Source organism: Flavobacterium sp. (genome assembly GCF_044339515.1).
GTDB lineage: Bacteria > Bacteroidota > Bacteroidia > Flavobacteriales > Flavobacteriaceae > Flavobacterium.
On record NZ_JBIIVK010000001.1, the window covers coordinates 57,672 to 115,342 of the forward strand.

At 34.2% G+C, this 57,671-nt stretch carries 51 protein-coding genes and 1 tRNA gene (1 of these 52 only partly in view); 33 read left to right on the top strand and 19 right to left on the bottom strand.

The annotated features are described in order from the left end of the window. Positions 1-149 precede the first annotated feature (149 nt). Both ACIQ0M_RS00305 and fsa read left to right on the top strand, forming a co-directional pair. Positions 150-953 carry an SDR family oxidoreductase gene (locus tag ACIQ0M_RS00305; RefSeq protein WP_396148553.1) on the top strand — a complete coding sequence of 268 codons (804 nt, stop codon included), beginning with the start codon at positions 150-152 and terminating at the stop codon, positions 951-953. A 219-nt stretch (positions 954-1,172) separates the two neighbouring features. Then, positions 1,173-1,829 carry a fructose-6-phosphate aldolase gene (fsa, locus tag ACIQ0M_RS00310; protein ID WP_396148555.1) on the top strand — a complete coding sequence of 219 codons (657 nt, stop codon included), beginning with the start codon at positions 1,173-1,175 and terminating at the stop codon, positions 1,827-1,829. Between the two features lie 60 nt (positions 1,830-1,889). Here fsa and ACIQ0M_RS00315 read toward each other — a convergent pair whose 3' ends face one another. After that, the gene (locus ACIQ0M_RS00315; protein WP_396148557.1) at positions 1,890-3,296 is read right to left on the bottom strand and encodes a TlpA family protein disulfide reductase; all 1,407 of its coding nucleotides are present in this window, start codon (positions 3,294-3,296) and stop codon (positions 1,890-1,892) included. Between the two features lie 152 nt (positions 3,297-3,448). Here ACIQ0M_RS00315 and ACIQ0M_RS00320 point away from each other — a divergent pair, with 152 nt between their 5' ends. The 8 genes from ACIQ0M_RS00320 (at position 3,449) to ACIQ0M_RS00355 (ending at position 10,184) form a co-directional block, all read left to right on the top strand. Then, positions 3,449-5,065, top strand: a complete 1,617-nt coding sequence (locus tag ACIQ0M_RS00320) for an ABC-F family ATP-binding cassette domain-containing protein (protein WP_396148558.1) — start codon at positions 3,449-3,451, stop codon at positions 5,063-5,065. Between the two features lie 91 nt (positions 5,066-5,156). Then, positions 5,157-5,720: a bifunctional pyr operon transcriptional regulator/uracil phosphoribosyltransferase PyrR gene (gene pyrR / locus ACIQ0M_RS00325; RefSeq protein WP_396148560.1), complete on the top strand. Its 564-nt coding sequence runs from the start codon at positions 5,157-5,159 to the stop codon at positions 5,718-5,720. Further along, the gene (locus ACIQ0M_RS00330; RefSeq protein ID WP_396148562.1) at positions 5,713-6,639 is read left to right on the top strand and encodes an aspartate carbamoyltransferase catalytic subunit; all 927 of its coding nucleotides are present in this window, start codon (positions 5,713-5,715) and stop codon (positions 6,637-6,639) included. Before pyrR ends, ACIQ0M_RS00330 begins: the two co-directional genes overlap by 8 nt. 51 nt (positions 6,640-6,690) lie before the next feature. Next, positions 6,691-7,023, top strand: a complete 333-nt coding sequence (locus tag ACIQ0M_RS00335; RefSeq protein ID WP_396148564.1) for a ribonuclease Z — start codon at positions 6,691-6,693, stop codon at positions 7,021-7,023. Between the two features lie 56 nt (positions 7,024-7,079). Then, positions 7,080-7,706: a hypothetical protein gene (locus ACIQ0M_RS00340; protein WP_396148566.1), complete on the top strand. Its 627-nt coding sequence runs from the start codon at positions 7,080-7,082 to the stop codon at positions 7,704-7,706. A gap of 54 nt (positions 7,707-7,760) precedes the next feature. Next, the gene (locus tag ACIQ0M_RS00345; RefSeq protein WP_396148568.1) at positions 7,761-8,666 is read left to right on the top strand and encodes a ribonuclease Z; all 906 of its coding nucleotides are present in this window, start codon (positions 7,761-7,763) and stop codon (positions 8,664-8,666) included. A gap of 157 nt (positions 8,667-8,823) precedes the next feature. After that, entirely contained in the window at positions 8,824-9,468 is a 645-nt protein-coding gene (pdxH, locus tag ACIQ0M_RS00350) for a pyridoxamine 5'-phosphate oxidase (RefSeq protein ID WP_396148570.1), read from the top strand. A gap of 224 nt (positions 9,469-9,692) precedes the next feature. After that, positions 9,693-10,184 carry a CAP domain-containing protein gene (locus tag ACIQ0M_RS00355; protein WP_396148572.1) on the top strand — a complete coding sequence of 164 codons (492 nt, stop codon included), beginning with the start codon at positions 9,693-9,695 and terminating at the stop codon, positions 10,182-10,184. A gap of 40 nt (positions 10,185-10,224) precedes the next feature. On the opposite strand, the gene ACIQ0M_RS00360 is transcribed toward ACIQ0M_RS00355, so the two are convergent. Next, positions 10,225-11,061 carry a DUF6929 family protein gene (locus ACIQ0M_RS00360; RefSeq protein WP_396148574.1) on the bottom strand — a complete coding sequence of 279 codons (837 nt, stop codon included), beginning with the start codon at positions 11,059-11,061 and terminating at the stop codon, positions 10,225-10,227. A gap of 47 nt (positions 11,062-11,108) precedes the next feature. Here ACIQ0M_RS00360 and ACIQ0M_RS00365 point away from each other — a divergent pair, with 47 nt between their 5' ends. The 3 genes from ACIQ0M_RS00365 to ACIQ0M_RS00375 all read left to right on the top strand — a co-directional run bounded on the left by ACIQ0M_RS00365 (position 11,109) and on the right by ACIQ0M_RS00375 (position 13,780). Then, positions 11,109-11,990 carry a PPK2 family polyphosphate kinase gene (locus ACIQ0M_RS00365; protein WP_396148576.1) on the top strand — a complete coding sequence of 294 codons (882 nt, stop codon included), beginning with the start codon at positions 11,109-11,111 and terminating at the stop codon, positions 11,988-11,990. 246 nt (positions 11,991-12,236) lie between these two features. Continuing rightward, positions 12,237-13,355, top strand: a complete 1,119-nt coding sequence (locus tag ACIQ0M_RS00370; protein WP_396148578.1) for a PQQ-dependent sugar dehydrogenase — start codon at positions 12,237-12,239, stop codon at positions 13,353-13,355. After that, a complete protein-coding gene (locus tag ACIQ0M_RS00375) occupies positions 13,355-13,780 on the top strand; it encodes a c-type cytochrome (RefSeq protein WP_396148580.1) in 426 nt (141 codons plus the stop codon). The genes ACIQ0M_RS00370 and ACIQ0M_RS00375 overlap by 1 nt, the downstream gene beginning before the upstream one ends. A 1-nt stretch (position 13,781) precedes the next feature. On the opposite strand, the gene ACIQ0M_RS00380 is transcribed toward ACIQ0M_RS00375, so the two are convergent. After that, complete coding sequence (locus ACIQ0M_RS00380) at positions 13,782-15,947, bottom strand: TonB-dependent receptor (protein ID WP_396148582.1); 2,166 nt, start codon at positions 15,945-15,947, stop codon at positions 13,782-13,784. Positions 15,948-15,992: 45 nt separating this feature from the next. On the opposite strand from ACIQ0M_RS00380, the gene ACIQ0M_RS00385 reads away from it, so the two are divergent. Further along, complete coding sequence (locus tag ACIQ0M_RS00385; RefSeq protein ID WP_396148584.1) at positions 15,993-17,369, top strand: MATE family efflux transporter; 1,377 nt, start codon at positions 15,993-15,995, stop codon at positions 17,367-17,369. Between the two features lie 2 nt (positions 17,370-17,371). Continuing rightward, a complete protein-coding gene (locus ACIQ0M_RS00390; RefSeq protein WP_396148586.1) occupies positions 17,372-17,803 on the top strand; it encodes a hypothetical protein in 432 nt (143 codons plus the stop codon). 29 nt (positions 17,804-17,832) lie between these two features. Here ACIQ0M_RS00390 and ACIQ0M_RS00395 read toward each other — a convergent pair whose 3' ends face one another. The 3 genes from ACIQ0M_RS00395 to lpdA all read right to left on the bottom strand — a co-directional run bounded on the left by ACIQ0M_RS00395 (position 17,833) and on the right by lpdA (position 20,879). Then, on the bottom strand, positions 17,833-18,282 hold the full coding sequence (locus ACIQ0M_RS00395) for a hypothetical protein (protein WP_396148589.1): 450 nt from the start codon (positions 18,280-18,282) through the stop codon (positions 17,833-17,835). Further along, a complete protein-coding gene (locus tag ACIQ0M_RS00400; protein ID WP_396148591.1) occupies positions 18,266-19,393 on the bottom strand; it encodes an AAA family ATPase in 1,128 nt (375 codons plus the stop codon). The genes ACIQ0M_RS00395 and ACIQ0M_RS00400 overlap by 17 nt, the downstream gene beginning before the upstream one ends. A gap of 82 nt (positions 19,394-19,475) precedes the next feature. Next, entirely contained in the window at positions 19,476-20,879 is a 1,404-nt protein-coding gene (lpdA, locus tag ACIQ0M_RS00405) for a dihydrolipoyl dehydrogenase (protein ID WP_396148593.1), read from the bottom strand. A gap of 305 nt (positions 20,880-21,184) precedes the next feature. Here lpdA and ACIQ0M_RS00410 point away from each other — a divergent pair, with 305 nt between their 5' ends. The 4 genes from ACIQ0M_RS00410 (at position 21,185) to ACIQ0M_RS00425 (ending at position 28,121) form a co-directional block, all read left to right on the top strand. Further along, positions 21,185-23,884 carry a phosphoenolpyruvate carboxylase gene (locus ACIQ0M_RS00410; protein WP_396148595.1) on the top strand — a complete coding sequence of 900 codons (2,700 nt, stop codon included), beginning with the start codon at positions 21,185-21,187 and terminating at the stop codon, positions 23,882-23,884. Positions 23,885-24,056: 172 nt separating this feature from the next. Continuing rightward, positions 24,057-25,676 (top strand): phosphoenolpyruvate carboxykinase (ATP), encoded by a 1,620-nt coding sequence (gene pckA, locus ACIQ0M_RS00415; protein ID WP_396148597.1) that lies wholly within the window; start codon positions 24,057-24,059, stop codon positions 25,674-25,676. A 127-nt stretch (positions 25,677-25,803) separates the two neighbouring features. Further along, positions 25,804-27,018, top strand: a complete 1,215-nt coding sequence (locus tag ACIQ0M_RS00420) for an RsmB/NOP family class I SAM-dependent RNA methyltransferase (protein WP_396148599.1) — start codon at positions 25,804-25,806, stop codon at positions 27,016-27,018. Between the two features lie 5 nt (positions 27,019-27,023). Further along, complete coding sequence (locus tag ACIQ0M_RS00425; RefSeq protein ID WP_396148601.1) at positions 27,024-28,121, top strand: endonuclease; 1,098 nt, start codon at positions 27,024-27,026, stop codon at positions 28,119-28,121. Positions 28,122-28,233: 112 nt separating this feature from the next. Here ACIQ0M_RS00425 and ACIQ0M_RS00430 read toward each other — a convergent pair whose 3' ends face one another. The 7 genes from ACIQ0M_RS00430 to ACIQ0M_RS00460 form a co-directional block, all read right to left on the bottom strand. Further along, positions 28,234-30,024, bottom strand: coding sequence for an acyl-CoA dehydrogenase family protein (locus ACIQ0M_RS00430; protein ID WP_396148603.1), 1,791 nt, complete (start codon positions 30,022-30,024; stop codon positions 28,234-28,236). A gap of 83 nt (positions 30,025-30,107) precedes the next feature. Further along, positions 30,108-30,509, bottom strand: coding sequence for a four helix bundle protein (locus ACIQ0M_RS00435; RefSeq protein WP_396148605.1), 402 nt, complete (start codon positions 30,507-30,509; stop codon positions 30,108-30,110). 62 nt (positions 30,510-30,571) lie between these two features. Further along, positions 30,572-31,753 (bottom strand): acetyl-CoA C-acyltransferase, encoded by a 1,182-nt coding sequence (locus ACIQ0M_RS00440; RefSeq protein ID WP_396148607.1) that lies wholly within the window; start codon positions 31,751-31,753, stop codon positions 30,572-30,574. Positions 31,754-31,807: 54 nt separating this feature from the next. Then, positions 31,808-32,164 carry a four helix bundle protein gene (locus ACIQ0M_RS00445; RefSeq protein ID WP_396148609.1) on the bottom strand — a complete coding sequence of 119 codons (357 nt, stop codon included), beginning with the start codon at positions 32,162-32,164 and terminating at the stop codon, positions 31,808-31,810. Between the two features lie 47 nt (positions 32,165-32,211). Beyond that, the gene (locus tag ACIQ0M_RS00450) at positions 32,212-34,602 is read right to left on the bottom strand and encodes a 3-hydroxyacyl-CoA dehydrogenase NAD-binding domain-containing protein (protein ID WP_396148611.1); all 2,391 of its coding nucleotides are present in this window, start codon (positions 34,600-34,602) and stop codon (positions 32,212-32,214) included. 149 nt (positions 34,603-34,751) lie between these two features. Beyond that, positions 34,752-35,183, bottom strand: coding sequence for a MarR family winged helix-turn-helix transcriptional regulator (locus ACIQ0M_RS00455; RefSeq protein ID WP_396148613.1), 432 nt, complete (start codon positions 35,181-35,183; stop codon positions 34,752-34,754). Between the two features lie 180 nt (positions 35,184-35,363). Next, the gene (locus ACIQ0M_RS00460; RefSeq protein WP_396148615.1) at positions 35,364-35,774 is read right to left on the bottom strand and encodes an OsmC family protein; all 411 of its coding nucleotides are present in this window, start codon (positions 35,772-35,774) and stop codon (positions 35,364-35,366) included. A gap of 192 nt (positions 35,775-35,966) precedes the next feature. Between ACIQ0M_RS00460 and ACIQ0M_RS00465 the strand changes: the two genes are divergently transcribed. The 8 genes from ACIQ0M_RS00465 to ACIQ0M_RS00500 all read left to right on the top strand — a co-directional run bounded on the left by ACIQ0M_RS00465 (position 35,967) and on the right by ACIQ0M_RS00500 (position 41,050). After that, positions 35,967-36,644, top strand: a complete 678-nt coding sequence (locus ACIQ0M_RS00465; RefSeq protein ID WP_396148617.1) for a Crp/Fnr family transcriptional regulator — start codon at positions 35,967-35,969, stop codon at positions 36,642-36,644. 102 nt (positions 36,645-36,746) lie between these two features. Then, positions 36,747-37,343 carry a peroxiredoxin family protein gene (locus tag ACIQ0M_RS00470; RefSeq protein WP_396148620.1) on the top strand — a complete coding sequence of 199 codons (597 nt, stop codon included), beginning with the start codon at positions 36,747-36,749 and terminating at the stop codon, positions 37,341-37,343. A 4-nt stretch (positions 37,344-37,347) separates the two neighbouring features. Then, positions 37,348-37,800 carry a YHS domain-containing (seleno)protein gene (locus ACIQ0M_RS00475; protein ID WP_396148623.1) on the top strand — a complete coding sequence of 151 codons (453 nt, stop codon included), beginning with the start codon at positions 37,348-37,350 and terminating at the stop codon, positions 37,798-37,800. 2 nt (positions 37,801-37,802) lie between these two features. Continuing rightward, positions 37,803-38,201 (top strand): DoxX family protein, encoded by a 399-nt coding sequence (locus ACIQ0M_RS00480; RefSeq protein ID WP_396148625.1) that lies wholly within the window; start codon positions 37,803-37,805, stop codon positions 38,199-38,201. Further along, on the top strand, positions 38,191-38,679 hold the full coding sequence (locus ACIQ0M_RS00485; RefSeq protein ID WP_396148627.1) for a DinB family protein: 489 nt from the start codon (positions 38,191-38,193) through the stop codon (positions 38,677-38,679). The genes ACIQ0M_RS00480 and ACIQ0M_RS00485 overlap by 11 nt, the downstream gene beginning before the upstream one ends. Beyond that, entirely contained in the window at positions 38,667-39,377 is a 711-nt protein-coding gene (locus ACIQ0M_RS00490) for an NRDE family protein (RefSeq protein ID WP_396148629.1), read from the top strand. The genes ACIQ0M_RS00485 and ACIQ0M_RS00490 overlap by 13 nt, the downstream gene beginning before the upstream one ends. A gap of 143 nt (positions 39,378-39,520) precedes the next feature. Beyond that, on the top strand, positions 39,521-40,417 hold the full coding sequence (locus ACIQ0M_RS00495) for a D-alanine--D-alanine ligase (protein ID WP_396148631.1): 897 nt from the start codon (positions 39,521-39,523) through the stop codon (positions 40,415-40,417). Beyond that, complete coding sequence (locus tag ACIQ0M_RS00500) at positions 40,418-41,050, top strand: hypothetical protein (protein WP_396148633.1); 633 nt, start codon at positions 40,418-40,420, stop codon at positions 41,048-41,050. Positions 41,051-41,067: 17 nt separating this feature from the next. Here ACIQ0M_RS00500 and ACIQ0M_RS00505 read toward each other — a convergent pair whose 3' ends face one another. The 5 genes from ACIQ0M_RS00505 to ACIQ0M_RS00525 all read right to left on the bottom strand — a co-directional run bounded on the left by ACIQ0M_RS00505 (position 41,068) and on the right by ACIQ0M_RS00525 (position 51,063). Beyond that, complete coding sequence (locus tag ACIQ0M_RS00505) at positions 41,068-42,849, bottom strand: AMP-dependent synthetase/ligase (protein WP_396148635.1); 1,782 nt, start codon at positions 42,847-42,849, stop codon at positions 41,068-41,070. 161 nt (positions 42,850-43,010) lie between these two features. After that, positions 43,011-44,444 carry an LTA synthase family protein gene (locus ACIQ0M_RS00510; protein ID WP_396148637.1) on the bottom strand — a complete coding sequence of 478 codons (1,434 nt, stop codon included), beginning with the start codon at positions 44,442-44,444 and terminating at the stop codon, positions 43,011-43,013. Positions 44,445-45,018: 574 nt separating this feature from the next. Then, positions 45,019-48,672: a phosphoribosylformylglycinamidine synthase gene (gene purL, locus ACIQ0M_RS00515; RefSeq protein WP_396148639.1), complete on the bottom strand. Its 3,654-nt coding sequence runs from the start codon at positions 48,670-48,672 to the stop codon at positions 45,019-45,021. Between the two features lie 135 nt (positions 48,673-48,807). After that, positions 48,808-49,449 carry a DUF1579 domain-containing protein gene (locus tag ACIQ0M_RS00520; protein ID WP_396148641.1) on the bottom strand — a complete coding sequence of 214 codons (642 nt, stop codon included), beginning with the start codon at positions 49,447-49,449 and terminating at the stop codon, positions 48,808-48,810. 48 nt (positions 49,450-49,497) lie between these two features. Continuing rightward, the gene (locus ACIQ0M_RS00525) at positions 49,498-51,063 is read right to left on the bottom strand and encodes a hypothetical protein (protein WP_396148643.1); all 1,566 of its coding nucleotides are present in this window, start codon (positions 51,061-51,063) and stop codon (positions 49,498-49,500) included. A gap of 127 nt (positions 51,064-51,190) precedes the next feature. Between ACIQ0M_RS00525 and ACIQ0M_RS00530 the strand changes: the two genes are divergently transcribed. The 5 genes from ACIQ0M_RS00530 to ACIQ0M_RS00550 all read left to right on the top strand — a co-directional run bounded on the left by ACIQ0M_RS00530 (position 51,191) and on the right by ACIQ0M_RS00550 (position 55,715). Beyond that, positions 51,191-51,622, top strand: coding sequence for a hotdog fold thioesterase (locus ACIQ0M_RS00530; RefSeq protein WP_396148645.1), 432 nt, complete (start codon positions 51,191-51,193; stop codon positions 51,620-51,622). Further along, positions 51,622-52,647, top strand: coding sequence for a chorismate-binding protein (locus ACIQ0M_RS00535; RefSeq protein ID WP_396148647.1), 1,026 nt, complete (start codon positions 51,622-51,624; stop codon positions 52,645-52,647). The genes ACIQ0M_RS00530 and ACIQ0M_RS00535 overlap by 1 nt, the downstream gene beginning before the upstream one ends. Beyond that, a complete protein-coding gene (gene bshB1 / locus ACIQ0M_RS00540; RefSeq protein ID WP_396148649.1) occupies positions 52,648-53,370 on the top strand; it encodes a bacillithiol biosynthesis deacetylase BshB1 in 723 nt (240 codons plus the stop codon). It abuts the gene before it with no gap. Positions 53,371-53,433: 63 nt separating this feature from the next. Beyond that, positions 53,434-53,509: transfer RNA gene (locus ACIQ0M_RS00545), tRNA-His, on the top strand. 139 nt (positions 53,510-53,648) lie between these two features. Next, positions 53,649-55,715 carry a M1 family metallopeptidase gene (locus ACIQ0M_RS00550; RefSeq protein ID WP_396148651.1) on the top strand — a complete coding sequence of 689 codons (2,067 nt, stop codon included), beginning with the start codon at positions 53,649-53,651 and terminating at the stop codon, positions 55,713-55,715. Here the strand turns inward: ACIQ0M_RS00550 and ACIQ0M_RS00555 are convergent. Beyond that, positions 55,712-56,236, bottom strand: coding sequence for a hypothetical protein (locus ACIQ0M_RS00555; protein WP_396148653.1), 525 nt, complete (start codon positions 56,234-56,236; stop codon positions 55,712-55,714). The two genes, ACIQ0M_RS00550 and ACIQ0M_RS00555, sit on opposite strands and share 4 nt — an antisense overlap. A gap of 307 nt (positions 56,237-56,543) precedes the next feature. Between ACIQ0M_RS00555 and ACIQ0M_RS00560 the strand changes: the two genes are divergently transcribed. Then, on the top strand, positions 56,544-57,671 hold the beginning of the coding sequence (locus tag ACIQ0M_RS00560) for an ATP-dependent helicase (RefSeq protein ID WP_396148655.1). Its footprint extends 1,197 nt past the window's final position; 1,128 of the gene's 2,325 nt are visible here — the first part of the coding sequence; its start codon is at positions 56,544-56,546; its stop codon lies off the right edge, out of view.

Below are 57,671 nucleotides of genomic sequence, written 5' to 3' on the forward strand. Positions count from 1 at the left end.
TATAAAAAGCTAATGCATCACAAATATATTTTAAAACATCCAATAACAACATGTTTTACTATCTTAAAAATTGTATTACAAATTTATTCCATCCCGACTAATCACTAATTACTATTGAATATTCACTATATTTGCCTTTTAATCCAACCATGTCAAAAGTAATTCTCATCACGGGCGGTTCCTCCGGAATTGGTAAATCCATCGGCACTTTTTTACATCAAAAAGGCTATGTTGTTTATGGTACGAGTAGAAATCCAAATCGAGTAAAAGATTCTGTATTTCCATTGTTACAATTGGATGTTAGAGATGTGAATAGCATTACCAATGCAGTTTCCGAATTGATTCAAAAAGAAGGCAAATTAGATGTGGTCATCAACAATGCCGGAGTCGGAATTACCGGACCGCTGGAGGAAATTCCCACCCAAGAAATCAAAAACAATTTTGAAACTAATTTCTTTGGACCAATTGAAGTGATAAAAGCCGTTTTACCTCAAATGAGAAGTCAACAATCAGGTTTAATCATCAATATTACATCCATTGCCGGTTATATGGGATTACCGTATCGAAGTGTGTATTCCTCATCAAAAGGAGCATTGGAAATCATCACCGAAGCCATTCGAATGGAAGTAAAACCGTTTGGCATTCAATTAACCAATGTAGCTCCCGGTGATTTTGCTACAAATATTGCTTCCAGTCGTTATCATGCTCCGTTAAAGGACGATTCTGCTTATAAAATTCCCTACGGAAACACGTTACAAATGATGAACGAACATGTTGATTCAGGCAGTAATCCTGACGAAATGGCTTTTGCAATTCATAAAATTATTGAAACCGCTCAACCAAATGTACATTATAAAGTAGGCAGTTTTCTCCAACGTTTTTCAATTGTTTTAAAGCGAATTTTACCTGATAAAATGTATGAGAAGATGTTGATGAAGCATTACAAGCTTTGAATTGAGATTGCAACTCCATCACTATTTTCATGCAAAGAAAAAATGAAAGAAAATCTCGCAAAGACGCAAAGACGCAAATTTCCGGATGTAGTTTTTGCGACTTAGCGTCTTTGCGAGAAAAAAATAAGCGTTTTGGTAATCCAAAAACTTGAAACTTGAAACCTGAAACTTGAAACAAAAATAGTAACTTTGCATCCGAATTAAAAACACAACTCACATATGAAATTTTTTATTGACACGGCCAACCTTGAACAAATCAAAGAAGCTCAAGCATTAGGCGTTTTAGATGGCGTTACGACCAATCCGTCTTTGATGGCAAAAGAAGGCATCAGCGGAAAGAATAATGTATTGAAACACTATGTTGACATTTGTAATATTGTGGATGGCGATGTAAGTGCCGAAGTAATTGCCACCGATTACGAAGGAATGATTAAAGAAGGGGAAGAGTTATCGGAATTACACGAGCAAATCGTAGTGAAATTACCAATGACCAAAGAAGGAATCAAAGCGTGTAAATATTTCTCAGACAGAGGAATTAAAACAAACGTAACGTTAGTTTTTTCTGCCGGACAAGCATTGTTAGCTGCAAAAGCGGGAGCAACGTATGTTTCGCCATTCATCGGAAGATTAGATGATGTTTCTACAGATGGTTTAGCCTTAATTGAAGAAATCAGAGAGATTTATGATAATTATGGTTATCAAACGGAAATATTAGCGGCTTCAGTTCGTCACACGATGCACATTGTCAACTGTGCTAAAATAGGTGCTGATGTGATGACAGGACCATTGTCAGCCATTTTAGGATTGTTAAAACATCCGTTAACAGACATTGGTCTGGCTCAGTTTTTAGCCGATCATGCAAAAGCAAATCAATAGTTTTTAAGCATAAAAAATCCCGTCATTTAAAGTGACGGGATTTTTTATTTTTACTATTTTCTATTTCAACTGATCATTAAATTTTACATCAAATAAGTTAACAAAACCGTTGTGTATTTTTCCGGTTTCATCTAAAATGATAGTTCGATGAAGCTTTGTAATCACCCATTTGTCTTTTAATTCCTCAAAATCAGCCGCTCTAAATTCGTTGATAATGCCAAATCGGTGATTTTCCAATACTTTCTTCCACTTGGTTTGATTTTCATCGATATTGATAGCAACAAACTGATAATCAGGATTGTTTTTGTGAAAATCCAACGCTTTTCGGTGAACAGCTAATAGATGGGATTCCGCATTTTCTGTCCAAAAGAAAACAACTGTTTTTCGATTTAAAATAGATTGACTACTGATTTTATTACCATTCAAATCAATTAATGTCACATCCGGTAATTCATTTCCCAATTTAAGGTTCTGAATGGAATTACCAATTTTATTGATTTCGTTTTGTTTGCTTTTGTCTGTAGATAACTCATTATAACGCGTTAAAAACTTCTGGTTATTCACCATATTTTGGTCTTCTAATAAATAGGAAAAAGCAATATTATCTAAAATTTTATTCTTTATTTTTTCATTTTTAAAAAGCGTGTCGGCAATGTTTAATTTGTGGATGTGCTGTTCTAAATCTTCATCTTCCAGATTCACCGAATTAATTTGACTGAAAGAAACATTTCCAAGGAAATGTGTTAGGTATCGAACAAATGGGGAATAATTTACCAATGATTTATTGTTAAAATCGACATCGTTTCTGTGGTTGTAATAATTGGCAGGTAATTTATCGTTCACATTTTCACCCGTTCTCATTTTATGTGCCATCGGATAAATTTCTTTTTTTGAGAAATGATGAAAATTCAACATGGTTTTAGCGTACAAATCAAAATCATCACTCCATTTTATTTTTGTTTTGTTGGCATGATAAAATTTCTTTTTACTTTCATAAGACGAATCACAATTTGAAATGAATTTTTCTACACCAAAATCAAAAACGTCAAACATTTTGTTTTTGTCGTCTTCATTTTTTAGGTAAAGTTCCATTAAAAAGTTGTTTTTTTCATCACCTCTGCCACAAAATACAATGGACTCATCAAATTCTACAGGATTGATGCGTACCATCAAACTGTCATTTTTATCAAAATAAACATATTGGTATTCCGGTTCGTGTTTAAAGGTATACAAGCCAGGTGCTAGGGAATCAAATTTTTTGATAAACCGATTATTTTTATCCAAAAAAATGGTATCAACAACTTCATCATCTTTAAGAAATAAAACGAAGTTGTCTTTCGGATTAATTACTTCACCACCAAAATACGCAGTATAGTTATCATTGCCAAATTCCTTTTGGCAACCTGATACTACGTACAGTAGTGCAATAAGTAAAGGGAAAGGTATTTTTTTAGAATAGGCAATCATTTTGTGGCATTATTTATAACAAAAGTATTTTTTCTTATGTTTAAAGCTTGTTAACAGACAGTTAAATTAAACCTATATTTATTCTAAATAACGGTGTGCCAAAAATGCTTTATTTTTTCTACTTTTGCAACGCTTTTAAAAAATAAAAAAACATGTTGACAGTTTCAAATTTATCGGTTCAATTTGGCAAAAGAGTTTTGTTTGACGAAGTGAACGTAACCTTCACTCAAGGTAATTGTTACGGAATTATCGGAGCAAACGGTGCAGGAAAATCCACGTTTATGAAAATCATTTCAGGCGATATGGATCCAACTTCCGGTCGCATTATTTTGGAACCCGGAAAAAGAATGTCGGTTTTGAACCAAAATCACAACATGTTTGATGAACATACAGTATTAGAAACGGTTTTAATGGGGAACAAAGTTTTGTATGCCGTTAAAGCAGAAATGGATGCTTTGTATGCTGACTATAATGATTCAAATGCGGATAGAATTGGTGAATTGCAAGTACAATTTGAAGAAATGAATGGATGGAATGCCGATTCTGATGCGGCTTCAATGTTGTCTAACTTAGGAATTTCTGCCGATTATCATTACACTTTGATGAGTGAAATGGAAGGAAAACTGAAAGTGCGTGTGCTTTTGGCTCAAGCTCTTTTCGGTAATCCGGATGTGTTGATTATGGATGAGCCGACCAACGATTTGGATTTTGAAACCATTGGATGGTTAGAGAATTTTTTGGCGAATTATGAAAATACTGTATTGGTGGTTTCGCATGACCGTCACTTCTTGGATGCGGTTTGTACGCATGTTTCGGACATTGATTTTGGAAAAATTACACATTATTCAGGTAATTATACCTTTTGGTACGAAAGTAGCCAGTTAGCCGCCAAACAACGTGCTCAGCAAAACAAAAAAGCTGAAGAGAAAAAAGCGGAACTAGAAGAATTTATTCGTCGTTTTAGTGCTAACGTAGCCAAATCTAAACAAGCTACTTCCCGTAAAAAAATGATTGAAAAGCTAAATTTAGATGAAATAAAACCTTCCAGCAGAAGGTATCCGGCGATTATTTTTGACCAAGAGCGTGAAGCAGGCGATCAAATTTTAAATGTAGTGGATCTAAGTGCCTCTTTGGAGGGAGAGACTCTTTTCAAAAATGTCGATTTAAACATGGCCAAAGGTGATAAAGTGGTTGTGTTTTCAAAAGATTCCAGAGCTACCACTGCTTTTTATGAAATTTTAAATGGCAATTTAAAAGCAGATTCAGGTACTTTTGATTGGGGAATTACGACTACCCAATCGTATTTACCGGCTGATAATCATGCGTTTTTTGAAAATGATTATACACTAGTCGATTGGTTACGCCAATGGGCAAAAACGGAAGAAGAACGTGACGAAGTGTATGTTCGTGGATTTTTAGGAAAAATGATTTTCTCCGGTGAAGAAGCTCTGAAAACCGGTCGTGTTTTATCCGGTGGAGAAAAAGTGCGTTGCATGATTTCTCGAATGATGATGCTTCGTGCCAATGTGTTGATGTTGGATGAACCTACCAACCACTTAGATTTGGAATCGATTCAAGCATTTAATAACTCATTAAAGAATTTTAAAGGCTCGGTTTTGTTCACCACGCATGACCACGAGTTTGCTCAAACCGTTGCCAATCGTGTAGTTGAAATTACGCCAAATGGTGTGATTGACCGCTACATGACCTTTGATGAATATTTGGAAGATGATAAAATCAAAGAATTAAGAAAGAAAATGTATAGCTAATTATAAATTGAATCCTGAGACGTTGTTTCGGGATTTTTTTTAAATCCAAATCGTAAAAAAATTATATCTTTACACACCAAACAACACTACCATGAGTCAAAAAGTATTGCTCACTTCCAAAGAAGTCAATATCATTCTCCATCGTTTGGCCTGTCAGCTGATTGAAAAACACCTCGATTTCTCAGATACTATAATTATTGGATTACAGCCGCGAGGTTCTTTTTTAGCCAAACGGATTGTGAAATTGTTGCAAGAAGAATACAATATCAACACTATAAAATTTGGATTGTTAGACATCACTTTTTTTAGAGATGATTTCCGTCGGGGTGAAAAGCCGCTGGAAGCCAACAAAACCGAAATTGATTTTATAGTGGAAGATAAGAAAGTCATCTTTATTGATGATGTTTTATATACCGGAAGAAGTATCCGTTCCGCTTTAACCGCTATTCAATCCTTCGGACGACCAAGCGAAATTGAGCTTTTGGTTCTCATTGACAGACGTTTTAGTCGTCATTTACCCATTCAACCCGATTACAGAGGAAGACAAGTGGATGCCATTAATAACGAAAAAGTAAAAGTCTGCTGGACTGAGAACGAAGGCGAAGACACCGTATATTTAGTAACTACTAACACACAAACACCTGAAAATGTCTGAACTGTCTGTCAACCATTTATTAGGAATCAAATACCTTCAACCGGAAGATATTCAACTTATTTTTGAAACAGCCGATCATTTTAAAGAAGTGATTAATCGTCCGATTAAAAAAGTGCCGTCTTTACGGGATATTACCATTGCCAATATCTTCTTTGAAAACAGTACGCGAACCAAATTATCCTTCGAACTCGCTCAAAAAAGACTTTCTGCGGATGTGATTAGTTTTTCTGCGGCTCAATCCTCCGTGAAAAAAGGAGAAACATTAATTGATACGGTCAATAATATTTTGGCGATGAAAGTGGATATGGTGGTGATGCGTCACGCTAATCCCGGAGCAGCTTATTTTCTATCTAAAAATGTAAAAGCCAGTATTGTGAATGCCGGTGACGGAGCACATGAACATCCAACACAAGCGTTGTTAGATAGTTATTCCATCAGAGAGCGATTAGGAGAAGTAGGAGGGAAGAAGGTAGTGATTGTAGGCGATATTTTGCATTCCCGAGTAGCACTTTCCAATATTTTTGCTTTGCAAATGCAAGGAGCTGAAGTCAAAGTGTGTGGACCAAAAACACTAATCCCAAAACACATTGAAAGTTTAGGCGTTTCGGTTGAACCCAATTTGAGAAAAGCATTAGATTGGTGCGATGTAGCCAATATGCTTCGCGTGCAAAACGAACGAATGGATGTGAATTATTTTCCTTCCACCCGAGAATATGCTCAGCAATACGGTGTAGATAAAGCACTTTTGGATTCACTAAACAAAGAAATCGTCATCATGCATCCGGGTCCAATCAACCGAGGTGTAGAAATCACAAGTGATGTAGCCGATTCCAAACAATCCGTTATTTTAGACCAAGTTGAAAATGGAGTTGCGATCAGAATGGCAGTTATTTATCTTTTGGCTTCAAAAATTAAATAATTTTTTTGTAACTTAGTAACTCAGCAACTCAGAATCTCAGCAACTAAAATAATGAAAGTCGATCAAAAAGGACATACTACCATTTTAAAAAACACTCAAGGTGATTGTTTAGCTTTTCTTGAAAAAGTAACCACGCAACACAACAGTTTTAAAAATCAGAATTTGATTTTGGACATGTCGATGGATAAATCGGTTGACTTAAAACAAATTAAGTTGTTTGGGGATTTATCTAAAATCCACAAAAAAGGCAAAAAATCATTTGTTATTGTGGCAGATGGAATTGATTTTAATGCCATTCCGACCAAATTAACCGTTGTCCCTACACTCTTAGAAGCCCACGACATTATTGAAATGGAGGAAATTGAACGGGATTTGGGGTTTTAAAAGGAGTTGGGAGTTAGTAGTTTGGAGTTAAGAGTTACTAATAATTAAAATTTAAAATGCGATATTTTATTTTTTTATTTTCTCTTTTACTTTTAAATTCTTGTTCAACAAGGAAAGATTTTACAGGTCTTTATGGTAAATGTGGTAAGAACTATTTCGTATGTGATCAATTAGAATTAAAATCAGATAACACTTTTGAATACTTTTCCTTTATGGATGTTGGTGGTAGTATTGTTGTAAAAGGAGTTTGGGAGAAAATTTTAGATGATGATATTATACTTAATTCTTTTGAGAGACCACAAAATAGTAAAACTAAAATTTTTGGAAAAGTAAATTCTGAGAGTAAAGATATTTCAGTAAAAATAATTGAAAGAGGAAATCCACTAGTTGGTTCTGTTGTTACAATAAACAATCAATCAAAAATTTCAGATGAAAATGGAATTGTAATTTTTGATAACCAAAAAGTTAAAAGCATAACTTATCAATTTTTAAATAGTACAGAAAGAATTGAAATTGATAATTCTGATTACAATGATTTTGAATTGATAGTAAAAGATATAGAATATAGTGTGAATTCTAGCTTTTTTGTTGACAAAGTTTTAAAAATTAAGAATAGAACAATATTAATTAATGATAAGTTGATTTTAAAAAAAACTGCAATTAAGCATAAACAATGGAATTAATTTTTTCTATCTGAATTTAAAAACTTGAAACTTTATACCTGAAACAAAAAAACATTGAAACTCACCATCCTCGGCTGTTACGCCGCCACACCACGTACCATCACCAATCCCACTTCACAAGTGTTAGAAATTAAAAGCCGTATGTTTTTGATTGATTGTGGCGAAGGAACACAGGTGCAACTGCGGAAAAACAAAATCAAATTCTCCAAAATCAATCACATTTTTATTTCGCATTTGCATGGTGATCATTTTTTTGGTTTGGTCGGATTGATTTCAACGTTTATGTTACTCAATCGGGAAAGTGATTTGCATGTTTACGGACCAAAAGGAATTAAAGAGTTAATTTTATTGCAATTACGAGCCGGAAATTCATTTACAGGTTACAACCTTTATTTCCATGAATTAGAATCAAAAGAAAGTGAAGTGCTTTTTGAAGATGAAAAAGTGATTGTAAAAACCATTCCGCTTAAACACCGAATTTACACGAACGGATTTTTATTCCAAGAGAAAAATAAAGAACGAAAACTCAACATCGATAAAATTCAAAACCTAGGAATTGATGTTGTTTATTACCAAAAAATAAAATACGGTGGCGATATTACTTTAGACAACGGAACAATTATTCCCAATCATGAAATTACTTTTGATCCTGAACACGAAAAAAGTTATGCGTTTTGTTCGGATACGGTTTATAATGAAGAGTTAATTCCGATAATTGAAAATGTAGATGTTTTGTATCACGAAGCTACTTTTTTAGAAAAAGAAGCACATCTTGCGGAAAAAACTATGCATACCACAGCCAAACAAGCCGCTACAATCGCTTTAAAAGCAAATGTAAAAAATTTGTTACTGGGTCATTATTCCACTCGCTACGAATCAATAGAGTTATTCAAAACTGAAGCAGAAACTATTTTCCCTAATGTGCTTTTAGCGGATGACGGAAAGGAGTTTGAGTTTTAATCTGTTATCAGTTATCTGTTGTCTGTTGTCTGTTGTCTTTCAACTGCGACTGTCAACTTCGACTGTCAACTGTGACTATACACCGAAAACTATCCACCATTTTTTGTACCTTAGCCAATCAGTACCTCAGAAACTTAGCACCTTAGAACCTTTAACAATGGAAGATCTCAGCAATTACCGAAAATCATACGAAAAAAGTGAACTCCTAGAAACCAATATTCCGGAAGATCCAATTAATTTATTTCACCGATGGTTTTATGAAACCGAAGAACAAAGTGATATTGAAGAAGTCAATGCCATGACCGTTTCCACCATCGGTTTAGATGGATTTCCGAAAGCACGCGTTGTTTTATTGAAGAAATTCAATGAAGAAGGATTTATTTTCTATACCAATTATGAATCTGAAAAAGGGAAAGCCATTGAAGCCAACCCAAATGTTTGTCTTTCTTTTTTTTGGCATTCGATGGAGCGACAAGTCATTATCAAAGGAATTGCAGAGAAAACGTCTGCTCAACTATCCGATAATTATTTTGATTCACGTCCGGACGGAAGTAAATTAGGTGCAATTGTTTCCAACCAAAGTAGGGTAATTGGTTCCAGAACTGTTTTAGAAGAGAAGTTGAAAGTTTTGGAATCTGATTTTAAGGGGAAAGAGATTCCAAGACCAACTTTTTGGGGTGGATATTTAGTGCGACCACAAGAAGTAGAATTTTGGCAAGGTCGTCCAAATCGTCTTCATGACCGAATTCGGTATCAGTTGCAAACCGATTATTCATGGAAAATTGAAAGATTATCACCTTAGTATGTAAGAAAAAATTTAAATAAAAATAAAAAAAGTGCTTTTCATCGATTTTATTTGGCACTTTAACGACATAGTAGTAATATTGAACTGTCTAACAAGATAAACGTTCTCAAATTAAAAAGCACCAAGATATTTGCCCCACATCTATCAAAAGCTAAAAAAATATTTAGATAATAAAAAGGTATTTGCCCCACATCTACTTTTTAAAAACTTAACCTACTACTATGAAAGCAAAAATGTTCAGAGCATTGTTGCCGATTGCAATTGTGTTCACTTTAATCTCTTGTTCTTCTGATTCTTCAGAGGATACCGTTACACCAATCGTTGAGAATTTTTCTTACAGCGAGACAGAGTTGGATTTAATGAACAAAATCAACGAACACAGAATCAGTGTTGGGTTAAATCCGCTAGAAAAAATTAATCATATTTCATATAAATCATCTGAGCACAATGACTTCATGATTGAAAATGATGTAGTAGGTCATCAATACTTTGACCAAAGAGCTACTAACATCAAACAAGTTTTAGGAGCTGTTCAAGTAAGCGAAAATGTGGCCTACAACTATCAATCGAATGAAGGTGTTTTACATGCTTGGTTAATGAGCGATGGACACAAAGACAATATCGAAGGTGATTTTACTCACTTTGGAATTTCTGTAAAAACTAATCCAACTACCGGAAAAAAATACTACACCAACATTTTTATGAAAAGGTAATTTTGCCCCGAATTTACCTTAACCTAAGAAGAACCATTCGCTATCGAATGGTTTTTTTTATGGTTAATTTATAGATGTCGGATTTTAAAATTTCAGTATCATTATCTTCGCAGAGTAAGAAAATGATTTCTGCAGTTGAATTTTGATAAACGGTTAAGCCCTCAAATTTATGATGGTCAGTAATTTTTTCAACCATTTCCAATTCAAAACTCTCAGGATTTAAAACGCCAATCCAACTGCCTAAAACGACTCCATCTTCAAACGTAGAATTAGAATCTTCGGCAGCAGCCAAAAAATAAATTTTTCCTTCCACTAAAATGGCATCAGTAAAAGTTGAATTGACTGCTTTTTCTGTTGGTAAAATCAATGGAACAAAAGTAATTGTTGACGGATTTTCAAGCGATTCCTTTAAAATTACGATTCCATTTTGATTCGCAGAACCATTCCCACGTTGAAATAAAAGCCAGTTGTTTTGATAGTTCACTGCACCTTCAATATTCAAATTTTCATCATCAACTCCAGTCAATTCAGAAATTTTTCTAAACAAATCAGTCAAATCTGTTGCTATCGATTTCTTCGTTTTCAAATCATATTTGGCGGCCAACATTCGCTTTTGAGTAGAGCCTGAACCTAAAAGCAGAATAGAATTTTCAATTTTTACAATTGATTCAAAATCAGGCTTATCTTTCTTAAGGATTGATTCCCGACTATTTTCGAAGAGCTTAATTTTGTCCAATCGTTCAGAACTAAAATTATACTCATACAAAAATGAACTTGAATCGGAAATAAGAAATAACGAATCATTTTCAAACACCAAACCCGAAGTCGCTCCAATTCCCAAAATCTGAAAAAACAATTCTAATTTAAATTTATCCATACTTTTTTGTACTTTGCTGTAAAATTAATCAATCTAAACCATATCCAATGAAAAATATAAAACCTGAGCATTTTAGAGTCGATTCTGAAATCAGTTTAGCCAAAACCCCCACTTTTTTAGACATCGAAACATCAGAAAAAAAGAAAGAAAAGATGCTTCAAAAAACGCGAGAAAAGTTGAGTAAATTGCAAGATATGCTTTATGCTCACAACCGTTATGGTGTACTCATTTGCCTGCAAGGAATGGATACCGCAGGTAAAGACAGTCTCATTCGCGAGGTGTTTAAAGAATTCAACGCTCGTGGTGTAGTAGTGCATAGTTTTAAAACGCCCAATTCGACGGAATTGGAACACGATTATTTGTGGCGACACTATATCTCCTTGCCAGAAAAAGGAAAGTTCGCTGTTTTTAACCGAACTCATTATGAAAATGTACTCGTCACCCGTGTTCACCCCGAATACATTCTCAACGAAAATATTCCCGGTATCGAAACTGTAGAGGATATTACACCCGAATTTTGGGAAAACCGTTTTGAAAGCATCAATGCATTCGAAAAACACATCGCATCAAACGGAATAATCATTCTCAAATTTTATTTGCATCTTAGCAAAGAAGAACAACGCCAACGATTACTTCGCCGACTCGAAACGGAGAAACACAACTGGAAATTTTCTCCGGGTGATCTAAAAGAACGAGCGTTATGGAATGATTACCAAAATTGCTACGAAGAAGCCATTAATCGCACCTCAAAACCGCATGCACCTTGGTATATAGTGCCGGCAGACAACAAAGAAAACGCTCGTTACATTGTGGCAAAAACCATTCTCGAAGAACTTCAAAAATATACTGATATTAAGGAACCGGAGTTAGAAGATAAAGTCAAAGAAAACATCAAAATGTATCATGATTTGCTAAAATCGGAGCAATAAATTTTGGCCGCACTACGGGCTATCCGCTCCAATTCCTCAAACCAAAACACAAAAATCTAAGCCGCAAAAAGAGCTCCCTAACGTCGCTTTTTTGTGGCAAGTTTTTTGTGTTTTGGTTTTCCGGGATTTCCGCTGCTATCCCTGGCGGAAAAAGAGCTCACCAACATTTCTTTACGACCAAATCTTAATTTTACCTTAAAAGTTTATACTTTTTGTACTTTTTTAGTACTTTAGAAAAAAAATAAAATGAAACCAATTTTTCTTTCTTTATTAGTATTTACTATTTTCAGCTGCAAAGCTCAAGAAAAACAAAACGATATTGTTCTTCAACCGGAAGTTGTTAATTATACTTACGAAACTTTGGCATCCGATATTGCTATACCTTGGGGAATGACTTGGCTTCCGGATGGTTCCATGTTAGTTACAGAAAAATCAGGTATAATTTATCATGTAAAAAATAAAACAAAAACCGAAATCACCAATGTTCCCAAGGTGGTTGCCAGAGGTCAAGGTGGTTTGTTAGATATTGCTGTTCACCCCAATTATGCTCAAAACGGTTGGATATATATTACCTATTCTTCAAATGAAGGTTTAGAAAAAGGAGCGAATACCCAACTTATTCGTGCTAAATTGGAAGGAACGAGTCTTAGGCAAATCCAAACAGTATACAAAGCCTCACCCAACACAACGCTCGGACATCATTTTGGTTCCCGAATTGCCTTTGATAACGAAGGATTTGTTTGTTTCACGGTGGGAGATAGAGGTAATCATCCCGAAAATCCGCAGAATGTTACTCGTGATGGCGGAAAAGTGTACCGCTTGCATGATGATGGAAAAATTCCGGCAGACAATCCTTTTGTTGGACAAAAAGGAGCAAAAGAAGCTGTTTTTTCATTCGGGCATCGCAATCCGCAAGGAATGACCAAACATCCGGTTTCCGGTAAAATTTGGACGCACGAGCATGGTCCGCAAGGTGGTGATGAAATTAATGTTGTAAAAAAGGGAGCCAATTATGGGTGGCCTGTAATTACCTATGGTATTGATTATGATGGAACCATCATTTCCGACCAAACTCAAAAAGAAGGTATGGAACAACCTCTTTACTATTGGGTTCCATCCATAGCTCCCAGCGGAATGACATTTGTTACGGGTGATGTTTATCCGAATTGGAACGGACATTTGTTAGTTGGTTCTCTCGTTTTTCAATATTTGGAATTGGTTAAATTAGACGGAGAAAAAGTAATTGGTCGTCAAAAAATAGGAACAGATATTGGCCGATTACGTGATGTTAAACAAGGACCAGACGGCTATATTTACATGGCTGTGGAAGGAAATGGAATCATCAAAATTATACCAAAAGGATAATGAAAGGAATGTATTTGCTGCTCTTTTTTACCTTTTGTAGTTTAGTTTTTGAAGAAAATAAAACTGCTTATCATTCCTTAAATCAGTCCAATGATGAGTTGGTAAAAAGTATCACTCGTGGAAAAGAAATCTACACTGATTTTTGTATGCAATGCCATTTAGGAAACGGAAAAGGAAGTGAAACTGTTCCGCCGTTAGCTGGTTCTGATTGGTTAGTAAATAAACGAAAAGAAAGTATTCATGCGGTTAAATATGGTCAATCCGGTCCAATAAAAGTGAATGGTAAAAACTATAATTCGATGATGTCCCCTTTGGGGTTAACTGATGAAGAAGTAGCTGATGTGATGAATTATGTGATGAATTCTTGGGGAAATAAACAATCCAAAATGGTGACGGTTTCAGAAGTGAAAGCCGTCAAAAAATAAGCTAGTTAAATCGATAACTCAAACTCATCCCACCATAATAATTCCTTGGATTTCCCGGATAAAAGTATCTTGGAGCATTATTTCCAAAACCAATGGCATTAGGTAAAATGCTCGCCGCATATTTTTCATCTAAGCTATTTTGAATACCCAATTGAAGGTTTACTTTTAAATTCTTCCAAACTGAAAAAGTATAATTTGTGTTGATGTCCAATAATTGATAAGGCTGTGATGAAAGCGAATTGGCATCATTCAAAAACATTTTTCCTACTGTTCGATACGAAGTTGAAAAAGAGAATGATTTTAGAGAAAAATCAAGACCAACATTCCATTGAAATTCCGGTACACTTGGCAATTGATTACCGGAGAAATCGTTGTCATTGTCAACGAAATCTACAAATTCAAAATGATTTAAACTTCCAGAAATATAGGAATTTAATTGAATTTTTTCAGTTGAAAGCAGTTTGCCATTTATCAAAAATTCAATTCCTTGGTGCAGACTTTCTCCGGCATTGATGCCAACATATTGATCTTCTGCAATTCTTCGGGCAACTAATAAATTTTTAATGGTTGTTGCAAAAAGGTTTATTTCTGTGTAAATTCTATTTTTCATAAAGTTTCCTTTAAACCCAACTTCGTAATTGATTCCAGTTTCCGGTAAAATGGCAGGATTCAATTGACCTTCGGGAGTTAATGTTTCGGCTACAGTGGGATGTGAAAACCCTTTACTAACGGAAAAATAGAGATTTTTTCCTTTCGAAAATTCATACGACAAACCAATTCTAGGTGATAAAATGGCATCAAAGGAATAGTTTTCTCTCGTATTTTCATTCGATTGGAATGCATCCTTTTGTTCATATTTGGTTTGATTAAAAGCAAGTCCGGTTTCAATATTTAATTTGCTTGATAATTGCATTTCCATTTGCCAAAAAAGATTGACATAATTTCTGTTCTGACTTGCGTCACTAAATTTATCCCCTTGAATGCTTCCTTGATTGGGTTGAGTTTGGTATAAATTTTCATACAATGAAAAAGTATATTTTTCTCGCAATAACTCTGTTCCAACACTCATTTTTGTGGGTATAGAGAAAAGTTTATCGGTATAATTTAATTTATTTCGAACACCAAAATTCACGATATTATCTTCTAAAATATCAAAAGGTCGCGGTTCGTATGCTTCTTTAAAATTTGAAAATACAGTTGAATTCCAATGCCATTTTTCTGAAAATGTATGATCATAACCAATTCCAAGAAGCAATTTGTCATATGATTCATAACCTCCAGCCGCAGCCCAATTGGCAGCCGCAATTTCGGGAGAATTCTCAAAATCAGTTTGGTTTATCGAACTCGGAATAAAAGCTTCCAAACGAGTAGCAATCCCAATAAAATTCAGTTTTCCTTTTTCTGAAAGTTGATGTTTTCCAAATAAATTAATTGATTGTCGGTCATAACTGCTGTTTGCTCTAAAACCTTCGCTTTGCAAATTGCTGTAATTGGCATATAAATTTGTTTTAGAATTCGACATTTGACCGGAAAACGAATTTTTAAACAAACCAAAACTACCGACTGTTGTTGACCATTCTCCAAAACTATTTTCATCTTTCGATGGGTTTCCAAACAAATGAATCACTCCACCCAAACCCGCTCCAAAACTACTGGAATTCGGACCTTTTATGATTTCAATTTTGCTTAACACACTCAAGTCAATATCTTCCAAAGTGGTTTCGCCTTCTCCTGTAGAAAGCGGAATTTCTTCAAAATAAGCTTTTACTCTATTGGTGCTAAATTGCGAACGGGCTCCAATGCCACGAATCGTAATTCGGTTCGTATTCAACGTTCCTTGTTGCATATAAACGCCGGCAGTTTTGTTGAGAAGCGGAGTTAGAATCACTCCATCTGTTTGACTGATTTCTTTGGCAGAAATTAAACCTACTGATGAAGCAGTTTTTTGAAGTGTATTTTTTATCGGCGATCCTATCAAAACTACTTCTGATAGTGCGGTTGTGTCTTTCAGTGTTTGTGATTTCACCTCTAAAATTATCAGAAAGAGAAATCCAAAAAGTAGAAATGATGAAGATATTTTTTGCAAGGAATACATTTTACGGTTAAAATTATGACTTTCTATCCACAAAGCCAAAGATGTTTTTGTACTTAACTTTTTTCTTTTCATTTTATCCTTTCAAATGATGTACTTTTGCCGACGAAATTAAGAATCATGAATCTTCAAACATATACCAAGGAATTTAACTATAACATGAGGTTGGCTTATCCTATCATTATTGGAATGTTGGGTCACACAGTCGTTGGTATCGTAGACAATGCAATGGTTGGTCAACTTGGTCCAAAAGAGTTGGCGGCTGTATCGTTGGGAAACAGTTTTATTTTCATTGCGATGTCGTTGGGAATTGGTTTTTCCACCGCCATCACGCCCATTGTAGCTGAAGCTGATGGTGAAAATTCAATTGAAAAGGGGAGAAGTGCCTTTCATAACGGATTGTTTTTATGCACCTTATTGGGTGTGATTTTGTTTTTACTCATCTTTTTTGCCAAACCGATAATTAGTTTTATGGGGCAGCCGGAAGAAGTGGTGAATTTGGCCAAACCGTATCTGGATATAGTGGCATTTTCACTCATTCCATTGATTATGTTTCAGGCTTATAAACAGTTTGCTGATGGAAAAAGCGAAACCAAATATTCAATGTGGGCAACGATTATTGGGAATATTGTAAACGTAATCATCAATTATTTTCTGATTTTTGGGATATGGATTTTCCCCGAAATGGGAATAGTAGGAGCAGCCATCGGAACCATAACTTCGCGAATTGTGATGCTAGCCTTCATGCATTATGTGATGGTGAAAAAACCAAAATTTCATCCTTATTTTGAAAAATTCAGTTGGGACGAAATTTCGAAATCAACCATTAGAAAAATTGTCAATTTAGGAACTCCTTCTGCGATGCAGATGTTTTTTGAAGTGGCTTTATTTACCGGTGCTATTTGGCTTTGTGGAATGATTGGCACAACGAGTCAAGCCGCCAATCAAATTGCGTTGAGTTTAGCTTCGCTCACCTTCATGTTTGCCATGGGATTGAGTGTTACGGCGATGATTCGTGTGGGAAATCAAAAAGGTTTACAAGATTACACGAAGCTACGAGTGGTCGCCATTTCCATCTTTTTATTGGCTACGATTTTAGAAATTTTCTTTGCCTTGATTTTCGTTGTGTTCCATAAAATCTTACCGCTACCTTTTTTAGATATTGAGCAGGTTGTTTATTTAAAAGATAATTTAGAAGTTGTTGCGATAGCATCCAATTTGTTGTTGGTGGCGGCTTTATTTCAAATTTCTGACGGATTGCAAGTAGTTATTTTAGGTGCTTTACGCGGATTGCAAGATGTAAAAATACCAATGTACATTACCTTTGTGGCGTATTGGATAGTTGGTTTTCCTATTTCAATTTATTTGGGATTATATACTGATTTAAAGGCAATTGGCGTTTGGATTGGCTTGCTGGCCGGACTTACCGTGGCAGCTTTATTTTTGTTTTATCGCTTTAATTTATTAACCAAAAAACTCATTGTTCAAAATACATAACTATGGAAATTAAACCAAAATTTGGCTATGACAAACTTCTTTTTGGCATGAAACAAAAAGATGTAGAAGCCATTTACAGCAAACCCAATCATTCTTTTATTGATGAAGAAGATAATATGGTTTTGATGTATAATGCTTTGAAAGCACGTTTAACTTTTTATGCTGAGGAAGATTTTAAGTTAGGTTACATCATCATTTCCAACCCAAATGCGGTTTTATTTGATGAAAAAATAATCGGTAAAAATGCAAATGAGTCTAAAGAATATTTATCTAAAAAAGGATTAAAATCATTTGAAGTGGAATCATTTGACTCTTTCTCAAATTTATTCAATGAAGATTTTTGGACGATTCTGCAAACTGAATTTGATGAAGTGATCAAAGTAGAAATTGGTGCAATTATCAAAAATCAAGATGAATTTGATTGGAAGTTTTAAGCATAAAAAACCTAACTCTTTGTAGAAAACTATGAGTTAGGTTTGAAACTTATTTGATTATTAGTAATTTGCAAACTAACACCACATTTGTCTCTAGCAAACCGTTGTTTTAAATTGTTTATTCTAACTTGTGCTTTTGGAATTCCGCTAGATGAAATAATGAAAAAGAATTTTTTAGTATTGGGTATTTTAATCAAATTTTGTTCAAAAAAAGTTGAAGTACTTATAATTTGCTCAAAAGCAGTTTCAATATCTTTTCCTTTTAATTCAACAAAATAGAAGTCTTCATTTGTGTGTCTCAAGAAACCAAAATCACATTTTTTTCTTTCGTTTGAAGCAATCAAACAATCATCAATTTTTATTTTTGTAAAACTTTCGTTTGAAATAATTACAAACCTTTTTCCATTTTCTGAAGCTACTTTACTGTTTGAGCAACAGGCAGAATGATTTGCTATTAATTCATTAAAATTTGCGTGCATACCTTAATTCTGTAAGTTTGTCAAACTCATTCGAAATAATATCAGAAACACTATCAATGGCATTTGAATCTATACTCTTAAATTCTTCATTTTTTATTGAATAAACTTTTCCATCATTTCTAACTTCATATACTGCAATGTCATCATAATCTATCCATCGACTTTCATGAACAATATCACTTATTTTGTCTTTTAAGTCTTGATTTTCGTTGAAGGTATTTTTTGCCAAAATCAAAGTGTCCAATGAAGATAAAATATATGGGCTATGAGTTGTTATTATTAATCTATGGTTTGTATTGTTTATTCTTTGTATCATATAATCCGTAAGCAGTTTTTGCTTTATAGGAAATAAATTTAATTCAGGTTCTTCCACTAAAAAAGTCAAATTTGGTTTAAAAACTTCATTTAATTCGTTATTGAAAACTAATAAAAGAGGTAGAAGTGATTGAATTCCACTTGAAGCTTGGGATAATTTGAATTCGCCATTAGAATTATAAACAAATTCTTGGTTATCAATATAGCTGTAGCTAAATCCAAAGTTGCCAAATAAAATATTTTCTTTTTCAATTCTAGCTAACTCATAATTAGCAGCAAAGTTTTTAAAGCATATAGGAAGAGCAACATTATTAGCCCATAAACCAGAAATTGATGATCCTACCAACGAAGTTAATATTCGTTCTGGAGGGAAATATATTATTTTGTTTCTAACCCCAACCATTCCGAAAGCCTTTTTTAAATCATCTTCATTGAGGTTAGTAATATCTCTAAAAATCAAATTACTTTTAGTCTTTTCTATTTTATCTTCAATGCTTTTAATTTTCTTATCCTTGAAAACTACTTTTAGATCTTTGTCTAAATATTCAATAACCGTATTCTCATATTTAAAATCAATGTTATAGTTCCTTAATTGATTAGAGAAATTTAATTCTTTATCATAATCAAAGTTTTCAACTTCATTTTTTAATAAATTCGAAAAATCCCTAAATATAGCTATCAACTTAGCTAAAACGCTTTTCCCTGTTGAAGTATCACCAATAAAAACAACGTATTTTGTAAGTTCAATTTCAGCCTCTTTAATGGGGCCAAAATTCTTAACAATCAACTTTTCCATACTTTTTATTTATTAGTGTAAAGTTATATAAAAAAGGAGCTTTTAGATAGATTTATTTTTTCTTAAAAATGCATTCAATTATTTACACATGCAACGCCCGATTATCCGTAGCCGCCCAAGCCGCTTCTTTAACCGCTTCTGCAAACGTTGGGTGAGCATGACTCATTCTCGAAATATCTTCGGCACTGGCTCTAAATTCCATAGCAGTAACGGCTTCGGCTATCAAATCAGCACAACGAGGTCCAATCATGTGAACACCTAACACTTCATCGGTTTTGGCATCGGCTAAGATTTTTACGAATCCGTCTGTGTCACCTCCTGCTCTGGCTCTTCCTAACGCTTTGAATGGGAAACTTCCCGATTTGAAAGCTACGCCCTCTTCTTTTAATTGTTCTTCTGTTTTACCAACAGCAGCAACTTCCGGCCAAGTATACACCACACCCGGAATCAAATTATAATCGATATGCGGTTTTTGTCCGGCTAAAATTTCGGCAACCATTACTCCCTCTTCTTCTGCTTTGTGAGCTAACATCGCTCCACGAACTACATCGCCAATGGCATAAATATTGGAAGCTGATGTTTGCAAATGATTGTTCACTTCAATCTGACCTCTATCAGTTACTTTTACTCCGGCTTTATGGGCATTCAAACCGTCAGTATAAGGTCTTCTACCAACAGAAACTAAGCAATAATCGCCCTCTAAAGATAAAATTTCTCCTTTTGGTGTTTCTGCTTCAACAGTAACAGTTTTTCCTTTTCGGTTAACCGATTTTACTTTGTGAGAAGTATAAAACTTCATACCTTGTTTTTTCAACACTTTGGTCAATTCTTTCGATAACGAAGCATCCATTCCCGGAATAATTCTGTCCATAAATTCCACCACAGAAACTTGAGCTCCTAATCGAAGATATACTTGCCCTAATTCAATTCCAATTACGCCACCGCCAATGATTACTAAATGTTTCGGAACTTCTTTTAATTTCAAAGCTTCCGTAGAAGTAATTACTCGTTCTTTATCTAACGTAATGAATGGTAAATTTGACGGTTTAGAACCTGTTGCAATAATCGAATATTTGGCTTCAATTGTTTCAGAAGAACCATCGTTTTTAGTCACTTTTACGTGAGTAGAATCTTCAAAGGAACCAATTCCTTCAAAAACGGTGATTTTATTTTTATCCATCAAAAACTTGATTCCACCTGTAGTTTGATCCACCACAGCTTGTTTGCGGGCAATCATTTTTTCAAGATTTACTTTTACTTTACCCACTTCAATACCGTGCTCTTCAAAATGAGCCACTGCATCGTGATAATGATGAGAAGAAGAAAGTAACGCTTTAGAAGGAATACAGCCTACATTTAGACAAGTTCCTCCTAATACCGAATATTTTTCGATAATAGCCGTTTTAAATCCCAATTGTGCACAACGGATAGCAGCAACATATCCGCCCGGTCCTGAACCAATAATGGCCACATCAAATTGACTCATATAGTTTTATTTAGTAGTTGAAAATCAGTTAAACGATTGCAAAATTACGAATGTTTTTTGGTACTTTTAAGGAATGAATTGTGAAACTTTAGCTAATTTGATTAAGATACATTAAAAACCAAACAATTAACTGATTTTCAATAATTAACATTGAAAACGTTTTCGTAGATTTCTTGGGAAAGTGATATTTATCAGGTTTGTTTTATTGGATTAGTTAGATATTTGACAACATCTTCACAAATTGAAATAATACTTTATAAGAACAAGTTGAATTTATTGAAGTAAACAAAATTAAAATAAGTAAAATGACTACCAATAACTCTTTTCAGAAAATTGAAAACGATCGTATCTTTATTATTGACTGCTACTTAGAAATGTTATCAAGGATTGATGAATATGAAATAATTGAACTCCTAAAAAACAATCAAATTTCAGAACTAAATAATCATCAATCAAACAGTGACAAAATAATTCAAGCACTAAGCATTTATTTTCAATTGATGACTTTAGTAGAAGAAAATGCGGCTACTCAATTCCGAAGAAAAATGGAAGATGATGAAAATATCAATTCCATCAGAGGTTCTTGGTCAGAAGCATTACACTTTTGGAAAGAAAAAAATATAAAGGAAGACGAAATATTGAGTGTAATTTCAGCTACTCATGTTAATCCGGTGCTAACCGCTCATCCAACAGAAGCTAAACGAATTACGGTTATAGAAATTCACAGAGAATTATATTTGTTATTGGTGAAGAGGGAAAATTCATCCTTGAGTAAATTAGAACAAAAAAGTATTCAAGAAAAAATTATACATCTTTTGGAAAGATGGTGGAGAACCGGTGAAATTTACCTCGAAAAACCCCAAGTTGAAGACGAAAGAGCAAATATACTTTACTATTTACAAAGAAAGTTTCCAATCGTTTTAGAAAAAAGTGATGAGCAATTAAAAGCTGCTTGGCGAGAAATTGGTTTCAATTCCGATAAAATTAACAATCCGGATGTTTTTCCTAAAATAAATTTTGGAAGTTGGGTAGGTGGCGATCGAGATGGTCATCCCTTTGTGACGCCATTTATAACGCAAGAAACCTTGGAGTTGCATCGCAAAAAAGCACTTTTATTAATCAAAAATAAAATAATTGAAATAACTTCTAAATTATCTGTGTCGGCTATTTCTAATTCGGTTCCTGATTCATTAATTGAAATCATTCAAAAAAAAGCAGCTGTTTTAGGAGAGAGTGGTGAAAAAGCTGTAAAAAGGAATCCTTATGAACCTTGGCGACAATACCTCAATTTAGTTAGTGTAAAATTAGAAAATACTATTCTAAACAATCTTGCTGATTCAACTATTTATTACAAATCCAGTCTTGAACTCCAAAATGATTTAAAGTTTTTCAGAGATGTTTTGATTGAAAACGGGATGAATGGATTAGCATATGATCTTCTTTTTCCTCTGGAAAGAATGGTTGCGTGTTTTGGTTTTCATTTGGCCAAACTTGATATACGACAAAACAGTGCCTATCATGATAAAGCCATAGCTCAAATTTTAAAGACAATTGATGAAAAAGAATCCGATTTTGAAAATTGGAATGAAGAAAAACGTATTGACTTTTTAAATAAAATTTTAGAAAATAATTCACCACTAACCGACATAACGATTTCTTATGGACCCGAAGCAGACAATATTTTAGATTGCTACCGTGTTATAAGTCAACATATTTATCAATATGGTGCTGAAGGTATTGGTTCTTTTATCGTAAGTATGACTAGAAATTTAAGTGATTTATTAGTCGTTTACTTATTTATGAAAGAAACTCAATTACTCAATACTTCAATAAAAGTAGTGCCGCTTTTAGAAACAATAGAGGATTTAAATAATGGTCCACAAATTTTAGATAGATTTTTACAACATTCGATTACTAAAATAAGAGCTTCAAAAATGAATTACAATCAAGAAGTCATGCTTGGATATAGTGATAGTAATAAAGATGGCGGTACAATTGCTAGTAAATGGAATTTGCATAAAGCAGAACAAAAATTATCTGAGATTGCTAAAAAAAATAATACCTCACTTTATTTCTTTCATGGAACCGGTGGTACTATAAGTAGAGGTGGTGGAAAATACCATCGTTTTTTAGAAAGTATGCCTTTGAATACGGTTAACGGGAACATTAAAATTACGGTTCAAGGAGAATCAATTGCACAATTGTTTGGAAATCCAATGACCGCTACTTATAATCTTAATGCCTTAACCTCAGGAGTTGCCAAACAAAGTATTGCCTCAAAATTAAATTTGAATGATCAGCAGTATTCTTTTGATATTATGGATTATCTCTCTCAAAAGTCATATGAACATTATCGAGATTTAATTGAAACCGACGGTTTTATTGATTTTTACAGCAAAGTTACTTGCATTGATGTATTAGAAAAAAGTAAAATTGGTTCAAGGCCTGCCAGAAGAACCGGTACAAGAACATTAAATGATTTGAGGGCAATACCTTGGGTATTCAGTTGGAATCTTTCCAGAATATCTCTGACAGGATGGTATGGATTGGGTTATGCTTTGAAAAAATTAAAAACAGAAAAACCTGATGATTTTCAACGTTTGAAACAAAACATAAAAAACTGGCCGTTTCTAAAATTCTTAATGATTCAAACGGAAACAAATCTTTTACTTTCCGATGTTAAAGTAATGAATTTATATTTCAATTTGGATGATAATGATGAAGAACGATTGTTATTCATGTCAAAAATCACAACAGAATACAATGATTCCTTACAATTTTTAGAAGAACTTTTTGATGAAAAAGCCAAAATTCGCAGAAAAGGTCAGTACGATAATTTGAAATGGAGAAGTGAAAAACTTTACGTTTTACATGAGTTGCACCTTCAACAGCTAAAACATTGGAGAAATTTATCAGAAGAGAACACAAATGACAAAGAAAAATTTCTTACAAAATTATTAAGTATTATCAACGCTTTGTCAAGTGGATTAAAAAATACCGGTTGATATAATAATGAATTAAACCAGCCTTGCTAACTTAATGAAAATCAACAATTAGCTATGAAAACGTTTTCGTAGATTTCTTGGAAATGTGATATTTATCAGGTTTATTTCATATGATAAATCGGAAATTTGATACATAGAATAAAGAATCAGACAATCTTAAATATCCATTATTATGAAAAACATTAAAGTCATTCAGGAACTACACGATTTAGGTATAACAGGCTATCACGAAGTGGTTTATAATCCGTCTTATGAGGAATTGTTTCAAGCTGAAACGTCTCACATGCGAAAAGGATATGAAAAAGGAGCTTTAACCGACACAGGAGCAGTGGCTGTGAAAACCGGCGTTTTCACCGGACGTTCTCCCAAAGATCGATATATCGTTAAAGATGAAATCACAAAAGATACTATTTATTGGGATGATAAAGTTAACTTTCCAACCACACAAGAAGTATACAGCGAACTGAAATTATTAGTTTTAAAACAGCTTTCTACTTCCAAAAAATTATATGTGGTCGATGCTTTTTGCGGAACCAATCCCGACACCCGTTTAAAAGTGCGTTTTGTGATGGAAGTGGCTTGGCAAGCTCATTTTGTAACCAATATGTTTATTCGTCCATCCATTTATGAATTAGAAAATTTTGGAGAACCAGATTTCGTAGTGATGAATGGTTCCAAAACAACCAATCCGAATTGGAAAGAACATGGTTTAAATTCTGAAAATTTTGTTGTGTTTAACTTGACTGAAAAAATTCAAATCATTGGCGGTACATGGTATGGTGGCGAAATGAAAAAAGGAATGTTTGCCATGATGAATTATTATCTTCCTCTCAAAGGAATGGCTTCCATGCACTGTTCAGCTAATGTGGGTGAAGAAGGTGATGTTGCCGTATTTTTCGGATTATCAGGAACAGGAAAAACCACTTTATCAGCAGACCCAAAACGTTATTTAATTGGTGATGATGAACACGGTTGGGATAATAACGGTGTATTTAACTATGAAGGAGGATGTTATGCCAAAGTAATCGATTTAAGTGAAGAAAACGAACCCGATATTTGGAGAGCGATTAAACGAGATGCATTGCTAGAAAATGTGGTAGTGAATGAATATGGCGAAGTAGATTATTACGATCATTCCATCACAGAAAATTCAAGAGTTTCTTATCCAATTTATCACATCAATAAAATCGTTCTTCCTTCAAAAGCCGGTCATGCAAAGAAAATTATTTATTTGTCAGCTGATGCTTTTGGCGTGTTACCTCCGGTTTCTATCTTAGATGACGACCAAGCACAATACCATTTCTTATGCGGCTATACTTCAAAATTAGCCGGAACTGAAAGAGGAATTACAGAACCACAACCGTCATTTTCTCCTGCATTTGGTGAAGCGTTTTTAACCTTACATCCAACGATGTATTCTAAAACGCTGATTGGAAAAATGAAAGAACACGGAGCAAAAGCCTATTTGGTAAACACTGGATGGAACGGAACAGGGAAACGAATTTCTTTGAAAAACACCCGTGCCATTATTGATGCCATCATCAGCGGCGAAATTAATCAAATGGAAACCAAACACATTCCGTTCTTAAATTTAACTGTTCCTGTTGAATTGCCTAATGTTGACAAAGGCATTTTAGACCCAAGAGATACATATAAAACGGAAGAAGAATGGGAAGTGAAAGCTAAAGATTTAGCCAGTCGTTATATTAAAAACTTTGAACAATATACTAACACAGAGGAAGGTAAAAAACTAATTTATGCCGGTCCTACTTTAGAAAATGTGTTAGCATAATTCTAACCAAAAGTAAGCTTGTTTTTCTCAAAACCCAATGGATTTTTTCCATTGGGTTTTGATTTTTTAACGATTAATTTCCAAGGAACTAATAATTAATACTACCTTTGCAGGCTATTTTATTGAAATGAGATTACATAGAAATTTAGTTTATACCACTATCGATTCGTTGAATGCCATTTTCAACGAAGGCGAATATGCTGATAAAGTGGTAGCTAGAGCTTTAAAAAAGGACAAACGTTGGGGAAGTTCCGACAGAAAGTTTGTTGCAGAAACTATCTACGAAATTGTGCGATGGAAGCGTTTATATGCCGAAATTGCCGAAGTAAAAGAACCCTATGATCGTGATGATTTATGGAGAATGTTTGCCACATGGGCTGTTCTTCGAGGTTATCCTATTCCTGATTGGAGACAATTGGAGGGAACTCCACAACGAAAAATCAAAGGACGTTTTGACGAATTATCCAAAATTAGAAAATACCGTGAGTCAATTCCTGATTGGATGGATGAATTGGGTGTAAAGGAATTAGGTGAAGAACTTTGGTCAAAAGAAATTGCCGCTCAAAATCAACAAGCTCAGGTAATTTTACGGGTAAACACCTTAAAAACTACCAAACAAAAATTGCGTGCCATTTTGATGGATTTAAATATTGAAACGGAGTTTTTGGATAATCAACCGGATGCCTTGGTTTTAAAAGAAAGAGCCAATGTATTTTTGACAGATGCTTTTAAAGAGGGCTTGTTTGAAGTGCAAGATGCTAATTCACAATTAGTTGCTGCGTTTTTGGATGTAAAACCCGGGATGAAAGTAGTTGATACCTGTGCCGGTGCCGGTGGAAAAACATTGCACATGGCTTCTTTAATGGAGAACAAAGGTTTGTTAATTGCGATGGATTTGTACGAAAGTAAATTAAAGCAATTAAAACTTCGTGCCAAAAGAAATGGTGCCTTTAATATTGAATACCGAATCATTGATTCGACAAAAGTCATAAAAAAATTATACGAAAAAGCAGATAGGGTTTTAATTGATGCTCCTTGCAGCGGTTTAGGTGTTTTAAAAAGAAATCCTGACAGCAAATGGAAATTACAACCTGAATTTATTGACAATATCCGCAAAGTACAAGCCGAAGTTTTGGAGAGCTATTCCAGAATTGTTAAACCGGGTGGAAAAATGGTTTATGCTACTTGTTCGGTGTTACCTTCTGAAAATCAGAATCAAGTTAAACATTTTTTAACAACTGAAAACGGAAAAAACTTTACCTTTGTACAAGATAAAAAAATTCTAGCCTCCGAATCTGGTTTTGACGGGTTTTACATGGCCTTGTTGGAACGAAAATTATAATTACTATGAAATTGAATATTACCCTTTTATTTATTTTTTCAACTTTTGTTGCATTTGCACAACCTCCTGCAGGTTATTATAACTCTGCCACGGGAACAGGTTTTACTCTAAAAACACAATTGTATAATATTATCAAAGACCATAACGACCAAGGTTATAACGCGATTGATGATTTTTTTCCAATTGCTGACATCGATAATTATTATGAAGATGATAACACCATTTTAGATATTTATTCTGAAAATCCAAACGGAACAGATCCGTATAATTTCTTTGCTTCTGATGAATGTGGAAATTATAATGGTGAAGGAGATTGTTATAATAAAGAGCACGTTATTCCGCAATCTGTTTTTAGTTCAAATACTCCAATGCGTGGTGATGCACATCATTTGTTGCCAACTGATGGTCGGGTGAATGGTTTTAGAGGAAGTTATCCTTATGGAATTGTGGGTTCTAATTTAATTTCGCAATCCGGAATTTCCAATCCTACTCAAAATGGTTCAAAAGCTGGAAATAATATTAACACCGGAATTGCAGTCGGTTTTTCAGGAATTGTTTTTGAGCCCATTGATGAGTTTAAAGGAGATATTGCAAGAATTCATTTTTATTTTGTAACGCGGTATGAAAATTTAGTTTCCAATTGGTCTTCCTACGCTATGTTTGATGGTAGTTCGAATAAAGTAATCGCCGATCCATTTTTAGACATTCTTTATTCTTGGCATGTGAATGATCCGGTTTCTCAAAAAGAATTGGATCGTAATAATGATGTTTTTCAACACCAAGGAAATAGAAATCCATTTGTTGATAATCCGCAGTGGATTCAGGCTATTTGGGGAAATTCACTCTCTGTGCCATTAACAGAAACCAACTTTAACTTTGCAGTATATCCAAATCCTTCTAATTCTAATCGAATTCATATTCAATCTGAAGCAATTTTAGATGAAATTCAATTGATTACAATCAATGGACAAGTAATGCAACAGATTCAAAATCCTGATCATCAGAATAATACTTATACGATTGAGAATTTATCCTCTGGATTTTATTTCTTAAAAATCACTTCCGAAAATCAATCGGTCACTAAAAAAGTTATTATAAACTAATCGTTGAAATATAGTTTAAAGCAAAAACTCCAAAGAAATTTGGAGTTTTTTTATAAAAAAAACCACGCTTTTTCAAACGTGGTCTTTTCGTCAACAACTAAACTAAAATTGATTAAAAACAGTAACTGTTTTCAGCTACTAATTTGGCCGTAATGGTTTCTCTTAAACCAACAATATTCGGCATATTGGTATATTTTGTGAATCGACATAAGCCCATTAACATCATGCGTTGTTCATCTCCTTCTGCAAAAGAAATGATACTTTCTTTTCCTTTTTGGGAAACTACATCAACGGCTTTATACAAATACAATTTAGCCATTGCAATTTGTTCTGTAGCTTTGTCTTCACCCACTTTTTTAGCTAATTTTTCTGTACGAAGCACAGTACTTTCTGCCATGTAAATCTCAATCAACATATCAGCAGCAGCCATTAATAATTGTTGGTGAGCATCCAAATCCATTCCATATTTTTGAACGGCAGCTCCGGCTACCATTAAGAAAGCTTTTTTCAATTTGCCCACCATTTCTTTTTCTTCGGAAAACAATTCCGAATAATCAGGCGTATCAAACGAAGGAATGCCCATTAATTCTTCTTGCACTTTCATGGCAGGACCTAATAAATCCACATGGCCTTTCATAGCTTTTTTGATTAACATTCCCACCGAAAGCATACGGTTAATTTCGTTAGTTCCTTCATAAATTCTGGCAATTCTGGCATCTCTCCAAGCACTTTCCATCGGGGTATCTTCGGAGAATCCCATTCCGCCATAAATTTGAATGCCTTCATCGGCACAATTTTGTACATCTTCGGAAACGGCTACTTTTAAAATAGAACATTCGATGGCAAATTCTTCTACGCCTTTTAATTCTGCTTCTTGATGCGTCGCACCCTCAGCTTCACGAATTTTAATTCGGTTTTCAATGTCTTTTGCTGCACGATAGGTGGCACTTTCGCCTGCATAAGTTGAGGTTGCCATTTCTGCCAATTTGTAACGAATCGCTCCAAAAGAAGAAATTGGCGTGTTAAATTGAACTCTTTCATTGGCATAGTTAGTAGCATTGGAAGTTACTCTTCGTTGTGCATCCAAACAAGCAGCAGCCAATTTAATTCGACCAACATTCAAGGCATTCATGGCAATTTTAAATCCTTCGCCACGTCCGGCTAACATGTTTTCAACCGGAACTTTTGTATCTGAAAAGAAGACCTGACGAGTAGAAGAAGCTCGAATTCCTAGTTTGTGTTCTTCTTCGTTCATCGTAATTCCGTTGGAAGGGTCGTTTTCTACAATAAATCCGGTGATATTTTTATCATCTTCAATTCGAGCAAAAACAATGAATAACGAACAAAATCCGGCATTAGAAATCCACATTTTTTGTCCGGTGATTTTGTAATGTGTACCGTCTTCTGACAAAACGGCTTTTGTTTTTCCGGAATTTGCATCAGAACCTGCTCCCGGTTCAGTCAAACAATACGCTCCAAACCATTCGCCTGAAGCTAATTTTGGCACGTATTTTTTCTTTTGTTCTTCTGTTCCGTAAAGGGTAATCGGCATGGTTCCAATTCCGGTGTGAGCACCAAAAGCAGTGGAAAACGAACCGGTTGCACCCGAAATATAATCGCAAACTAAGCACGTATCCACAAATCCCATTCCCATTCCGCCATATGCTTCCGGAACGGCAACGCTCAAAAAGCCCATTTCTCCGGCTTTACGCATCATTTCTTCTGTAAATGCATAATCTTTCTTTTCAAATCGGTCTTTGTTTGGCCAAATTTCTTTGTCTACAAATTCTTTTACCGAATCACGCATCATGATTTGCTCCTCTGAGAAATCTTCGGGTGTGAATACATTTTCACATTTGGTTTCTTTGACCAAAAACTGTCCGCCTCTTGTTATGTCGTTCATTATTTTATGTTTTTATAGGGTTTTTTAGAAAATAGAAAATAGAGAATAGAAAATAGAGTTTTGAGAATAGATTTTAACGGTTATTAAAAAGGGAATAGGTTATAGAAAAAAGGAGGAATAAAAGAAAATGTATTTTTCTTCAATCCATTTTGAAATGACATCGTCATTTTTTGAAATTCTTCAATTTTCTTTTCCATTTTATCAAACTTTTCTTCATTTATATAGTTTCTATGTTTTGCAACAATAAGTTGTGTAATTAATTCAAAAGAAGAACCAAGTGCAATGTCAACAAAATGACTAAAAGATTTATCTGTTCTTGATGAACCTTCTGCTATGTTACTAGGAATAGAGACTGAACATCGACTCATTTGTGAACTCAAATCATATCGTTCATGTTTAGGAAACTCTAATAAAATATCCGAAACATCATTAGCAATCTCAATACCTAGTTGCCAAACTTTCAAATTTTTATAATTATGTCTCATCAATCTTCCTTTTAAGTTTTTCTTTAAAAGTCTATTTTCTATATTCTATTTTCTATTCTCTTTTATAGCAATTCAAAAATTCCAGCAGAACCTTGTCCTGTACCCACACACATACTCACAATTCCGTATTTACTATTACGCAAACGCATTTCATCAAACAATTGAACTGACAATTTAGCACCCGTACAACCTAGTGGATGACCTAATGCAATAGCTCCACCATTTACGTTTACGATTTCTGGATTTAAGCTTAATTCACGAACAACGGCTAGTGATTGCGAAGCAAAAGCTTCGTTCAATTCAATTAAATCTATATTGTTTAATGTCAAACCGGCTTGTTTTAAAGCTTTCGGAATGGCTTTTACCGGACCAATTCCCATGATTCTGGGTTCTACTCCGGCTGATGCGAAGTTGACTAAGCGAGCAATAGGCTTAATTCCTAATTCATTAACCAATTCTTCGCTCATGATTAATACGAAAGCGGCACCATCACTCATTTGCGATGAATTTCCGGCTGTAACTGAACCATCGGCAGCAAATACAGGTTTTAATTTGCTTAATGCTTCTTTATTCGTGTCCGCTCGTGGTCCTTCGTCTTTGGTAACGGTGTAGGATTTGGTTTCTTTTTTACCGTTTTCATTTAAAAATGTCTGTTCTACGATAATTGGTACGATTTGTTTGTCAAATTTTCCTTCCGCTTGAGCTTTCAAGGCTTTTTGGTGGGAATGATAGGCAAACTCATCTTGGTCTTCACGCGACACGTTGAATTGTTTCGCCACCGCTTCTGCAGTTAAACCCATTCCCCAGTAGTAATCTTCGTTTCCATTTGCTGCTACAGCATAATCCGGAGTGGGTTTGTAGCCACCCATCGGAATAAAACTCATACTTTCGGCTCCTCCGGCAATGATGCAATCCGCCATTCCGGATTGAATTTTAGCCGTAGCCATTCCAATCGTTTCCAAACCGGAAGCACAATAACGATTAACAGTTACACCCGGAACATCGGTCACTTTTAATCCCATCAAAGAAATTAAACGACCTACGTTTAAACCTTGTTCGGCTTCGGGCATGGCGTTACCCACCATCACGTCGTCGATGCGTTTTTTGTCGAAATCGGGTAATTGAGCCATCATGTATTCGATAGTCTCTGCGGCTAATTCGTCAGGACGTTTGAAACGAAAAACTCCTTTTGGTGCTTTACCAACTGCGGTTCTATATGCTTTTACTATGTATGCTGTTTTCATGTTTTTGGTATTAAGATAGGAGTATTAAGTATTAAGACTTTAACTCCTTATTAATTATGTTGTTTTTAATGTTTTTTGAAAGGAAAAGTTCATATTTGAAACTTCAACTAACTGGTTAATGATGGGTTCAACTATTTCTTCATTTATGAGTTTTAGTCTCTTGGCTAATATTAATTGTGTTATTAATTCAAAAGTTGATCCATTTGCTATTCCTAAAAATTGAATAAATTCTTTATTGTGATTTCTTCCTGAGCCTTCTGCAATGTTTGATGGTATAGAAACTGCACATTTTTTAATTTGATGTATTAAGTTAAATTTTTCATCATTTGGAAGCAATAAAGAAATCTCATAAACTTCAACTGCAATATCCATTGCTTTTTGCCATATTTTAAGTTTTTCAAAATTGTGCATATATATAGTCTTTTTCTGTCTTAATACTTAATACTTCCGTCTTAATACTAATTTCTTAACGGCTTCCCTTTAGTCAACATAAATTGAATACGCTCCAACGTCTTTCTCTCAGTACATAAACTCAAAAATGCCTCTCTTTCAATATCCAACAAATATTGTTCACTCACCAATGTCGGTTCAGATAAATCACCACCTGCCATGACATACGCTAGTTTGTTGGCAATTTTTCTATCGTGTTCCGAAATGTATTTTCCGGCTTGCATTTGGTCGGTTCCTACTAAGAACATTCCCAACGCTTGTTTTCCTAACACTTTAATGTCTTTGCGTTGAATCGGTTGGGTGTAGCCTTGTTCTGCCATTTGCAACGCAATTTGTTTGGCTACTGCAATTTGTCTGTCGCGGTTTACTACCACTATATCTTTTCCTTTTTGAAGAATACCGAAATCAAAAGCTTCGTAAGCTGAAGTAGCTACTTTTGCCATTCCAATGGTTAGAAAATATTCTTGTAACACATTCAATTCCACATCGTTTTTACGGAATAAATCAGCAGCACGCAAGGTCATTTCTTTAGAACCACCGCCGCCGGGAATGACTCCGACACCAAATTCAACTAGACCAATGTAGGTTTCTGCAGCAGCCACAACGCGGTCGGCATGCATGCTCATTTCGCAACCACCACCCAATGTCATTCCGTGAGGAGCAACTATAACCGGAATAGAGGAGTAGCGGCAACGCATCATGGTGTCTTGGAACATTTTGATGGCCATGTTCAATTCGTCATATTCTTGTTCAACAGCCATCATAAAAATCATTCCAATATTGGCACCAACAGAGAAATTAGCTCCTTGGTTACCTATAACTAAACCATTGTATTCTTTTTCAGCTAAATCAATGGCTTTCTTGATGCCTTGTAAGACACCACCACCAATCGTATTCATTTTGGAGTGGAATTCTAAATTCAAAATTCCGTCCCCTAAATGATGAATCGTAGCATCGGAATTACCCCAAACTTTTTGGCTTTCTCTGATGTTGTCAAGAATGATAAACGCATCTTGTCCCGGAATTTTCTCTTGTGATTTCGTTGGTATGTTGTAAAAATAGGTCGCTCCATTTTTTACGGTATAAAAAGAAGCGTTTTCAGATTTTACCATTTCAGTCACCCAAGCAGCCGGTTCATAACCTTCTGTACGCATCATTTCAATTCCTTTGGCTACGCCGATGCTGTCCCAAATTTCAAACGGACCATTTTCCCAACCGAAACCGGCTTTCATGGCGTCGTCTATTTTATATAATTCTTCTGATATTTCAGGAATTCTATTGGAACAATAGGCAAACATGGCGGCAAAATTCTTTCTGTAAAAATCACCGGCTTTGTCTTTTCCTTTCACCAAAACACGGAAACGATCAATCGGTTTGTCGATGGTTTTCGTTAATTCTAAAGTGGCAAAAGAGGCTTTTTTATTAGGACGATATTCCATCGTATCCAAATCCAACGACAAAATATCCTTGTCTACTTTTTTATAAAATCCTTGCTTGGTTTTGCTTCCCAACCATTTATTCTCCATCATTTTATCAATAAAAGCAGGGAGTTTAAACAAGTTGTGAGCTTCATCATTCGGGCAATTTTGGTAAATTCCGTTTGCCACGTGAACCAAAGTATCTAAACCAACTACATCAACGGTTCTAAACGTTGCCGATTTTGGACGACCAATTACCGGTCCGGTTAATTTATCCACTTCTTCAATGGTTAAGCCCATTTCTTTCACTTGATGAAATAAACTCATGATACCGAAAATTCCAATTCGGTTACCAATGAAGGCCGGAGTATCTTTGGCTACAACCGACGTTTTTCCTAAAAATTGAGAACCGTAATTGGTTAGGAAATCTAAAACGGATTGACTCGTTTTTGGTCCCGGAATGATTTCAAACAACTTTAAATAACGAGCCGGATTGAAGAAATGTGTTCCACAAAAATGCTGTTGAAAATCATCTGATCTTCCTTCGCTCATAAATTGAATTGGAATTCCGGAGGTGTTTGAAGTCACCAGTGTTCCCGGTTTTCTATATTTATCCACTTGTTCGAAAACGAGTTTTTTGATATCTAAACGTTCCACCACCACTTCAATAATCCAATCTACATTGGCAATTTTCGGCATATCATCCGTAGTATTACCGGTGGTGATTCGGTTGGCGAATTTTTGACTGTAAATAGGCGAGGGGTTGGACTTTAATGCATTCGTTAAACTGTCATTTACGATGCGGTTGCGAACTGCTTTACTTTCTAAAGTAAGTCCTTTTTTCTCTTCCGCCTCAGTCAAAGCATTGGGAATGATGTCTAACAAAAGTACTTCCACACCAATGTTGGCAAAATGACACGCAATTCCGGAGCCCATGATTCCGGAACCGATAACAGCCACTTTTTTAATTGTTCTTTTCATTTTTTATTTCTTATTGCGGATTAGAATTTCCGCTGGTTTTTGTTGGTTTTATTTTTTTTGAACACAGATTTTAAAAATTGTAGAAATCTAACTTTCAATATCTATATTCTATTTTCTTTTCTCTATTTTCTTCTCAAAATATCTTCTTCTCAAAATATCTTCTTATCATTAATCAATTCCGTAATTACATCAGCGACTTCAATAAAGTTTTGCAATTTTTCATCGGAAACGTTTTGACGAATGACTTCATTGAATTTCAATACGGTATTTCTGGATAATTCTCTTTTCTCTTTGCCTAATTCGGTTAGGTAAATTAATACGCCTCGACCATCATCAGGATTTTTTTTGCGGATGATTAGTCCTTTTTCTTCTAATGTTTTTAACGTTCGGGTCAAACTGGTTGCTTCCATTCCCATACGGTTACTGATGTAGGAGGAAGGTGTTCCTTCTTCTTTGTCAATGCTAAGTAACGCAAATCCAATTGCCATTGAACCGTCGAATTTGGAAGCTTCTTCGTTGTACATTCTGGCTACCGATTGCCAAGTTGCCCGAAGAATATAATCTATAGTTTTATCTTTCATATTTTACGCAAACGTTTTCAAAGATAATAAAATTTATTATGCACGCATAGTATTTTTTAAAATTTAACATTTCGATAATATGTAAATTGTATAAAAATGGACTGGTATTAGTCTTTAAATCAAAACAAAAAGACGGAATTTAGTTCGTCTTTCTAGTAATTTTGTTAAAATGCTGAGTAGTTAATTTAAGGTGTATTCAACCGAAATGGCAGTGTTCAATACTTTTGAAATCGGACAATTTTCTTCGGCATCTTTAACTAATTCGGCAAACTTATCTTCCGAAATTCCGTCAACTGTTGCTTTCAGTATTAAATGCGATTTTGTAATAGATCCGTCTTCAAAGGTGACTTGGCATTTTGTTTCCAATTCGGTTGGTTCAAAGCCGGCTCCACCCAAATTGAAACTAAGTTTCATTGTAAAACATCCTGCATGAGCAGCAGCAATCAGTTCTTCAGGATTGGTTCCTATACCATCCTCAAAACGAGAACCAAATGAATATTGTGTTTTGTTTAAAACGGTACTTTGTGTGGTTAACTTTCCTTTTCCTTCTTTACCGGAACCGTTCCAAACGGCTGTTGCATGTCTTTTCATGGTTATTTGATTTATTTTCAGCAAATTACGAAATCCTTTCGTTTGTGGTGTTATTATTATGTTAAGTGTTTTTTGATAATTATCTGTTTTGCAAGTTAGGTGACAGATTTTTAATTAGAATGTACAGACTTTTGCAACACTTTATTATAACTTAAAATAAAATAATTACATTTAACCATCATTCATTCCATCATGTACGAAGAATTAAAATACTGGTATTTACGAGATCACCAATTATTCAGGGCTTTGAGTTTTTCTCAAATTAAGCAACTTTGCATTATTGTTGGTTTTAAAAAGGCTAAAAAAGGAGATATCATTTATTTTTCTGATTCCGAAGTTCCCCGTATTTTCTTATTGAAAAAAGGGAGTATAAAAATTGTTTCGGTGGATGAAGAAGGAGAAGAAACCATCAAAGACATTATTCAAAAAGGGGATTTGTTTGGAGAATTATCATTAGAGCAAGACATTCAGGTGAATGAATATGCTAAGGCACTCACGGATGAAGTCATTATCTGTAGTTTTCTGCTATCTGATTTTGAAGATTTAATTTATAAGCATCCCACCTTAGCTCTTACCTATACTAAATTTGTAGGTTGGAAAATGAAGCGTTTAAAAATGAACTATGCTAATTTAGTTTCAAAAGATGCCAAATCAAGATTGATCACTTTTTTGAAAGAATGGGCTAATAAAGAAGGCAAAGAATCCGAGCAAGGTATTGTAATTGAAAATTACCTCACACAAACTGATATTGCTCAACTAATTTGTACTGCTCGTCAAACAGCCACTTTGTTATTAAATGAACTTACAGAAGAAGGGAAAATTATCTACGGAAGAAGGGAAATTATTATTCCTAATTTAAATAGTTTATAGTTTTACTCTGTTTTGTAAGCTAACTGACAAAACATAAAATTCAGCCTATCTACTTTTGTACTGTAATCGAAGCACAAGTGCTTTTTTTAAATTTTTTACAGTATGAAAAACTATTTTGTCCTTCTCATTTTATTTAGTTGTGGAATGAGTTTTTCTCAGGTGTTATCAAAAAATCCAACTGATGTTTCTCCTTTATTGATAGGAGAGAAATCGCCTAAAGTTACCTTACAAACAATCGAAAATCAACCGATTGAATTGACAAAAATTTTATCCGGAAAAAAGTCTATTGTTGTTTTTTACAGAGGAGGTTGGTGTCCGTATTGCAACACACATTTGAGTGCGTTGGGTGAAATTGAAAATGATTTAGTAAAATTAGGATATCAAATTATTGCAATTAGCCCTGATTCACCCAATTCGCTTCGCGGTACAATCTCGAATGAAAAGTTGAATTATACTCTGCTTTCAGACAGTAAAAGTGATGCGGCTAAATCATTTGGAGTGGCTTTTACTGCTCCGGACAATTATTCGACTTACCTGGCAAAAGGTTCAGACGGATTTAATACGTCGGTTTTACCGGTACCCTCTCTATTCATTTTTGATGATGATGAGATTGTTTTTGAATACATCAGTCCAAACTTTAAACAACGGATTTCTAAAGAATTATTAGTAATGATTGCTCAAAATTTCTCAAAAAAATAAAACAATGAAAAACTTATTTTTAATCTTATTCGTACTTGTTAGTACGTTTGGTAATGCTCAGAATGTAGGTGTTAATCACGCCAATTTGAGCAATGGTATAGCTGTTCAGGGCTACGATGTGGTATCTTATTTCAAAGAAAACAAAGCGGTAAAAGGGAAAAAGGAATTTAGTGTGAAACACAATGGAGCAATTTATTACTTTAAATCCAAAGAAAATAAAGATGCTTTTATAAAAAAGCCATCGGCATATGAGCCACAATATGGTGGTTGGTGTGCCTTTGCAATGGGTGATTATGGTGAGAAAGTAGAGATAAACCCTGAAACATTTAAAATTGTTGATGGAAAGTTGTATTTGTTTTATAATGCCTATTTTACGAATACCTTAAAAAGTTGGAATAAAAATGAGCCAACTTTAAAAGCTAAAGCAGATAGTAATTGGAAAAAAATAACGAGCTGATCATGGAAAAGAAAACAACAATTTTGGAGTGGTTACTGAGCCTTATTGTGGCAATTATTTTGCTTCAAACTTTATTTTTTAAGTTCTCAGCTAGTGAAGAATCGGTTTATATTTTTTCAAAAGTAGGAGTAGAACCCTATGGACGAATCGGATCAGGAATTGTAGAGCTTATCGCCAGTATTCTTTTATTCATAAAAAGATTCAGAATATTTGGGGCATTATTTGCTGCGGGAACTATGTTTTTTGCTATCTTAACACACCTTTTTATATTGGGTGTAAATGTAATGAATGATGGTGGAACGTTGTTTATTTTAGCAACTATAACATTTGTTTGCAGCATGATTTTGGTTTACAGATTTAGAAATGACTATAAAACATTTAGAAAAAAATATGGATTTTAATGCCTTTACAGTATGTTTGAATAATTTAAAATCGCTTTTAGAACAATTACGTCCGAACGATTATGTTTTACCAATTGATTCGCTGAGTCAGGCAACTGTGGGTGAACACACTCGTCATATTATTGAATTATTTCAATGTCTTATTAAAGCTTATGAATCAAATGTGGTTGATTATGATAAGCGTGTACGTGATTTGATGATACAAACAAATCCACTTGAAGCCTTACATGCGATTAATGATATTTTATCTAAAATTGAAAAACCAAATAAAGAATTGATTTTGCATTATTCTTGTTCTTCGCATTTAAATGCAATACCAACCAATTATTATCGGGAATTAATTTATAATTTAGAACATTGTATTCATCATCAAGCCTTAATAAAAGTGGCTGTTTTTCAATTTGATAATATAAAGGTGAGTGATGATTTTGGGGTTGCTCCTTCCACTTTAGCATATAGAAAACAATGTGTACAGTAACATTTGTCAAATATAATGATGTGGTTTGTATTACATCTAACAGAGATGAAAAGGTCAAAAGACCGAAAGCAATTCCGCCCAAGAATTACCGAATAAATAACAAAAACATTTTTTTTCCAAAAGATGCAAAAGCAGGAGGAACCTGGTATGCGGTGGATGAGTATTCTAATGTAATTGTTTTGCTGAACGGAGCTGTTGAAAAACATGAATTTTCTCCTAAATTTCAAAAGAGTAGGGGTTTAGTTGTTTTGGATTTGATAAGTTCAGCATCAATAATTGAATTATGGCAAGAGATTGATTTGACTATTGTTGAACCTTTCACTTTGGTAGTTTATGAAAAAAATCAATTGTTCCAATTGCAATGGGATGGAGAAAGAAAAAAAGTCCGTACTTTGGATGATTCAAAATCATACATTTGGTCTTCGGTAACTTTATATTCTCCGGATGTTATTCACAAACGGAAGAATCGATTTGCAGCATTTTTGGATGAGATAGAAGAAATATCTGCCGACACTTTATTTAATTTTCATAGTTTTAGTGATTCAAAAAATGAAGAGAACGGATTGATAATCAATCGGAATAATGAAACCGTTACGTTAAGTATTACGCAAACTGTTTTAGAACTGAATAAAGTTTCGTTGCATTATCATGACTTAACCGAATCAAAATTGCATTCGCATTCATTCATTGTAATTTAATTAAATTGAGACTATTTTTTCATAAACTTTTCCATTGGGAATATTGGCCTTTTAAAATTGTCTATATTCCAATTTACTTTCTGTGGGCGTTTTATGCGTTACGATGTCGTACCATTTTTTTCTTTAATACAGCCAATCCTTCTATGAAAAACGGTGGGTTTTTTAACGATCCGAAAAAGGAAATCTATGATTTAATTCCTAAAAAATATTATCCCGAAACCAAATTCGTTACTAAAAAAATTGAATTTCAAGAAGTGGTAGAAATAGTTGAACAATCAACAATTCAATTTCCATTATTTGCAAAACCGAATGTAGGCTTACGTGGTTCGGCCGTGAAAAAAATTTATGATATTCAGGAGTTAAAAGCATATCATGAAAAGGCTGATTTTGACTATTTGATTCAGAATATGATTCCATATTCCAACGAGTTTGGCATTTTTTATGTCCGATTTCCTCATGAACAAATCGGCAGAATTACGGGAATTGTTGGCAAAGAATTCATGATTATTACGGGAGACGGAAAATCTACGGTTGAAGAATTGGTAAACAAGATTCTTCGCTATGCCATGCAATTGGATGCATTGAAAAAGTCGCAACCTGAACAACTAAAGTTGATTTTACCCAAGGATAAGCAGTTGAATTTAGTTCCTTACGGGAATCATATTCGCGGGACTAAATTTTTAGACAAAAGCCATCTGATTTCTGACCAATTAACAAAGACGATTAATGAAATGTGTGTACAGATTCCTGGCTTTTATTTTGGACGCATGGATTTGATGTACAACAGTTTGGAAGAATTAGAGCAAGGGAAAAATTTTCAATTGGTAGAATTAAACGGTGCTGCCAGTGAACCAACACATATTTATGATCCATCACATTCTATTTTCTTTGCTTGGAAAGAATTAGCCAGGCATATTACGTATTTGTATAAGATCAGCAAAGAAAATAACAAATTGGGGTACGCTTTTTTGACTCATAAAGAAGGCATAAAAGAATATAAAATTCATTTGGAACAATTTTCAAAAATTATTCAATTTTAATTGAAGAAGTTAAAAAACATAGGTGTAGGATTTGTAGTCAGCGGTTTAGGTTCTTTACCATTAGGTTATTTGAACGCGGTTGGATTCCAAATTTTAATGAATTCTGATTACTTTACGCTTATGTCTTTTTTGTTAGGTGTAGTTTTTATTGAAGGCTTTGTGATTTACTTTACTTTACGATTTGCTCGATTCATTCATTCCAAACAAGCATTAAAAAAATGGATATCAATTTATTCTTTGTTGTTTCTTTTAGTACTAACTTATTTAAGTTATAATTCCAAGGCATCAATTTCTTCGGTTTCAGGTACTGATATTTATTCCTCAAATGCGTTTGTAACAGGTTTAATCTTAAGCCTTTTAAACCTTGCACAAATTCCTTTTTGGACCAGTTGGAATTTATATTTATTACACAAAAGCTATATTATTACAACGTCAAAACTTACAACTTTTTATGTTTTTGGCACTTTAATAGGAACTTTTGCAGGAATGTTAACTATTATTTATGTACTTTCAACGTTTGCCGAAAATGGTTTTTTTGACAAAGAAATTATTTTAAACCATGTATGGATTTTATTCTTAGGATTGGCAATAATACAATTGATATCAATAATCAAAAACTACATAAAAAAATAATTTTTCTGGTTTAATAATTAGTTGGAAGAACCATAAATCTTATCATACAGATGATGATATTTTTCCTTAACAATTTTACGTTTTAATTTCATGGTTGGGGTCAAATGACCGCCTTCAATCGACCAAATATCGGGTGTTAATTCGAAACGTTTGATTTTTTCCCAGTTTCCGAATTTTTCGTTGGCATGATCAACTTCCTCTTGAAAACGTTCAATGACTTTGGCGTTATTCACTAAATCTTCGTTAGAATCTGAGACATTTACTTGATGTCTTTTTGCCCATTCTCTAACAAAATCAAAGTTAGGTTGAATAAAAGCGGCTGGCATTTTTTCACCATCGCCAATGACCATTACTTGTTCTATAAAAAAGGATTGCTTTAATCTATTTTCTATTAATTGCGGTGCAATGTATTTTCCACCGGAGGTTTTAAACATTTCTTTTTTACGGTCGGTGATGCGAAGAAATCCATCACTGTCAAATTCACCAATATCACCTGTGTGAAAATAGCCGTCTTTAATTACTTCGTTAGTCAAAGTTTGGTCTTTATAATAGCCCATCATCACATTCGGACCTTTACAAAGTAATTCACCGTCTTCTGCAATTTTTACTTCCACATTTTTAATTAATTTTCCAACTGTTCCAATACGGAATAAGCCATTTCGCATATCGTTTACAGAAATTACGGGAGAAGTTTCGGTTAAGCCATACCCTTCCATAACCGGAATTCCAGCTGCTGCAAAAACTCTTGCCAATCTAGGTTGAAGAGCTGCACTTCCGGAAACCATTACATCTAAATTTCCGCCCAACGCTTCTTTCCATTTACTGAAAATTAGTTTTCTGGCGATACCCAATTGTTTTTCATACCACCAACCATTTTGACGATATGGTTTATAACGTAAACCCAAATTGATTGCCCAAAAGAAAAGTGTTTTTTTGATTCCGCTTAATTCGGCTCCTTTTCCATAAATTTTATCATATACTTTTTCTAATAATCTCGGAACAACCGTCATTACATTAGGGTGAACTTCTTTTAAATTGTCAGTGAGTTTTTCAATGCTTTCCGCAAAATAAACAGAAACAGAATAGTATTGATATATATATAAAATCACTCTTTCAAAAATATGGCAAATCGGCAAAAAACTTAGTGCCACACTTGTTCCTTCTGCAAAAGGAATTCTAGGAGCACTATCCAAAACATTTGAAACAATATTATTGTGCGAAAGCATTACGCCTTTTGGCCTTCCAGTCGTTCCGGAAGTGTAAATGATTGTTGCTAATTCTTCCGGTTTTACATTGTTTTTTCGGTCTTCTACCAGATCTTGATTGGAAGTATCAGAACCTAATGCTAACAATTCTTTCCAGTTTTTACAGCCTGAAATTTCATCAAAAGAGTAAATATCTTTTAGTGTTGGTACATTGTTTTTAATCGCAATTAGTTTATCATACACTACTTGATCTGAAACGATGCAATAGCTTGATTCAGAATGATTTAAAATGTATTCATAATCTTCTGAGGCAATGGTAGGATAAATAGGCACCGTTTGTGCTCCAACTTGTAATGAACCAATATCAAAAATATTCCACTCTGTTCTGTTGGTAGATGATATTAGTGCTATTTTATCATTTTTTTGCACACCTAAACGAATGAATGCTCTCGAAACAGCATTGGCTTTATCGATATATTCTTGCGTTGAAGTTTTCACCCATTCACCATTATATTTGGTAACCAAGCAATCAGGAACATTATTTTTTGCAAGTTGATAGTACGGAAAATCAAAAAGTCGGGTTATTTGAATCATTTTTTCATGGAATTTTATGCAAATTAGAGAAAAAACAAACATTTTCAAATCATTTTAATAAAAAAAGGAGTTGAAATTTGTCAACTCCTTGATTTTTATGAAATAAATGAATTTAAATGATATAATTTTTTTTAGAAATGTTACTGACATTAAACAATTATTTAATTTTTTCTCATCTTATAAGTTCTGGTTTTATAGAGATTCTGTGCAACTATTAGATGAGCCAATTCATCTTTGGAAAGTTCTATATTTAATTTTGATGGTTTAAGAATACTATCGTTTATTACTTTAAATTGTAATGGTTTTGATTTAGGTTGTAGAATAACAATATCGTTCTCCACTCGAAATGCGAAATTATCATGGAATTGCATGATACTTCTTCCTTTTGTTTTAGAGTTAATTTCGAAAATACTTCTGCCTATCATCGGAGTTTCTGTTATTACACCACTGTAACTTAATAGAGTTGGTGCGATATCAATTTGACTGGATTGCAAATTAAAAATCATTCCTCGTGGCACATTTGGACCAATAATTAAAGCAGGAATTCTGAATTTTTTAATGGGGACTAAATACTTGCCGTAGGTTCTGGTGTTGTGATCTGCAATAATCACAAATATAGTATTTTTATAAAAGGCTTCTTTTTTAGCTAAATCAAAAAACTTACCAATGCTAAAATCTGCATATTTTATTGCATTATTCAGAGTATTTTTCTTTTTTTCATAGGCTACTATTCTTCCGTCAGGATATTCAAAAGGTTCATGGTTTGAAGTAGAAAAAAGTAAAGAAAAAAAAGGTTTGTTATCTAACGATTTAAAATATTGATTTGCTTTGGTTACTAAATCTTCATCACAATATCCCCAGGTTCCTTTTAATGAATAGTTTTGGTTGTCTTGGTCAAAATCTGTTTCATCAATTATATTTTCAAAGCCGTTTCCATTGAAAAAGGAAGCCATATTGTCAAAGTTAGCCATCCCACCATAAATAAAACTAGTATTATAACCCTCCTTTTTGTACACAGATGCCAATGTAAAAAAATGTTCTTGTGAATTACTCATTTTTACAACACTTTCGGAAGAACTTGGAAGAAATCCCGAAATAATGGCTTCAATACCTCGAACACTTCTAGTACCGGTACAATATAAATTTGTATAAAGTAATCCTTCACTAGTGAGTTTATCGAATTCGGGTGTTAAGGGTAATCCACCCAAAGAGCCTACAAATTCGGCTCCTAGGCTTTCTTCTAAAATAATAACGACATTATATTTTTTGTTGGAAATACTATCTGATTTGTTTTGATGCAAAAAAGGAATACTGTCAAATGTAAATTCGCTTTTTTTTGTAGTCATGTATTTTTTAACCCTGTTATTAGCTTCTTCAATATCCATTTTTCCATATAACTTAGAAATATCTGTTTCATTTTTAATTGAGTAAATTGCAAAACCTAGTGTGTATAAAGAATTTAATCCCAATGAATTAGTCATTTGGTCTGTCGAAAAAATAGCATTACTTGCATTTATAGGTCGTTTTGATGTTAAACTTGACCTAGCCCCAAAAATCAAAAGGAATAAGATAATCGGCATCAAAATCAATCTCATTTTTAATGGTTTTGGTTCAATTTTAAAAAGTTGTTTGCTTTTTTTGATTCCAAAGTAGACACCGATTAATAGACAAAAAATGGTAAATATGAGCGATTGAAAGTAACTTTTTAAAAGTGTTCCAAATACTTCTTTTGGATAAATTAAGTAATCGATATAAATTCTGTTTGGTCTAGTGTCATATTGATTTATAAAATTAACAGAAGTTATCTCGGTTAATAAAATTAGAAACAAAAAAAATAGAAAATAAAATGAAATTGGTTTTTGAATATAGTTCAAAAATTTTTCAGGAATGATTGTCAATAATACAAACGGCAAAAATGCAATATAACTAAGAAGAATGACATCAAACCGCAATCCTATCGGAAAAATATACCAATAATCTTTAGTTTCGGAAACCCTGTCAAAAAAATAAATGAATAAAAAAAATCTGCTTAAAGAAGTAATTAATAGCCCTAAGCAGAAAAATAGTAATAGAGGTTTTAAATAGGATAAATTTTTCATTAGATGTTTTACAAAAGTCAAATCTACTTTTGTAAAATCACTAATCGATTAATTTTAGCTTAATGGTTTCTTAATGTTTGCTTAACCAATTTTTAGCATTCACAAACGCTTCTAACCAAGGCGAAACTTCATCGTTTCGGTCTTTTGGATAATGTGCCCAATTCCATGGAAAAGTGGAACGTTCAATGTGCGGCATCATCACCAAATGACGACCGGTTTTGTCGCATAGCATCGCTGTATTAAAATCAGAACCATTTGGATTGGCAGGATAATTTTCGTAACCATATTTTGCTACAATATTATACTGACTTTCTTCATAGGGCAACTTGAATTTTCCTTCGCCATGCGAAATCCAAACGCCTAAAGCTGAACCTGCCAATGTAGAAAGCATCACCGAATTATTTTCTTGGATTTTAACAGAAGTAAATCCACTTTCGTGTTTCTGACTGTCGTTATGGTGCATTTTTCCGTGAATTTCATGTTCAGGATTGATGACTTCTAATTCCATAAACAACTGACATCCATTACAAATTCCAACGGATAAGGTGTCTTCTCTTTTGAAGAAATTATCCAACGCTGTTTTAGCTTTTTCGTTGTATAAAAAGGCACCAGCCCAACCTTTGGCAGAACCCAACACATCTGAATTTGAAAATCCGCCCACCGCACCAATAAACTGAATGTCTTCTAAGTTTTCACGACCCGAAATCAAATCGGTCATGTGCACATCTTTTACATCAAATCCGGCTAAATACATGGCATTAGCCATTTCGCGTTCCGAATTACTTCCTTTTTCACGTATAATGGCTGCTTTTGGTCTTGGTTTTGATGCATCAATCTCCGGTTTTTTACCCTTAAAATGAGATGGAAATTGAAACTGCAAAGGTTGATTTTTGTAATTCACAAAGCGAGCAGCCGCCTTACCATTTTTGGTTTGTTTTTGGTCTAATAAATAGGAAGTTTTAAACCAAGTATCTCTGTATTTTTCTATGTCTAACGAGTAGTTTCCTATTGCTAAATTATTCGAAGCGGTAACAATTCCTAATTTATGGAAAGTGATATTTTCTTCTTTCAAAAATGATTCAAAAACGTTATCATCATTCGCTTGAAGCACAATTCCGATATTTTCAGAGAATAAAATCTTCAATACATCTTTTTCTTCAAATGAGTCAAAATCAAGTTTCGCCCCCAAGTGATTATCCGCAAAGCACATTTCTAATAACGTGGTAATCAATCCACCACTTCCAATATCGTGACCGGCTGCAATTTCATCGTTTTTGATTAATTCCTGAATCGCATTGAATGTTTTTTTGAAAAAAGCAGCATTTTTGATAGTTGGTGTTTCTTTTCCAATTGCATTTCTAATTTGAGCAAAAGAAGAGCCACCTAACTTAAATTCATCTTGTGATAAATTGATATAGTAAATCGAACCGGCATTTTTTTGAAAAACAGGTTCAACTACTTTAGTAATTTCATTACAATTTCCGGCAGCAGAAATAATCACCGTTCCCGGAGCAATGACCTCGGTATCCGCATATTTTTGCTTCATGGAAAGAGAATCTTTTCCGGTTGGAATGTTGATTCCTAATTCGATAGCAAATTCTGAACAGGCTTCAACTGCTTCATATAAACGAGCATCTTCGCCTTCATTTTTACAAGCCCACATCCAATTGGCAGAAAGTGAAACACTTTTTAAACCATCTTTAAGCGGAGCAAAAACAATGTTGGATAAGGCTTCACCAATCGCATTTCGACTTCCGGCTTTCGGATCGATTAAAGCAGAAATAGGAGAGTGACCAATGGAAGTGGCAATTCCTTCTTTTCCTTTATAATCCAACGCCATTACACCGACATTGTTCAAAGGCAATTGTAATGGTCCGGCACATTGTTGTTTGGCTACTTTTCCACCAACACAACGATCGACTTTATTGGTTAACCAATCTTTACAAGCTACAGCTTCTAACTGTAAAACTTGTTCTAAATACGTTTCAAAGTCGTCTTCTTTATAATTGATTTCGCTAAAATTCCTTTCAACCGAAACATCTTTCATAATCATTTTAGGAGAACTTCCGAACATATCGGCCAATTCAAAATCCATAGGTTTAGCTCCCGTAGTTTTAGATTCAAATGTAAATCGATGATCTCCGGTCACATCACCCACTTGATACATAGGTGAACGTTCTCTGTCGGCTATGCGTTTCAAGGTTTCAATGTCTTTTTGACCAATAACCAATCCCATTCGTTCCTGACTTTCGTTACCGATGATTTCTTTTGCAGATAGGGTAGGATCGCCCACAGGCAATTTATCCAAATCGATTAATCCACCGGTTGCTTCAACCAATTCCGATAAACAGTTTAAGTGTCCACCCGCACCGTGATCATGAATGGAAACAATCGGATTTTCATCACTTTCCACCAAACCACGAATGGCATTGGCCGCTCTTTTTTGCATTTCAGGGTTGGAGCGTTGAATAGCATTTAATTCGATTCCAGAACCGAAAGCTCCTGTATCTGCTGAGGAAACGGCGGCTCCACCCATTCCGATTCTGTAATTTTCTCCACCTAAAATCACAATTTTATCGCCAACTTTTGGTTCTTGTTTTTGAGCTTGGTCTGCTTTTCCGTAACCAATTCCGCCAGCAAGCATAATCACCTTGTCAAAACCTAATTTTCGGGCATCTTCTTCGTGTTCAAAAGTCAAAACTGAACCAGTAATTAATGGTTGCCCGAATTTATTACCAAAATCTGAAGCACCATTAGAAGCTTTGATTAAAATATCCATTGGAGTTTGATACAACCATTTACGTTCTTCCATGGCATTTTCCCAAGGACGAGTTTCTTCCAAGCGAGAATATGAAGTCATGTAAACCGCAGTTCCGGCTAACGGAAGTGAACCTTGTCCACCGGCAAGTCGGTCTCTGATTTCTCCACCCGAACCGGTTGCTGCACCGTTGAAAGGCTCAACAGTTGTAGGGAAATTATGCGTTTCAGCTTTTAAGGAAATAACCGAATCAAATTCTTTCGTTTGATAAAAATCAGGTTTATCGGCACTTTTTGGAGCAAATTGTTCCACTTTTGGTCCTTTGATGAACGCCACATTATCTTTGTAAGCTGAAACAATATCGTTAGGATTTTCTGCAGATGTTTTCTTAATTAATTTGAAAAGTGAGGACGGTTTTTCCTCACCATCAATCACAAACGTTCCGTTGAAAATTTTATGACGACAATGTTCTGAATTCACTTGAGAGAAACCAAAAACTTCAGAATCTGTTAGATTGCGTTTCAGTTTTATGGCTAACGTATTCAAATAATTAACTTCCTCATCACTCAAAGCCAACCCTTCTTGTTTGTTGTATGCCGCAATATCTTCAATTTCTTTGATAGATTCCGGTTGAATGTTGATGGTGAAAATTTCCTGATGTAATTCAGTATATTTTTGAAACAGCATCGGATCAAAATCGGAATGACTACTTTCTACTTTATGAAACTCTTCAATGCGAATGATCCCTTCTATGCCCATGTTTTGAGTGATTTCAACGGCATTCGTACTCCAAGGTGTAATCATAGCGGCACGCGGTCCAACAAAAAAATCCGCTAACACGGATTTTTCTATTTTTTGAGTATTGCCAAAAAGCCAATTTAATTTTGCGATATCTTGAGCCAAAAGTTCGTTTTGCGACTGAACGGCAAAAACGTTAGTACTTTCGTTTCCGAAGAAATGAATCATATAAAAAATATTTGTGTTGTTGTAGGTGCAAATTTACGTCGAAAATTAGTAGTTTCAAAGTATATTTATTCACGAAGTTGTGAACAAAAAAAGACTGTTGGTTAGACAGTCTTTTTAAAATTTAGTTATCAAAATTTATTTTTTTCTAGTCATGATGATTTCCATGCTTTTGAATTCTTTTCCGGTATAATCAACGTCAAACATTTCCATTTTACGGGTATTTTCATCTACAATAGTATAGGTTTCACGAATTGGTTTTTCTTTCTTGGTAACTGGGTCGACTGTAGTTCCTGAAAAATTGATAGTTTTAGTTGCTTCATCATATTTTCCCATAATAACCATAATTCCGGTACTCATATTATCAATCCATGTTGAGGTATATTCTTGAGAGGCTTTGTTAAAGGCTAATGTACTTTTACCTTCAAAAGGCATTCCCATAAAATCACCTTTATGGATAGTTTCTTGATAGCGATCACCATAAATCATTTTAGTTTCTGCTGTCATTGTGTTTTTAGTAGGTTCTGCACCCGGCTTCATCCACATGGTCATTTCTTCGTTCCATGTTCCACTGTCTAATATCAACATTTTGTGTTGCTCTCCCGGTGCCATGTAATCTTCCCAAGCTTTTGCAATGGTAGCAGAATCAGGAATAGTAACGGCTGTTTCTTCAACTTTAACGGTATCGGTAACAGTAGCATTGTCCGTTTTTGTTTCTTCTTTTTTCCCACAAGAAACAAGCGAAATAATCGCAATTAATGATAAAAATTTTAGTTTCATAATTTTACTGTTTTGTTAGGTTTGTCTTGTAAAATTATGAAAAATTGTTTAATCTTCTTCAAAAATTGAATAATTATAAGCTCCCATATCATAAGGGTTAAGTCGTTGAATTCCAGAAATATCAAACGTGCCTTGAGCAAAAAGAGGATTGGCCTGTCCTTTTGCAGCAGAATCAACACCAATAATCAATTTGTTTTTAATCACATTCAAAAATTTAGGATTCGCTACTGAATTATTTGTAGCGATGATACAGTTTACATAATGTGCGGTATCAGTTGCAAATTGATAAAGTTCGTTATTCGTATAAACATTATTAATATTATTGAACTTAATCAAACAATGATCGAATTTATAATTGAATATAGGATGGTCTACTTTATCAATTAACATTTGAATTTGGTTTGAACCATAAATAATACAATTGGTAAAAGTAGCCTCTTCCATTGGTTGCACTTCAGGATCAGCTCCTTCAATATAATTGTTCAAATAAACAGAAAGTTGTCTCGAACTTGCCCAATTATTATTAAAAGTAGAGTGATTAAAATTATATTTTCCACCATAAGAACAAGCCAAAGCAAATTGTCCGGCACTATTTATCACTACATTTTCAGCTTTAATGTAAGCTGTTCTGGCTAAAATTCCAAAATTAGAATGATCGTAAATTTGTACGTTCTTCAACTTAACATCAGCTTCAGGATTATTTAAACCGGTGTTTCCGTCGATTAAAAGTCCAACTACACCGTTTTTAATAATACAATTTGTAAATTCATTGTTCTTACTTCCTTCTGTCAGCCATATTGCTCCCCATTGTCCAGGAACATCTTCATATAAAGGTTCTAATCTGTCGCCTTGAAAAATGACATGACTTTCCAATGGATTATCAGAATTATTAGAAATTCCTCCATTGACTTTTATAGTACCTTGGTCACCAATTATCAAACTTGATTCCGCATGAAAATGAATTCTGGCCCCAGCTTCAACAACTAATGTTTTGTTGGCAGGAACGGCTGCATAACCATAAATGACATAGGGTTTTGAATTATTCCAAATATATTCATTTCCGTTAATCGGGTCGTTTTCGTCTAAAACAAAACCACGTTCAAGTCTTCCTCCGATATTTATATTTTCATACATCCCATTATCTAAACGTTGAGGATAAAGAAAATAGGCATCCTGAATTAACGTTACTAATTCTACTTTTTGCTCTGAAGTTCCTTGTCCGAAAAGTATTTGATCTGTATATAAAAAATCTGTAGGATTTGCAGCAGCAACATCTGCGGTTACTTCAATAAAAATATACATGCTGTCTTTGGCGAGCATTTCTACATTTTCAAAAATACGGTTGTTGCCAACTATTCCATCAACTGTCATGCGGTATTTAGAATCCAATCCTTTGCCTAAACGGATGGAGGGAATGCTAATATCTTCATTGGAACGGTTATAGACTTTCAAGGTGTAAGTACTTGATCCAATGTTACTAAAAACAGTGTCAAAATAAACAGTGTCTCTTGAAAATTCCAATCCGCCTGAACTGGGTTTAAATTCAAAATCATTTCTACAAGAAGTTAAGGAAATGGCAGAAATGATAAAAAATAGAAAAAGTAAATTACGCATGAGCCTGATTTTTGGTAAAATTAACCATTAAATTGAAATAGCAAAATCAAATTAGTAAACGAATTTAAGAGGATTTTAGTTCATACAACTTCTAAAAATCTTTATTTTTACCAAAAAATAGATTAAGATGACTTTAGATAAAGCCAAAATTCTTCAAAATTGTAATGATTTCAGTAAAAATACGTTGATGGAAACCCTTGAAATTGAGTTCATTGATGTAGGAGAAGACTTTTTAAAAGCCAAAATGCCCGTAAATTCCCGAATTCATCAACCGATGGGATTATTGCACGGCGGAGCTTCAGTAGCATTGGCAGAAAGTGTAGGAAGTGCCGCTTCGATGTTGTTTGTGAATGCCGAAAAACAAGAAGTGCGTGGCATAGAAATCTCAGCAAACCATTTACGAAGTAAGCGAGAAGGAACAGTTTTTGCCACTGCAAAAATCATTCATCAAGGAAGAAGCATTCATTTGTGGGAAATTAAAATTGAAGATGAAGAAGGAAAACTAATCTGTCTTTGCAAATTGTCCAACATTGTTTTGCCAAAAAATAATCCTTCCTAATGACCGTTTTTTCAAAAGTAAAAAAGCAAATAGAGGAGGGATTACCTTTTGTTTTGTATGTTCTTCCGAATCAAAATAAACTTTGTGGTTTATTTCAACATAATGATTCTATTCACAATTTTAAAAGTGAAAGCGGATTTGTTTTTGCATCATTTAATGATGATAAAAAATATGTAATTCCTTTGGAGAGTTCAGATTTTTTGAAAGAGGAATTTAATTTTGATTTTGCAAATCAGACTGAAATTTTGATAAATTATTCAGAAAATGAAAAGAAGCATTTTGAAGATATTGTTCAAAAAGCTGTAAATTCAATTCAAAATGGCAATTTTGAAAAAGTTGTCCTTTCCAGGAAGATTGAAATGGAAAAGAAAGTTGATTTGATTGAAACTTTTTCACGATTAGCCAATCGCTATCCAACTGCTTTTCGTTCATTATTTTATCATCCGCAAATTGGTTGTTGGATGGGAGCCACACCTGAACAATTGATTAAAGTGGAAAACAATCATTTTGAAACCGTTTCATTAGCGGGAACACATCAAAAAAGTAGTTTTAAAAATTGGACAGCCAAAGAAATTCATGAACAGCAAATTGTGACGGATTATATTTTAGATAATTTGCATAAAGAAGTACTTTCTTTGAAAGTTAACGAACCATTCTCGGTGGAAGCCGGTTCGTTAGTTCATTTAAAAACCACTATTTCAGGCGAAGTTTATTCGATAGAAAACAGTAAAAATATCATTCAAAATTTGCATCCAACGCCGGCAGTTTGCGGTTTTCCAAAAGAAAAAGCCGTTCAGTTTATTGCTGAAAATGAAGATTACGACCGAAAATTTTATGCCGGTTATTTAGGTTTATGGAATGAAGAAGAAGCATCTTGCAATCTTTTTGTAAATTTACGATGTTTAGAAGTGGAAGAAAATAAAATAAACATTTATGTCGGTTGCGGAATCACCGGTGATAGTAACCCGGAAAAAGAATTTTTGGAAACCGAACATAAATCGCAAATCATGAAAAGTATTTTATAAATGAACAATCAAGTAGATATTTTAGCATTTGGTGCTCATCCTGACGATGTAGAATTAGGTTGTGCCGGAACAATTGCCAAAGAAATTTCGTTAGGAAGAAAAGTCGGGATTATCGATTTAACGGAAGGCGAATTAGGCACACGAGGTTCTGTTGAAATTCGCTATAAAGAAAGTGCAAAAGCTTCTGAAATTTTAGGCATTTCGTTTCGTGAAAACCTAAAAATGCGAGATGGTTTTTTCAAAAATGATGAAGAACACCAAATGCAAGTGATTAGAATGATTCGAAAATACCGGCCGAAAATAGTGATTTGCAATGCAGTCGACGACCGTCATATCGATCACGGAAAAGGGGCAAAATTAGTTTCCGATGCGTGTTTTTTATCCGGTTTAAAGCGAATTGAAACCGTTTTAGATGGCGAAAAGCAAGAAGCTTGGCGACCAAATGTTGTTTATCATTACATACAATGGAAAGATTTGAAACCCGATTTTGTGGTGGATATTACAGGATTTATGGATAAAAAAGTACAAGCAATTATGGCGTATGATTCGCAATTTTATAATCCAAATTCTGATGAAATGGTTACGCCAATTGCTACCAAAAACTTTTTAGACAGCATAAAATACCGTTCGCAAGACTTAGGAAGACTTATCGGAACTGACTTTGCTGAGGGATTTACGGTTGAAAGATATTTGGCTGTCAATAGCTTAGAAGATTTAATTTAAATTATTTTAAAAATCTTTGCAAAATCAAAGGTTTACACTATATTTGCACTCGCAAAATCAAATGGTGATTGTAGCTCAGTTGGTTAGAGCGTCGGATTGTGGTTCCGAAGGTCGCGGGTTCGAGACCCGTCTTTCACCCAGAAATGCAAAGCTTCAAGGAAACTTGGGGCTTTTTTTGTGGGGTTAACTGGGTGAATTTTTAAATTTATATTGATTTTCTTAAACTTTTAAATCATCAAAACGAAACTGTGTATCTTTGTTTTTCATTTAAAAGATTCATGCGATACTTTTTTTTACTTTTTTTCTCCATCTCCTTCGCTCAACAATCTCAAAAAGTTGATTTCAAAACGGTACACGCCACTTTAATTCCAAATTCAATTGAAAAAGCAATTTCTGGAGAAGTAAAATATGAATTTGAAGTTTTATCTTCCATCGATACAATTGCTATTGATGCTATCCGGATGGAATTTTCTAACCTAAAAATCAACGGAAAATCAGTAAATTTTAAAAATTCTCAAAAAGCTCTACAATTATTTGAAGGATTTAAAAAAGGAAAAAACACACTTACTTTTAATTATAAAGCCATTCCCAAACAAACGCTTTATTTTATTGGAGAAGGCGAAAATTTACAAATTTGGACACAAGGACAAGGAAAATATACCAGTCATTGGTTGCCCAGTTTTGATGATGTAAATGAGAAAATTATTTTCAATTTATCTATTGAATTTGATTCATCATTTCAAGTTCTTTCTAATGGAAAATTGAAAAATGTCAATAACAATGACAATAGCAATATCAAAAATTGGAACTATCAGATGTCCAAACCCATGTCTTCCTATTTGGTAATGATGGCAATTGGAAAATTCACCAAACAAACCACTAAAACCAAATCAGGAACACCTTTAGAATTTTATTTAGATCAAAAAGATGCCACTAAATTTGAAACAACGTACAAATACACCACTCAAATTTTCGATTTTTTTGAACAAGAAATAGGCGTGAAGTATCCATGGGATGTTTACCGCCAAGTTCCCGTTCGTGATTTTTTGTATTCCGGTATGGAAAACACCACTTCCACCATTTTTTCGCAAGATTTTGTGGTGGATGAAATCGGTTTTAATGACAAAACTTATATCAACGTCAACGCACACGAACTGGCCCACCAATGGTTTGGCAATCTCATCACCGCCGAAACCGGAAAACACCATTGGTTGCAAGAAGGATTCGCCACTTACTATGCTTTGTTGGCTGAAAAAGAACTTTTTGGCGACGATTATTTTCAGTGGGAATTGTATGAAATGGCCGAGCGTTTGCAACAAGCATCTAAAACCGATTCAATTCCGTTACTGAATGAAAAAGCAAGTTCGCTCACATTTTACCAAAAAGGAGCTTGGGCTTTGCATTATTTACGTGAAAACATTGGTGCTGAAAACTTTCAAAAATCAGTTAAGAATTACTTGAAAAAATATGGTTTTAAAAACGTCAATACATCTAATTTCCTAAAAGAAGTCAACGCAGTTTCCAATTTTGACACAGCAAATTTCCAACAAAATTGGCTTGAAAAATCAGGTTTTGAAGTCAATCAAGCTCTCGATTTACTTAAGAAAAACAGCTTCATGAAATCGTATTTAGACTTGGTTCAATTACAACCAAAACCATTTGCTGAAAAGGCAGCCTTGTTTGAAACTATTTTAAAAAGCAACGATTTTTATTCCATTAAAGAAGAAGTCATTTATCAATTGGCAGAAATTCCATTTGAAGAAAAGGAACAATTGTTAGACCTCGCATTAGCATCCAAAAACATAAAAATTCGACAAGCTGTTTCTCGCATTATGATTGAAATTCCACGCAATTTTCAGTCGGAATACGAAACCTTGCTTAACGATGATTCCTATATCACCAAAGAAATTGCACTTGGAACGTTGTGGAAATTATTCCCAGAACGACAAGAACATTACCTCAATTTATCCAAAAACTGGGTCGGATTTAATGATAAAAATTTACGAATTCTGTGGCTCACATCAGCCTTAATTTCAGAAGGTTACGAAGTAAATAACAAAGTGAAATTTTACGATGAGTTATTAGATTATTCTTCCTCAAAATACGAAAGTTCAATCCGCCAAAATGCTTTAACAAACTTGCTTTACTTGAATCCAAACGACCAAAATATTCTTCAAAATTTGGTCAACGCGACCACACATCATAAATGGCAATTTACACTTTTTGCCCGCAATCAAATTAGAGAATTACTCAAAACGGAACGACACAAAAAGTACTTTCAGGATATGTTGCCGACATTAAATTATGCCGAACAAAATCAGTTAAAACGATTACTCGAAAACTAACTCATCATCTGAATTACCTCATGTTTCAAATAGCTAACAGCCACATAACTAGGTGATTGTTTGTCTAATAAGTCACTCAAAATCACCTCTCTCAATTTGTGAGAACTGTCCACACGATCACTCATATTCGACTTTCGAATGGTTTGAATAATCGTATTTTTCGCCGTCGTAATCACTGTCCAGCATTCTTCCGTAATATAAATTTGTTGTGTCAAATTATGCTCAAATTCTTGTTCAATGTGTTGAATAAGTTGGTTTTCATATGCATTTTTATCATCCGAATACGGTGCCACACGAATCAACAATTTCGCCGGATTTATCCTTTCCAAATACAAAACCATTCGCTCATACGCCTGCAAACGAATCGGCAACGACTCCTTTTGCAACGCCTTTCGCATCAAATGTTTCCGCCTGTCTTCCAGACCTTTATGATGCAAATGAAAAAATGAATAAGCCACAATTCCGGTAATAATCGCCGGCAAAGTATACGATAAAAGTTCAATCCACCTAATTGATTCCATATTTTTTAGTTTTTTAATTTGGAGCTACATTCAAACTTACTTTATCTTTTTTTTTCATATAAGTCATATAAGTTTTAAATGCTTATATGCCTTATATGGTTAAATCAAATTTTAGTTATCTTAAAACGTTTACTGCAAAAATAGAATTTTAGTTGATAATTATGTATTAATTTTTTTATACCTGACAGGTTTTTAAAACCTGTCAGGTATAAATGCTAAAAGCGAATAGAATTTTAGTTGATAATTCATAACAATTTTAATTGTAATAAATCATAAGTAAGCTTATTTTTGAACTTTGCTAAAAACTATGATACAAGAATATATCAATCAACTCAACGAAGCTCAACGTGCACCCGTGCTACAAAAAGACGGACCAATGATTGTGATTGCCGGTGCTGGTTCTGGAAAAACACGTGTGCTCACGATGCGAATTGCCTATTTAATGAGCCTTGGAGTTGATGCGTTCAACATTTTGTCGCTAACATTTACCAACAAAGCGGCTCGTGAAATGAAGAAAAGAATTTCCGATATCGTGGGTAGCAACGAAGCCAAAAACCTTTGGATGGGAACATTTCACTCGGTTTTTGCTAAAATTCTTCGTATTGAAGCGGAAAGATTGGGTTATCCGAGCAATTTTACCATTTATGATGCTCAAGATAGTGTTCGCCTTATCGGAGCCATCATCAAAGAAATGCAACTCGACAAAGACATTTACAAACCAAAACAAGTTTTTAGCAGAATTTCATCCTATAAAAATTCATTAATCACTGTGAAAGCCTATTTCAACAATCCGGAATTAATGGAGCAAGATGCGATGAGCAAAAAACCACGATTAGGTGAAATTTATAATAATTATGTGGAACGTTGTTTCAAATCGGGAGCGATGGATTTCGATGATTTATTACTTAAAACCAATGAGTTATTAAGCCGTTTTCCGGATGTGTTGGCCAAATACCAAGACCGTTTTCGCTATATTTTGGTGGATGAGTACCAAGATACCAACCATTCACAATATTTAATTGTTCGGGCATTATCCGATCGTTTTCAAAATATTTGCGTGGTGGGTGATGATGCTCAAAGTATTTATGCCTTTCGTGGAGCCAACATCAACAACATTCTGAATTTCCAAAAAGATTATGCTGATGTTCAGATGTTTCGCTTAGAACAAAATTACCGTTCCACCAAAAATATCGTAGAAGCAGCCAATTCCATCATCGATAAAAACAAAACCAAACTCGACAAAGTAGTTTGGACACACAACCAAGACGGACCCAAAATAAAAGTCAATCGCAGTATTACCGATGGAGAAGAAGGACGATTCGTAGCTTCCACCATCTTTGATGAAAAAATGCGAAACCAAATGAAAAACGGTGAATTCGCGATTTTGTATCGAACCAATGCTCAATCCCGAGCAATGGAAGATGCGTTGCGAAAA

Coding starts and splice junctions, on each gene's coding strand:
- ACIQ0M_RS00305 (WP_396148553.1), top strand. CDS start 150: ATGTCAAAAGTAATTCTCATCACGGGCGGTTCCTCCGGAATTGGTAAA.
- fsa (WP_396148555.1), top strand. CDS start 1,173: ATGAAATTTTTTATTGACACGGCCAACCTTGAACAAATCAAAGAAGCT.
- ACIQ0M_RS00315 (WP_396148557.1), bottom strand. CDS start 3,296: ATGATTGCCTATTCTAAAAAAATACCTTTCCCTTTACTTATTGCACTA.
- ACIQ0M_RS00320 (WP_396148558.1), top strand. CDS start 3,449: ATGTTGACAGTTTCAAATTTATCGGTTCAATTTGGCAAAAGAGTTTTG.
- pyrR (WP_396148560.1), top strand. CDS start 5,157: ATGAGTCAAAAAGTATTGCTCACTTCCAAAGAAGTCAATATCATTCTC.
- ACIQ0M_RS00330 (WP_396148562.1), top strand. CDS start 5,713: ATGTCTGAACTGTCTGTCAACCATTTATTAGGAATCAAATACCTTCAA.
- ACIQ0M_RS00335 (WP_396148564.1), top strand. CDS start 6,691: ATGAAAGTCGATCAAAAAGGACATACTACCATTTTAAAAAACACTCAA.
- ACIQ0M_RS00340 (WP_396148566.1), top strand. CDS start 7,080: ATGCGATATTTTATTTTTTTATTTTCTCTTTTACTTTTAAATTCTTGT.
- pdxH (WP_396148570.1), top strand. CDS start 8,824: ATGGAAGATCTCAGCAATTACCGAAAATCATACGAAAAAAGTGAACTC.
- ACIQ0M_RS00355 (WP_396148572.1), top strand. CDS start 9,693: ATGAAAGCAAAAATGTTCAGAGCATTGTTGCCGATTGCAATTGTGTTC.
- ACIQ0M_RS00360 (WP_396148574.1), bottom strand. CDS start 11,061: ATGGATAAATTTAAATTAGAATTGTTTTTTCAGATTTTGGGAATTGGA.
- ACIQ0M_RS00365 (WP_396148576.1), top strand. CDS start 11,109: ATGAAAAATATAAAACCTGAGCATTTTAGAGTCGATTCTGAAATCAGT.
- ACIQ0M_RS00370 (WP_396148578.1), top strand. CDS start 12,237: ATGAAACCAATTTTTCTTTCTTTATTAGTATTTACTATTTTCAGCTGC.
- ACIQ0M_RS00375 (WP_396148580.1), top strand. CDS start 13,355: ATGAAAGGAATGTATTTGCTGCTCTTTTTTACCTTTTGTAGTTTAGTT.
- ACIQ0M_RS00380 (WP_396148582.1), bottom strand. CDS start 15,947: ATGAAAAGAAAAAAGTTAAGTACAAAAACATCTTTGGCTTTGTGGATA.
- ACIQ0M_RS00385 (WP_396148584.1), top strand. CDS start 15,993: ATGAATCTTCAAACATATACCAAGGAATTTAACTATAACATGAGGTTG.
- ACIQ0M_RS00390 (WP_396148586.1), top strand. CDS start 17,372: ATGGAAATTAAACCAAAATTTGGCTATGACAAACTTCTTTTTGGCATG.
- ACIQ0M_RS00395 (WP_396148589.1), bottom strand. CDS start 18,282: ATGCACGCAAATTTTAATGAATTAATAGCAAATCATTCTGCCTGTTGC.
- ACIQ0M_RS00400 (WP_396148591.1), bottom strand. CDS start 19,393: ATGGAAAAGTTGATTGTTAAGAATTTTGGCCCCATTAAAGAGGCTGAA.
- lpdA (WP_396148593.1), bottom strand. CDS start 20,879: ATGAGTCAATTTGATGTGGCCATTATTGGTTCAGGACCGGGCGGATAT.
- ACIQ0M_RS00410 (WP_396148595.1), top strand. CDS start 21,185: ATGACTACCAATAACTCTTTTCAGAAAATTGAAAACGATCGTATCTTT.
- pckA (WP_396148597.1), top strand. CDS start 24,057: ATGAAAAACATTAAAGTCATTCAGGAACTACACGATTTAGGTATAACA.
- ACIQ0M_RS00420 (WP_396148599.1), top strand. CDS start 25,804: ATGAGATTACATAGAAATTTAGTTTATACCACTATCGATTCGTTGAAT.
- ACIQ0M_RS00425 (WP_396148601.1), top strand. CDS start 27,024: ATGAAATTGAATATTACCCTTTTATTTATTTTTTCAACTTTTGTTGCA.
- ACIQ0M_RS00430 (WP_396148603.1), bottom strand. CDS start 30,024: ATGAACGACATAACAAGAGGCGGACAGTTTTTGGTCAAAGAAACCAAA.
- ACIQ0M_RS00435 (WP_396148605.1), bottom strand. CDS start 30,509: ATGAGACATAATTATAAAAATTTGAAAGTTTGGCAACTAGGTATTGAG.
- ACIQ0M_RS00440 (WP_396148607.1), bottom strand. CDS start 31,753: ATGAAAACAGCATACATAGTAAAAGCATATAGAACCGCAGTTGGTAAA.
- ACIQ0M_RS00445 (WP_396148609.1), bottom strand. CDS start 32,164: ATGCACAATTTTGAAAAACTTAAAATATGGCAAAAAGCAATGGATATT.
- ACIQ0M_RS00450 (WP_396148611.1), bottom strand. CDS start 34,602: ATGAAAAGAACAATTAAAAAAGTGGCTGTTATCGGTTCCGGAATCATG.
- ACIQ0M_RS00455 (WP_396148613.1), bottom strand. CDS start 35,183: ATGAAAGATAAAACTATAGATTATATTCTTCGGGCAACTTGGCAATCG.
- ACIQ0M_RS00460 (WP_396148615.1), bottom strand. CDS start 35,774: ATGAAAAGACATGCAACAGCCGTTTGGAACGGTTCCGGTAAAGAAGGA.
- ACIQ0M_RS00465 (WP_396148617.1), top strand. CDS start 35,967: ATGTACGAAGAATTAAAATACTGGTATTTACGAGATCACCAATTATTC.
- ACIQ0M_RS00470 (WP_396148620.1), top strand. CDS start 36,747: ATGAAAAACTATTTTGTCCTTCTCATTTTATTTAGTTGTGGAATGAGT.
- ACIQ0M_RS00475 (WP_396148623.1), top strand. CDS start 37,348: ATGAAAAACTTATTTTTAATCTTATTCGTACTTGTTAGTACGTTTGGT.
- ACIQ0M_RS00480 (WP_396148625.1), top strand. CDS start 37,803: ATGGAAAAGAAAACAACAATTTTGGAGTGGTTACTGAGCCTTATTGTG.
- ACIQ0M_RS00485 (WP_396148627.1), top strand. CDS start 38,191: ATGGATTTTAATGCCTTTACAGTATGTTTGAATAATTTAAAATCGCTT.
- ACIQ0M_RS00490 (WP_396148629.1), top strand. CDS start 38,667: ATGTGTACAGTAACATTTGTCAAATATAATGATGTGGTTTGTATTACA.
- ACIQ0M_RS00495 (WP_396148631.1), top strand. CDS start 39,521: ATGAAAAACGGTGGGTTTTTTAACGATCCGAAAAAGGAAATCTATGAT.
- ACIQ0M_RS00505 (WP_396148635.1), bottom strand. CDS start 42,849: ATGATTCAAATAACCCGACTTTTTGATTTTCCGTACTATCAACTTGCA.
- ACIQ0M_RS00510 (WP_396148637.1), bottom strand. CDS start 44,444: ATGAGATTGATTTTGATGCCGATTATCTTATTCCTTTTGATTTTTGGG.
- purL (WP_396148639.1), bottom strand. CDS start 48,672: ATGATTCATTTCTTCGGAAACGAAAGTACTAACGTTTTTGCCGTTCAG.
- ACIQ0M_RS00520 (WP_396148641.1), bottom strand. CDS start 49,449: ATGAAACTAAAATTTTTATCATTAATTGCGATTATTTCGCTTGTTTCT.
- ACIQ0M_RS00525 (WP_396148643.1), bottom strand. CDS start 51,063: ATGCGTAATTTACTTTTTCTATTTTTTATCATTTCTGCCATTTCCTTA.
- ACIQ0M_RS00530 (WP_396148645.1), top strand. CDS start 51,191: ATGACTTTAGATAAAGCCAAAATTCTTCAAAATTGTAATGATTTCAGT.
- ACIQ0M_RS00535 (WP_396148647.1), top strand. CDS start 51,622: ATGACCGTTTTTTCAAAAGTAAAAAAGCAAATAGAGGAGGGATTACCT.
- bshB1 (WP_396148649.1), top strand. CDS start 52,648: ATGAACAATCAAGTAGATATTTTAGCATTTGGTGCTCATCCTGACGAT.
- ACIQ0M_RS00550 (WP_396148651.1), top strand. CDS start 53,649: ATGCGATACTTTTTTTTACTTTTTTTCTCCATCTCCTTCGCTCAACAA.
- ACIQ0M_RS00555 (WP_396148653.1), bottom strand. CDS start 56,236: ATGGAATCAATTAGGTGGATTGAACTTTTATCGTATACTTTGCCGGCG.